This is a genomic window from Yersinia sp. 2553 StPb PI, assembly GCF_052217105.1.
GTDB classification, from domain to species: domain Bacteria; phylum Pseudomonadota; class Gammaproteobacteria; order Enterobacterales; family Enterobacteriaceae; genus Yersinia; species Yersinia enterocolitica_E.
The window spans coordinates 1,839,040-1,896,710 of sequence record NZ_JAZGPX010000002.1 but is presented as its reverse complement, the minus strand read 5'-3'; the positions used below and the strand labels follow the sequence as shown (position 1 = coordinate 1,896,710).

Below are 57,671 nucleotides of genomic sequence, written 5' to 3'. Positions count from 1 at the left end.
CTTACATAACGTGAGGAATTATATTTATTTTTTATCGAGGATCAAGCTTAACAATGATTTTTTTTGCTAATTTACTCGCGATATAACCGGTGCGGTTTGGCAATGATATTTTTAATCACTAATCCGCCGAGTTGGCGGATTAGTGGAATCTCTGTATGGATTATATTAGTGCTTTCTGCGTCAATGATTCCAGTATCTTTAACGGGGATTGCTCAGGGTGTTTCATGCCGGTAACCGGCAATAGGAAAGTTTGTTCTAACATATATTGCCCACCCATTGCGGCATGGGGGGTTTGATCAGAAAAACAGATCCAACTGCTGCCCGATGGGAAATCAATCGCTTGTTGTGAGCCATTCTTCTGATAATCCAAATCGGACTTCATTTTGTCGTGTAACTGAAGCATCAAATGGTCGTAATGGCTGCGACGGCGTTTAGTGATACCCACTTTATTTTGTAGCCAACTACTGATAGGGGAGTAGTCATCCAGTTGCGGTAAATAACGGCTGGCCAACTGGGTGAAATTTTCGCCAACACGCCATGACCGGGGTTCACCCTGAGGGTTGATATTGGTGAAGATACGGATGATACGTTCACCATAATTGGGGCGTGAAGGGAATGCATCAACATGTAGGCGGCTATCGTCTTTACGCCATGATGTGTTATCACGCCAGGCCGCAACCGGGTGTAAACGTAAACTATTGGTTGGGCTGTGCAGGGCAGATTTATACTCTGGCAATAGTTGATTAATTAAATTTAAGCAACGTTGGTAATAGCGTTCAAGTAACTGACGGGTTAAGGTAATTTTGCTTTCATCAATAACACCCGTTAGCGTGCCTTCCACTGGCTTGAAGCTGATATTTTTACGCTTAGCATCAACCAATGCAGGGTTGAGCAGTTGTTTCTCCTGTTCACTTAGTGCAAAGGCCAGATGAGGTAAAAATAGCACTTTACCTTGTTCTAGAGCCTCAATAGCGCGGGCATTTTCTGTTTCACTCTGATCCCAACTGCTGTTGGGGAGTGTTAGAATCAATGACTCCGGCACCTGGCTTAGGGTTTCACTGCTCATCAACTATCCATTTTTTGATATCTATCTAATGGTAGGAAGCATAACTCTTTATTATAAATAAAGTGAGCCTGGAGGCACATATTTTAGATTTTTGTGCCCCTGATTGGCTGCATTAATGGGGGTAATCGCCGCATAATAGGGGATGATTTTACGATTGAGGTATGAATTTCGGCGTGTTCAGACCAATGGTCAGTGATGGCATCTAATTGCTCCAATGACTGAAGGTATAGACGGCTAATAAAGCAATCGTCACCGGTTACTTTGTCACACTCAACACATTCTGGTGTCTCCTGGATCATCTTTGCAACGCTATGCAGCATTCCCGTCAAGGGCTTGACCCGGACAATAGCTTGCAAGTTATAACCGAAAGCTCGCGGGTCTAAGTCTAGAGTGTAACTGCGGATGATATTACGTTCTTCAAGACGCCGCAGACGTTCGGATGTACTCGGAGAGGAGAGGTCCACTTGTTGTGACAGATCTTTTAGAGATATCCGAGAATTTTCCGCTAAAATAGCAATCAGTTGTTCATCAATTTTATCCATACCTATTAGCCTCTTTTTATTAGGAGCATTAACCTTATTATAGGCAAAATTTTAGCGTATTAACGATATCTGCCTAACAAAACTAATGAGTATGCTGGATAAAAAGGCTACTTTGATATAACGATTAAAGCCCCATACGGGGCATAAGTGTTATGAATACGGGTATTTACTGCCCAATAACTGACGAACTGGCTAACGAGGAGGTGACGTTTGGTTCATTAAACCGTGAGGGCTTTTTTTGTAAATAAGCCAAATCATAGACATCATAAAAATCTATTTCGCCTTTATTATTAATAATATGCTTAAAGCGAAGTTTAAAGTCATCACTGATATTCTTGTTATTTAATATTTCATCAATTGCTTGTGTTGATAACGCACGACTAAAGAACCACTCTCCGTTGTAGCAAACGCGTAAGTCAAGAATGCCAATATCCTCAAACTTAAATACAGGTTTGATTTCCATCATAAGGATGGCTGACATCAGGACAAAGAAAGCGGTAAATGCAATCATGTAGCCTGTGCCAAAGTATGGCGTTAAGTACATCAAAACTAAGACGAAAAAATATGACACTAGCATTGCCAGGCAAAGGTAGGGATGTTTGTAGACAAAATCGCTGTTAAATTTTAACCGGCCATCTCTTTTTTCTTTTTGATTTATTCTTGCGATGTCGTCAATTAATATTTTTTTAATTATGTCCATAATTATGACCTTGTGATTAATGACTCATAAAAATTAAACCATAATGGTTTGTTATAGATTAACATAGAAGATCAAATCTAAAGTATATCAGTTCAATAAATTAGTTAGCTAAACTGTTATAGGCTGATAAGGGATAATAGTGATGTATATTATTTACTCATCCGCAGAAATCAACCCTTGAGTGTCGATTTCTGCGGATGAGTATAAATAATAGCGGTTTTTATCGTTTTGCATTGCTTTAAACGGTCAAAACAATTTTCCCGATATGTGTACTGCCTTCCATCAACTCATGCGCTTTCGATGCTTCTTCCAGTGGGAATGTCTGGCAGATTTGCGGCTTCATATTGCCCTTACCTAGTAAAGGCCAGACTTGCTTTTCCAGTTCTTGGGCGATCAGTGCCTTTTCTGCAACGCTACGAGAGCGCAATGTGGATCCGGTGTGTGTCAGGCGTTTTAGCAACATTAACATCAGGTTAAGATCTTTAGCATTACCATTTTGTGTACCAATTTGAACAATACGCCCATTCATGGCCGCAGCTTCATAATTGCGCCCGACATACTCTCCAGCAATTAAATCAACAATAACATCAGCCCCTTTACCGGCAGTAGCGCGTTTAGTTTCAGTGACAAAATCTTGGGTGTGGTAGTTAATAGCAACATCTGCCCCTAACTTCAGGCACGCTTGACGTTTTTCCTCTGAACCCACAGTGACAATCACTGTCTGTGCGCCAAATGCTTTGCTCAGTAATATTGCGGTGGTCCCAATACCCGAAGATCCGCCGTGAATTAAGACTGTTTCGCCGGCGCTAAAATGGCCTCGTTGGAATAGGTTGGTCCATACGGTAAAGAATGTTTCAGGTAACGCCGCTGCTTCAATATCAGTAAGGGGGGAGGGAATAGGTAAGGCATTGGTTTCATGTATGACACAGTATTGCGCATAACCCCCACCAGCTATCAGCCCACAGACTCTGTCTCCGATCTTAAAACGGCTCACATCAGCTGCAATGGCGACCACTTCGCCGGCAACTTCTAATCCAGGAATATCTGAGGCCCCCGGCGGCGGCGCATACTGACCACGACGTTGCATCACATCAGGGCGGTTAACACCTGCGGCTGAAACTTTAACTAATATTTCGCCCGCAGCAGGCATCGGTGTTGGACGCTGTACGGCCACTAAGACTTCTGGTCCACCAGACTGAGTGATTTCAATTGCGACCATATTCGCCGGGAGGTGCGTTAACGATGTCATAATATTCCTCTTGTCGCCTAAAAGTGGTAAGTCCGATGCTATGCCGGTGACTACGAGACTATCTTAGTCTGGTAATGGAAATAATTCATGACGAGAATGTGCTTAAGTGATGACAAAAATAAGCGTCAGAAAACATCAGTGAAGTAGAAAACAAAAAAAGCGCCCAACAGAGTGGGCGCACAAATTTGCAAAGGAGTCGTGCATGTATGGCTTACTTGCAGGGCTACAATCAAGACTAAGAGATGTTTGGAACGCTTTGATTGTATGAACATTACTTTTCTTACGCTATAGGTATAAATCTGAAATTGTGGACCAGGATAACCCGCGGCGTACGGTGACGAGATAGCCACCGTACGCCGCGCTAAGCTTAAGCCTAACCCTTATAGTGCCAGCAGACCTGATAGTGATAGCTTTCGTCCGTCAGCAAGTGATCAGCGTGAACACTAGGGCTCCATGAGTCGTCACCACCGACCCCCATATGAAAACCATCGATATTCAACCAGGTACCTTGATCGGGTTTTAGTAAGTGCTGGTGGCTGGTTATCATCAGTTGCTGCGTGCTGTAACGGCTGATACCAAAATGGAACCGACCGGTTAATTGCCAGTTTCCGTAACGCAGAGAGTGGGTATTACAGCGTAAGCCATTTTCACTCGGGAAAATGTAGGGTGTGTGCATCTGCTCAAGCGGCTGTGACCACTGACCATATTGTGCTGAAAGCTGCCGGTCAGGATAGTTTTCATGTGGCCCTAACCCTTGCCAGTCAACATATGGAGCGAGATCTGATAGTTGGCAGCACATACCGATTCTGGCCGGAGGGGGAAGTGATGTTGCCACTTCAACCTGAACATCAATGGTCATACGGCCTTGCTGATCAAAACGGTATAACCAATGTGAATGCAATAGCACTTCATTGGCAAACTCATAGCTGTAGTCGGCACAGATTTGTATTGAGTGGGAGAGGCTATCAGCGTGTAATGATAGACAACGTTGTTCCAACTGATACATTCCCGCCTTTTTCCAGCGTTCGACCCAGGCGTTGGGGTCGATACGGGTTGCTTCGCTAATACCAATATCGTTATCCAGTGGCGCACGAACAAATTGATCACGCAGCGGGCTAAGTAACACCGGTAATTCACCCACCCACCATTGTTCCAGCAAGCCAGTCTGACGATTGAACTGCCAACGCTGTTGCTGGTGAGTCACCATAATCGAGTGCGCATCTTGGATGAGCTGAAGCTCGCTTGGCTCGGTACTATTTAGCTCAGTGCTATTTGGCACAGAGCGGCGGGGTATAGATAGCGCCCGAGGTAAACGCCATTGATGCCAGGCGCTGCGATGGTTGCTGGCTGCCCAAGGTGTTTCTGTTCTCAACCTGACGTCAACGTTTAACCATAAATGGCCGGGTTTATCTGTCAGGGGTAATTGCTCTGCCAGCCTGTAGTGCTGCGTAGTCTCAGGAGATAAATCAAGAGAAAAGTCACCTTCCTGTATCAATTCGCCGTCTAATTCAATTCGCCAATAGAGCTGTTCATTATCACTGTGTCTGAACAGATATTCACTGGTGACACTTATCACCAGTGGCGTGGTGCTCAGTAATGAAAATTGGAAAAACTGCTGCGCGCATTGTGCTTCGTACAAGCTGGGATGAGGGCTGCGGTCAGGGAAAACTAACCCGTTCATACAAAATTGGCGGTCATTGGGGCTATCACCAAAATCACCGCCATAAGCCCAGTAAGGTTCACCATTCTCATCATCGCGGATAAGGCTTTGATCTACCCAATCCCAAATAAAACCACCCTGTAACCGAGGATATTGGCGGAATGCCTGCCAGTAACGGGCAAACCCACCGAAGCTATTACCCATTGCATGAGCGTATTCACACAGAATCAATGGGCGAGATTCATCAGGCAAACCAATCCATTTCTTGATTGCCCACTTGGGCACCGCTGGGAAAGGTTGGTCCTCATCCACGCGAGCATACATTGGGCATACAATATCGGTCGCGAGCGTATTTGCGCCGCCGCCTTCGTATTGTACCGGACGTGTCGGGTCATTGGTTTTAATCCAGCGATAGAGGGCATCATGGGTTGCGCCATGGCCAGATTCGTTGCCCAAAGACCAAATAATGATACAGGCGTGATTACGGTCACGCTGAACCATACGCGTAACCCGTTCGCTGAAAGCAGAGAACCACTGAGGATCGTCCGCGAGACGCCCCATCGGTTGCATACCGTGTGTTTCAATATTGGCTTCGTCCACAACATACAGACCATAGCGATCACACAGGCGGTACCACAATGGATGGTTTGGATAGTGTGAGCAGCGCACGGCATTAAAGTTATGCTGTTTCATCAGAATGATGTCTTGCCGCATGCTCTCTTCATCGATGGTCTGACCGGTTTGCGGATGATGTTCATGACGGTTCACCCCTCGAATCAATACCGTTTTACCATTAACCTTAAGCAGACCCTGGTGGATGGTAACTTGTCGAAAACCGACATCATAGGCTTCTGACTCAATCAATTCTTGCTGCTGAGTGAGCAGCGAAATCACGGCGCGATACAGTGTGGGTTGTTCTGCACTCCATAAAGAGGGGGATTCCACCCGCAGCTTAAGATGGGTGCGATCAGTGTATTGCCCGCGTTCATCAATGGCTTGGGTACCTAGCGGTTGCTGCAAACTGCTAATTAACTTATCTGCCAGCCACAATTGTACGCGGACTTGATAAGCCCCAGTTATCTGTGGATCGTTGATGCTGAGTGGAGGAATATTTATCGCTGCCATTACCTCTAAATTGGCAGAGCTGAACTCCGGGGACAAATGTGTGGCGATATGGATATCCCGCAAATGGATCGCTGGTTTGTGAAGCAAACTGACATCACGGAAAATACCGCTCATGCGCCACATATCCTGATCTTCCAGATAACTGCCATCACTCCAACGTAAAACCAGAACGGCGATACGGTTATCACCCGCCTGTAAGTAAGGAGTGAGATCGAACTCAGCAGGCAGGCGACTGTCTTGGGAATAACCCACCCATTTCCCGTTACACCACAGATAAAATGCGGAACTGACACCATCAAAAATAATGCGTGTTTGGCCTGATGAGAGCCAATCTGGCTCTAAAACGAAATTACGCGAATAACAACCGGTCGGGTTCTGTTGTGGTACTCGCGGCGGGTCGACCGGAATAGGGTATTGGACGTTAGTGTAAATCGGGGTGTCGTAACCATGGCGTTGCCAGTTGGCGGGGACTGGCAGTAATCTCGCTCCCGATAAATCGTGCTCAACCCACTCATCTGGTACTCTTTCTGGCTGGTCGAAATAGTTGAATGACCATTGTCCGTTGAGTAAACACCGTTGTGGCGAAGGGGTATCATTTTTTGCGCTGTCGCTATCACGCCAACTGTAAAAGGGAGGATGTGCTTCAAGGCAGTGATACTGCGTCACCTGCGGGTTCTCCCAATCTCTGCGTGACAAAATCTGCGATAGGGGCGGTTGAACCTGCTGTTGAACCTTCTGCTGTGACGTCATGATATCAGCCTCATTTCTGCGATGTGCGTGGATACTTTTTGTGCTGGTAAGTGATCAAAGGGTAAAAATGTTATGCGCTCACAATTGTGTTGGGGTAAAGATGAATTCAACGACAGATAAAGTAAATAGTGGTTGGATAAATAGTCGAGAGTGATCGCATTTATTCGTTTTTAAGGATAGAGCGCTTAAAGCGTGCTGTTGTTTGGCGTATTGTCAGTTCAGTGGCTAACAAGAGAGACTCAGAAGGTAGCTCAATTGAGTGGTGCAGCCTGACAATCAGGCGGGAAACGCTCTCTTCCCCTAATTGCTTGAAGTCCTGCCTGACAGTCGTCAGTGGCGGTTGGAAATAGGCGCTGTCTGCGGTGTCATCGTAACCAATGACCGAGACGTGCTCAGGGACATTGATATTATGCTCATGCAGAGCGCGTAATACACCAAGAGCCATTTGATCGTTAGCGACCAAAATGGCGCTAAAAGGGATGTTGCTGGTAATGAGTTGCAGTGTGGTCTGATAGCCGCTTTTGGCATTCCACTCACCGTGATAGACCGCCTGCGGTATTAACGAGGCATCATTGAGTACCTGTAACCAGCCCTGATAACGTAACTGGGCTGAAATGGCATTTTTGGGTCCACAGATAAGGGCAATCTGCTGATGGCCTAAGCTAATTAGGTGTTCAGCCCCCTGAACTGCCCCGACCTTGGCATCAAACAGAACACTGAAGGCGGTAGATTGTGGATCAACATCCAAGAACAGCACTGGAGTATCAGCACACTGTTGGACAATTTTCTCGCAGCCTTTGGGCTTCAGCGGAATATTCACTAAGATCCCGTCCACCCGTTGAGCTAATAGCTCATTTATGGCTTGCTGGCAGGCTGGGCCAGTTTGATCATCAACCATGGCAATCACTATTGCGTATCCCAACTCGCGGGCTTTGCTTTTTATCGCTGCGGCTATTTGAGAGGGGGCATGCAACGCGAGATCTGCCGTTGCCAGCCCAAGCGTAAGGCTATGTTTCCCCGCTAATTGCTGTGCTACGCGGTTCGGAACATAGTTTAAGTCAGCCATGGCCTGTTCGACCTTGCTGCGGGTTTTTGGCGAGACATGAAGGGCCTGGTTTAAAACACGTGATACGGTTTGATATGACACTCCCGCCTGACGTGCAACATCATCTAAGGTGACAGACTTCGGCCTCATGTGTTCCTCTCAGGGGTAGGTGGCTGCATATTATAGCAAACTCATGAGATAAACTTTCAGTACCCATCGGAAAACATGACGTGAAACAGCCTATTTAATATATTTTGCTCTTTTTATTATCGCCAGCGTTTGGGCAGCAGTAGTTTAGTAACAATAAATTTTATGATTATTCTGCGTAAAAGTGGGCATCAAGAGTATAATTAATAGCTTTTTTGGTTTTATTTTAGCCATGCAAACAAGAATCTGTAGTTTGCCCGCTAAAAAGAGTTGCTATTAAAAGCCGGTCATGAGTTAATGCGTCTCGGCCTGTGGTACAGACCTATTTATGCACGACATCTTGAGTAAAGTGGTTCATATTTAAAGCGTTATCGTTGATAGCTCTTCACTGACGAATTTCCTTCATAGTGCCTCCATAAGTAACGACTGATAACCGGCTATAACACGCCCATGGTGGCAAATTATTTTTAATAAAGGAAATACACATGTCTAACATGATGAAAGGTCAAGTAAAGTGGTTCAACGAGTCTAAAGGCTTCGGTTTCATCACTCCAGCTGATGGCAGCAAAGACGTGTTCGTTCACTTCTCTGCAATCCAAGATCAAGGCTTCAAGACCCTGGCTGAAGGCCAGAATGTACAGTTCTCTATCGAGAACGGTGCTAAAGGTCCGTCTGCAGCAAACGTAACTGCAATCTAATTGGCCTTTGGCTGATTATAAAAAAACCCGCTAAGGCGGGTTTTTTACTTTCTGGCATCCAGTAAGATCCTCTGCTTTATCCCCTCGACTCTGATTAACTCAGCTTCTCTTACTCAGTAAGCCAATACTGTTCTGCCCTCGAATATATTCACCAAAAGCATACCGTTGTTTATACGTAAACCTTATCATTCTCACCTTATTCTGTACTACACTAGCAGCATTGATTTAATTGAAGGTAATATCATGAAAGTGAATGATCGGGTGACAGTAAAAACCGATGGCGGCCCACGGCGTGAGGGGGTTGTGTTAGAGGTTGAGCAGTTTAGTGAGGGTATTATGTATCTGGTTTCGTTGGAAGATTACCCCTCAGGTGTCTGGTTCTTTAACGAGATTGATAGCCATGATGGCACCTTTGTCGAGCCGCTTCACCCGTAACATTGGTGTTCTGTCTGTTGTGCTGCGGGCGACGCAATAAAAAACCGGAGGAAGGTGAGTACACCTTGCCTCCGGTTTTGCTATCTAAATATCGTCACTATAGTTTGGTTGAACGGTTTCTGGTGTTAACTCAGAACGTTTCCCAGTTTAGTGAGTCGTCACCGGACTTCTTATTCCCGACCGCGCTCTTCTGTTTGGTGGACATAGGTGCCGGAGTTTTCAGTGACGGGGCAGGGTTGCCGCCTTTTAAATGGAATACTGCAACGGCTTGAGTCAAGATTTCAGCTTGTTGTTCCAAAGAGGCCGCCGCCGCTGACGCTTCCTGAACTAAAGAGGCATTCTGTTGCGTGACATTGTCCATTTCTGAAACTGCCTGGGCAACCTGACTAATACCACGACTCTGCTCATCAGAAGCAGAGGCAATTTCACCCATAATATCAGTTACATGACTAACGGCTGTCACGATCTCATTCATCGCTTTACCGGCATCGGACACCAGAATGGATCCATCACCAATCAGGTCAACCGAGGCCTCAATCAACGATTCTATCTCTTTGGCAGCATCGGCACTGCGCTGTGCCAGATTACGGACTTCACTGGCCACTACAGCAAAACCACGGCCTTGTTCACCCGCCCGGGCAGCTTCAACCGCAGCATTCAGAGCCAGAATATTCGTTTGGAACGCGATACTATTAATTACATTGGTAATTTCAGCAATTTTCATTGAACTGAGGGATATCTTATCCATCGTGCTAACAACATCATTAACGATATCGCCACCCTGGGCAGCTTTACCTGATGCGTTGGCTGCGAGCTGGCTCGCATGATGGGCATTCTCCGCATTTTGTTTTACGGTTGCGGTCAGTTGCTCCATGCTGGCGGCGGTCTGTTCAAGTGATGCGGCTTGTTGCTCGGTACGTGCCGAAAGGTCGGTATTACCCAGTGCAATTTCACTCGATCCTTGGTAAATAGATTCAGCACTGCTGCGCACAGCTTCCACAGTTAGGGATAACGAATCCTGCATTTGTTGAATATTGTTACCCAACACACCAATTTCATTGCGGCCAAATGAGACCGAACTTTGTGTCAAATCCCCCTGAGCAATACGCTGAATACGTGCTACCAGCCAATTAATCGGCTTGATGATGACTTTGCTGATCACTAAAAAAGCAATTAATGTCAGTAAGATGGCCAGAATAAAAGCGCCTCCCATCAGCATATAACCAAGACGGGCTTGTTGTTGGGCGGTCTGATTAATCTGGTTAGCCCGTTCGGTACGATACTTAACTGCTTTCAGCAGTGGTTCATTATAAGCATCATCCAACTGATTAAGTTTTTCAGCTTCAAGGGAAATAACTTCTTCAAAATGACCTTCTTTCGTCGCGTCGAGCATGAGTTTCATTCCCTCGTCGCGATACTGTTCATAGGCTTTTTTCAATGGTGCATCTAATGCGCTATCCGTTTCGGATTTAACCGGACGGTTATAGTAGAGATTAAACATTTGCTGCGATTGAGCGATACGGCTCTCAGCGTTTTTTAGCCCCTGCTGATAACCCTCGGTATCACCGATACGTGCCGCTGATGCTGCTTGAATCAGAATAAGGCGTGCAGTACGCAGGTGGTTCGAACTGTTAGACAGACCCAGGCGGATATCTAGTTCTTGCGTCGCCTCTTCCAGTGATTGGTTACTCTGTTTTAAGAAGTAACCTGACGTCCCAATCGCCGCTGCAAATAAAAGCAGTATTCCCGCCAAGATGGCGATAAACAACGTGACCAGACGCATATTATTAATAAACAATACTTTCGTATTTTTATTCTGTTCTGGCGCTATTTTTATATCCAATGGCTGATGCGTACTTCCACGTTTCATTGTTAGTTCCGTTTCTATAGTCGCTCGAGGAAAGGTCCTTGCCTGATGTACCCGGTATGGTTGAAGCTATAGCCTGGTTCGCTGTAACGCCGATTTACGGTGGGTACAGGCATCGCTACTTAAAGTTAATCCACCCCTATATCTAAAAAAATTTCAACAGTCCTTTAAGAACCTATCGGCAACGGAGCTAAAATAGTTAGGGTTATAAATGGGATCACGATCGCAATTTGGATTAAAGATTGATGGGATTTCTGTAATTGCGTCAATGACTTGATGGTAAGGACAGGGGGATGCTCTCAGTTGGTTGAGTTAGGGGGTATAGGTGTCATTGTGCGCGAGTCTTAGCGAAGGTGATTGAGTATGGGCGCCGACGCGGGGAATGGCAGGTAAGAGTGTTTGAGTTGATTCTCTTATCTCTGTTTTATTCTTATATGCCCCTGACGCATGCTCAATGGCTTGAGTAGAGTATGATGTAATTAATCGATATATTATAAATATTAAGTTTATTGTTTAATTCATTGGGGCTGGTTTAGGTTTTGTTTAGAAATATAGACTTTACATAATTATCACACGCAACTATACTCTTGAAAAATTTCGGTGGAGAAAATAATGGATACGCAAAGTAGTAGTCAAATAAGCAAGGCAAGCTAACCTATCTCTCTACAGATTTGTTGCTTGCCGAAAATGGCGGGCAGCACCCTCTCTTATTTCCTGAGTTGTGCATACCCAAGTAGACCCTTATTACTTGACGTTATCGTGGCGCTGGTGGTGTTTATTCACTTGAAGCCCATGTTTTAGTCAGCGCAACGAGATTCATTCAATCGTTGTCTGGTTATAACGCCAATGAATGTGGGTGTAATATTTAACTCGATGTTTAATCATCGAGGGTAATAATTCGGGTTTTTATTATGGTATTTAACAACCACGCACTTTTTCCTCCTGGCAGAAACACAGGCTATTGCTGATTTATACCCTCGGGTTATATATCTCAGCACAATTACCTGTGTGCTAAATAGCACATGATTATTCTACCAATGATTAATTCATGGAGAGAATCATGGCATTAACTCCTTTTGTCGTAAATTTATTACTGGCGATGTGTTTGGGCGCATTAATTGGCGCTGAAAGACAATGGCGCCAGCGTATGGCGGGCTTACGTACTAATGCATTAGTCGCGACCGGTGCTGCAGTATTTATTCTCAGCTCTTATGCCACATCCCCTGATAGCCCTGGTCGTATCGCCGCTCAAGTTGTTTCAGGCATCGGTTTTTTGGGTGCAGGCGTCATTATGCGTGAAGGCATGAATATTCGTGGCCTGAACACCGCAGCTACACTCTGGTGCTCGGCGGGTATTGGTGTGCTTTGTGGCTTGGGACTGTATTGGAATGCAGTGGCCGCCACTGCCGTTATTCTGTGTGCCAATATATTGTTACGGGAGGCGGCGCAACGGATTAATATGCAGCCTCAACAACAAGCCATAGACCTGGAAGTTCGTTACCGGATTCAGGTCACTTGTGGTGCGGAAGATGAGATATTGGTTCGCACCCTTATTTTACAGGCGTTAAATGGTGTGGCATTACGATTACAGTCACTTTGCAGTGCAGATATTGCCAAACCCGGTCAATTGGAAGTGTGTGCAGAAATAATGGCGACACCCGCAGCGCAAAGAGAAATTGAAAGTATTGTTTGCCGTGTCAGTCTGGAGCGGAGCGTCAGTGCTGTCCATTGGCGTATCGCATCTGAATTACCTGCTTAATAATAAAGTAATTTACTCATTAATAAATTGCTCAATTTTTTGCAATAAATAATTAAATACTGACCCACGTGGTAGTAAGGAGTTGTTATGGACGATCACCCCGGAGTTAACCAAATTAGTCGCTGCTAATTAAATATAAATACAAAGTTGGCAGCGCAATAATAGTTCAGCACATTTATCTCTCAATAATTGAGCGGATAAACCCTGTGCGTTTAGAATTAAAAGAGAAGCGTTATGACCCAATTCAAAAAAACAGTTACCAGCCGTAACAGTAATAAAAAAACTTTTGCTATCGCGCAAGAAGCCAAGAATAGTTTGGATCAAACATTATCCAAGTTGAATGCTAATTTAAATGGGCTGACAGAAGAGGATGCCAGGGAGCGACTGGAATTATACGGCATTAATCAGGTAGCACATGAGAAAGCGCCCCCAGCGTTGCTTCAGTTATTGGCAGCATTTAATAACCCTTTTATTTTTGTTTTGATGGTATTGGCGGCAATCAGTTTCTTTACTGATTATTGGCTGCCATTACAACAGGGTGAGGAGACTGATCTGATTGGTGTCACAATTATTGTGACGATGGTATTGATCAGTGGTTTATTGCGTTTCTGGCAGGAGTACCGCACCAATAAAGCGGCTGAAGCCCTGAAATCGATGGTGCGAACCACCGCCACAGTATTACGCCGTAGTAGCCATAGTGCCCAACCGGCAAAACAAGAAATTGCGATTAAGCAATTAGTGCCGGGGGATATCATTCTGTTATCCGCCGGAGATATGATTCCGGCAGATTTACGGCTCATTAAATCCAGAGATTTGTTTATCAGCCAGGCGATCCTGACCGGAGAAGCTATCCCTATTGAAAAGTACGACGCAATGGGGGCCATCAGCTCAAAATCAGTAGATGCGGATGCCAATAGCGAGAGTGAATTACTTGAATTATCTAATATTTGTCTGATGGGAACTAACGTTGCCAGTGGAACGGCAATGGCTGTGGTTGTGGCTACCGGCGGGCATACTTATTTCGGGTCGCTTGCTAAGTCGATTGTTGGCACTCGCGCACAGACGGCATTTGATCGTGGCGTCAACAGTGTCAGTTGGTTATTGATTCGTTTTATGTTGGTAATGGTACCGATTGTATTGCTAATTAATGGTTTTACAAAAGGTGATTGGACTGAAGCGGCACTATTTGCATTGGCAGTTGCGGTTGGGTTAACCCCTGAAATGTTGCCAATGATTGTCAGTTCTAACCTGGCGAAAGGCGCAATTGCTATGTCACGGCGAAAAGTTGTGGTTAAGCGATTGAATGCAATACAGAACTTTGGTGCTATGGATGTGTTGTGCACAGATAAAACCGGCACATTAACCCAGGACCGCATCATTCTTGAACACCACCTGGATGCCAGTGGCAGCAATGACAATAAAGTGCTGCAATTAGCATGGCTTAATAGTTTCCATCAAAGTGGTATGCGAAATCTGATGGATCAGGCGGTCATAAAATTTAGCCGCGGTAAACCTGAAATAGATGCTTTGCGCGGCTTTAACAAGGTCGATGAATTACCGTTTGATTTTATCCGTCGTCGTCTGTCAATTGTGGTAAAAGATGAGCAGCAGCACCAGCGCTTAATTTGCAAAGGTGCGGTGGAAGAGATGCTGAGTATCTGCACCCAAGTTCGCGAGGGAGATAAGATATACCCACTGGATGAAGCCCGCAGAGCCAAATTACTGGCGTTAGCCACACAATATAATGAAGACGGTTTTCGTGTTTTGTTACTGGCAACCCGTGAATTAGGGACTCAGCTCAGTGAATTACCGTTAAATATTAATGATGAACGTGATTTAGTTGTTCAAGGGCTACTGACTTTCCTCGATCCGCCAAAAGAGAGCGCAGAGGCTGCTATCACCGCACTGCGAGAAAATGGTGTTGCAGTAAAAGTGTTAACGGGCGATAACCCGATTATTACGGCAAAAATCTGCCGCGATGTCGGGTTGGAGCCGGGGGAGCCGCTGAGTGGTCGTGATATTGAAGGTATGGATGATGAAACGTTAGCGCGTGAAGTCGAGTTGCGCACAGTGTTTACCAAACTTACCCCTTTGCAAAAATCACGGGTGCTAAAAATGCTGCAAAGCAATGGGCATACCGTTGGTTTTCTTGGCGATGGCATCAATGATGCACCGGCATTACGCGATGCTGACGTGGGGATATCGGTTGATACTGGCACTGATATCGCTAAAGAGTCGGCAGATATTATTCTGTTAGAAAAGAATCTGATGGTGCTGGAGGAGGGGGTTATTATAGGGCGTGAAACCTTCGGTAATATCATCAAATATCTGAATATGACGGCTAGCTCGAATTTCGGCAATGTGTTCTCAGTGCTGGTTGCCAGTGCATTTATTCCCTTCTTACCCATGCTTGCCATCCACCTGCTGTTACAAAACCTGATGTATGACATTTCCCAGCTCTCCCTGCCGTGGGATAAAATGGACAAAGAATTTTTACGCAAACCGCGTAAGTGGGATGCTAAGAATATTGGCCGCTTTATGCTATGGATTGGGCCAACTTCCTCAATTTTTGATATTACGACTTATGCACTGATGTGGTTTGTTTTTGCGGCTAACAGTGTTGAGCATCAGGCTTTGTTCCAGTCCGGTTGGTTTATTGAAGGTCTGTTGTCGCAGACGTTGGTTGTCCATATGTTGCGCACACAAAAAATACCGTTTATTCAAAGTACCGCCGCCTTACCAGTGCTATTGACGACCGGATTGATCATGGCAATAGGTATCTATATTCCGTTCTCACCTTTGGGAGCATTAGTCGGATTGCAACCATTACCGTGGCAATATTTCCCTTGGTTGGCAGGTACCTTAGTCAGCTACTGTATTGTTGCGCAAATGATGAAGCAATTTTATATTCGCCGCTTCGGTGAGTGGTTGTAATTGCTTCGATTAATGTCTAGGTTTTATATCTGGCAAGACTATTTGTTGCTATCAGGGCATTGATATAACAGTTTCCGGGGCGAGTTGGCCCCGGAATTATTTCGACTATTCATTACTGACGCGAATCACCAACTTGCCAAAATTCTTGCCTTCCAATAGGCCGATAAAGGCTTGCGGCGCATTTTCTAGTCCGTCGACCAAGTCTTCACGGAACTTGATTTTGCCCTGATCAACCCATTGGGTCATTTGCTGTAGGAAATCACCAAAATGATGGCCATAGTCATCAAAAATGATAAATCCTTGCATCCTAATCCGTTTGCGCAAAATGATGCTTTGTAACAGTGGCAAACGATCCGGGCCGTCCGGTAATTCTGTATCGTTATAGCGTGCTATCAACCCGCATACTGGAATACGGGCGCGTGGGTTCAGCAATGGCAATACCGCGTCAAATACCGCACCACCTACATTTTCATAATAAATATCAATGCCGTCAGAACAGGCTTTTTCCAATTGTTGCGCAAAATCTGTTGCCCGGTGGTCAATACAGGCGTCGAAGCCCAATTCTTCCACCACATAGCGGCATTTCTCCGTTCCTCCGGCTATCCCGATAACTTTGCATCCTTTTAGTTTACCGACTTGCCCGACAACTGAACCAACCGCGCCACTGGCAGCGGCAACGACCAGGGTTTCGCCCGCTTTGGGCTGACCAATATCCAATAGTCCCATATAAGCCGTGAAACCAGGCATGCCCAAAACGCCCAGAGAGCGTGAAGGATGGGAGAGTTGTGGCCCCAAATTGCGGATACCAGCACCATCCGATAACGTATAGTCTTGCCAGCCACTGTTGGCCAAAACCCAATCACCCACTTGAAACTCCGGATGATTAGAGGCTTCAACGCGTGAGACGGCCCCGCCTACCATGACGTCACCAATTTCAACCGGCGCGGCATAGGAGGGGGCGTCGCTCATACGGCCACGCATATAGGGGTCAAGCGACAAATAGCGAGTGCGAAGTAGCACCTGACCTGCTGCGGGTTGCGCAATAGGTTGAATATCTAAGGTGAAATTTTCGCTGGTTGGTGTGCCATGTGGGCGTGAAGCCAGCAGAATACGGCGGTTACTGGTTTTATCTTGAGGCATCAAATTCCCTTACTTGGACGGAGTAAAAAGGCCGGTAGTGAACATAGCGAATATTAAAAATAACGCGTGTTGAGAATAATAGTAGAACTCGGCGGGATGATTTCAGCTAATAGTGCGGCAACACAGTGAAAGGCATTACGGTGCTGACAGAACGGTTGTCGCAACGCACAGCTACGGGTTAATTAAAGTGGGACGATCAATACGTCGACACTACTGGTATTAATCAGCTTGGCAGCAGAACAGGAGAGTTTATTCATCAGGCTTGTACTGTGGTTACCGCAGATAACTAAATCAATATGCTGCTGTTGGCAAACGTAAGCCATGCTATCAGCGAATTGCCCGTGCACAATGGATCTATCCTCTATGGGATAATCAGCATTAATCGCTAACTCCTCCATAAATAGTTGCGCTTCTTCTTGCAACACAGAACGCAAGTCTCCCAGCATGGGGGCAGCATAACTGCTGTACATTTCTGGCTCAGTTGTCAGGGTGATTAACGAAACCCTGCCATTATAGGGCCGCACGATAGAAACGGCTTTATTAACCAATTGTTGGCTATCGGGTGAAAGGGCAACTGCGACCAGTACATTTCTGTATCCCATCATTAAGCTCCCATAAGCGCGGCTATAGATTAAAGGTTAGGGGAATACACCTTTGATAAATGGGATGTCAGTCACATTTGGTTACGACCAGCCAATAATGCGAGCCGTGATAGGGCGTTAATTAAAATAGTCGCTAATAAGCAATATTTGAAACTTATGTTTCAAACATTATTAATTATTTTTAATTACATTTTATTCACAAATTCCTTGTGAAAACGCGGATATGAACCGCAGTTGAAACTGCGGCAGAATGAAATGTGTGCAATAGCGTTGAATTGAAACATGCAGTTACCTCTGTTGCCTTTTTTAATACATGTTGTTGGGTTTTTTAACGTTAAAAGGTAAATAGGTTAATAAATGGTCGGTAGGCGGTGTTTTGTGAAATCGCATAAATATTCGTTAAAACAAAATAGTTTCGGAAGGGTACTTATAGGATAACCGAACTATAATCCTCTGCTTTAGTCCTTACTGCTGATAATTTTGGGTTATAACAGATTTATGTTCTGCTATTTTGCTTTAGGAATGCTTTTGTTCGAACTGATCTAAAAACACTAAGAATTGGGCCTATATATCTAGTTTTTTAGCTCTTTTCTGACTTGTGAGTGTTTTTTAACCATGAGTGTGAGTGAAAAGTGAACAATTATGAGTGTAAGAAACAGCTTTATATTTTATTTTTGTGATCTATATCACATTACATTTAAAATGAATCACTAGTCACATTGTATGTGCTAACGATTCGGGAGTAGAGTTGGGCCTCTTTAGGAATAATCCTAATATTTTGTAAGAAAAGTTGCATAGCAAGATGCACTATCAGAGCAGCACAAAATCGAGCTGCCAAGTTTACGACATGTTATTTCATACCAAAATGGTATTTTTGTAATGTAACACCAGTAGGTTTTAATTACTTTTAGTTCTATGGGTTTTAATTAACTGTATAGCGGGAAGGATCCCAGGTCTTGGGTGAAGAATTCTATCATCCAACTTATGTTTTAAAACATAATCAGTCGGGATGTATAAAATGAGTACGTCTGAATTACTCAAACATATTTATGATATTAATTTGTCTTACTTGCTTTTAGCACAACGGTTAATTAACGATGAAAAAGCCTCAGCGATGTTTCGTCTGGGTATTACAGATACTATGGCCGACGCATTAGCGCAGTTAACTTTACCGCAAATGGTTAAATTAGCTGAGACTAACCAATTAGTCTGTCATTTCCGTTTCAGTGACCACAACACTATTCATCATCTGACGAAAGAATCTCGTGTCGATGACTTGCAGCAAATCCACACAGGGATCCTATTGTCGAGTCACTTACTCCACGAGCTATCGTTACAAGACGGTAGTGCGCCTAAAAAAAGAGCATGACTGATGGTTGTGAAAAGTATTGTTCAGGAAGCTAAAGACATTCATTTGGCAATGGAGTTGATCACTTTAGGTGCGCGTTTGCAGATGCTTGAAAGCGAAACGCAACTCAGCCGGGGGCGATTAATTAAGCTCTACAAAGAGCTGAGAGGGAGTCCGCCACCTAAAGGAATGCTGCCGTTTTCGACTGATTGGTTTATGACCTGGGAACAAAACATTCATTCATCGATGTTTTATAACGCTTATAGCTTCCTGCTAAAAAGCGGGCAATGCACCGGTGTTGAGGCCGTTATTAAGGCCTATCGTCTTTATCTGGAACAGTGTCCTGATCAGTCTGGAGTACCGCCATTACTGGCGTTAACTCGTGCCTGGACCCTGGTTCGATTCGTTGACAGTGGTATGTTGCAACTCTCAGGTTGCAGTTGCTGTGGTGGGACTTTTATCACCCATGCGCATCAACCACGAAATAGCTTTGTTTGCAGTCTCTGCCAGCCACCTTCCCGCGCAGTAAAAAAACGTAAACTTTCTCCGCCATCTGCCGATATTACTTCACAACTGCTGGATGAGCAGGTTAGACGCGCAGTTTGAGTCTCTTTGAGTTGTCAGAATTTTTTGGTTACAGCTGCGGTATGGATACCGTTCCTGTAGCCAGTTAATGACAATTCATTGCACTCAAAGGGTGCTAACGCCTCACCTTCCACCCACACACTTTGCTAAGGATGTCGCGTGTTAGTTATTTTGGGTTATATCGTGGTCTTAGGTGCGGTCTTCGGTGGCTACATGATTGTTGGTGGCAACCTTGGCGCACTGTATCAGCCAGCCGAATTTTTAATTATCGGCGGTGCAGGTATCGGTGCATTTATCGTGGGTAACAACGGCAAAGCGATAAAAGCGACAATAAAGGTCATGCCAAAATTGATGCGCCGTTCTAAATATAACAAAGTCCTGTATATGGACTTAATGGCGTTACTTTACCGTTTATTAGCTAAATCCCGTCAACAGGGAATGCTGTCACTGGAACGGGATATAGAAAGTCCGCGGGAAAGTGAAATTTTCTCTAATTATCCTCGGATCTTGGCCGATAAGTTATTAGTGGAATTTATTACTGATTATTTACGGTTAATTGTTAGCGGAAATATGAATGCTTTTGAAATCGAAGCACTGATGGATGAAGAGATAGAAACTCACGAACAAGAATGTGAAGTTCCCGCAGGTAGCTTGGCGATGGTGGGGGATTCGTTACCCGCATTCGGTATTGTTGCTGCGGTTATGGGGGTGGTACATGCCCTGGCTTCCGCCGACCGACCAGCCGCAGAACTTGGGGCACTAATTGCCCATGCGATGGTGGGGACGTTTCTGGGTATTTTGCTGGCATATGGTTTTATTTCACCTTTGGCCACCTTGTTGCGTCAACAGAGTGCAGAAACCACCAAAATGATGCAGTGCATCAAGGTGACACTGCTTTCCAGCCTGAACGGATATGCGCCACAAATTGCCGTGGAGTTTGGTCGTAAAACGCTCTACACCACTGAGCGTCCATCGTTCATTGAGCTGGAAGAGCATGTACGCAGAGTGAAAGCGCCGGCACCGCAAGCGACAGAAGAGGACGCATGAAGCATCAGAACCACCCCGTTATTGTGATTAGAAAGCGAAAAGCTAAGCATGGTGGCGGTCATCATGGCGGGTCATGGAAAATTGCTTACGCTGACTTTATGACAGCGATGATGGCCTTCTTTCTGGTGATGTGGTTGCTATCGGTTTCCAGCCCGCAGCAACTGACGCAAATTGCGGAGTATTTTCGGACACCGTTGAAAATAGCGTTGACCAGCGGTGATAAGAGCAGTGCCAGTACCAGTCCGATTCCAGGGGGCGGTGATGATCCCACCCAGCAAGTGGGCGAGGTACGCAAGCACATCGATTCAGAAGAGAGTCGCAAAGAAGAGTATCGACTGAACAAGTTGCGGGAAAAACTGGATCAATTAATCGAATCTGACCCGAGATTGAGAGCATTACGGCCACATCTGTTGATTAACATGATGGAAGAAGGGTTAAGAATTCAGATTATTGATAGCCAGAATCGGCCGATGTTTAAGATGGGCAGTGCGCAGGTAGAGCCGTATATGCGTGATATTTTACGTGCTATAGCCCCTATCTTGAATGACATACCAAACAAAATCAGTCTGTCGGGGCATACCGATGATCTGCCGTATGCCAATGGCGAACGAGGTTACAGCAACTGGGAGTTGTCGGCTGATCGTGCTAATGCTTCACGGCGTGAATTGCTCGCCGGTGGTTTGGATGAGGGGAAAGTGCTGCGGGTGGTGGGTATGGCCTCGACGATGCGCTTGAAAGAGCAAGCAGCGGATGATCCGGTTAACCGTCGAATCAGTATTTTAGTGCTGAACAAACAGACGCAACATGATATTGAGCATGAGAATTTAGATAACAAAGCGCTGGATATAGAAAAAGCCGCGAGCTTAAAGCAGCTTGAGACCAGTGGGACTGTGCCAACCGCGACGCCTGCTGCTGCGACAGCGCCAACGGGTACGGCAACCTCCACCGGGCAACCCGCGACTGGGGCGGTAACAGTATCGGCGGCGGCAGTACCGGTAACGGCAGCACCTGTGAAAACGATAACGCAGCCTGCAACAGCACCACAAACACAACAATCGAGCACGGGGAGCATCACTCCAGCAACCACTGGGCCAACGACATCGTTGCCAGCGGCACCTGCAAGTAATGCACCGGTCTCTCCGACAAGCCGCGACGCACAGTAGAGGTGACACCGTGAGCATGGATATTACCGCGTTTTATCAGACTTTCTTTGATGAAGCAGATGAACTGTTGGCAGATATGGAACAGCACTTGTTATTGCTGGACCCACTGGCACCAGATAAAGAACAACTCAATGCCATTTTCCGTGCTGCTCATTCGATCAAAGGTGGTGCAGCGACGTTTGGCTTTACGGTATTACAAGAGACAACCCATCTGTTGGAAAACCTGTTGGATGGTGCTCGTCGCGATGAAATGCGGTTGAGCACTGATATCATCAACCTGTTTTTGGAAACGAAAGATATTATGCAGGAACAGTTGGACGCCTATAAAACCTCTCAGGAACCTAATGCGGAAAGCTTTGAGTATATCTGCCACGCATTGCGCCAACTGGCATTAGAGGCTTTAGAACAACAAAGCACAGGTACCAACACATCAGTAGCACAAGGGAATGGCGTTGTGATGACTGACACCAAAGTGGGTGGTAAGTCACCGGCATTGGTTCAGGGGGGAATGCGCATTCGCTTGTCTGGCCTGAAAGAGCAAGAAATCCCACTGATGTTGGAAGAGCTAGGCAATTTGGGTGAAGTGAAAGATCCGCATCAAAGTGCTGATAGCCTGGAAGCCACCCTGATTACGTCTGTCAGTGAAGATGATATCAGCGCCGTGCTCTGTTTTGTGTTGGAACCGGAACAGATCAGTTTTATACCCGCTGAATTGCAACCAGAAGCTACAGCTGAAGTGGCTGTAGTGGCGCCGGTTATCGCAGAATTACCGCCAACGGCGGTGGCCCCAGTGGCTGAAACCAACAGTTCCTCTAAAACGGGTGTTATTGCCGCACCGACCAGCCCGGAACATGTAAAACCAAAAGCGAAAGCCAGTGAGTCAACCAGTATTCGCGTCGCGGTTGAGAAAGTTGACCAGTTGATTAATCTGGTGGGCGAGTTGGTGATTACTCAATCAATGTTGGCACAGCGCTCCAGTACGCTGGATCCCGTCATCAACGGTGATTTGCTCAATAGTATGGGGCAGTTGGAACGCAATGCGCGTGACTTGCAAGAGTCGGTGATGTCGATCCGTATGATGCCGATGGAGTATGTGTTCAGCCGCTTCCCTCGTTTGGTGCGCGATTTAGCCAGTAAACTCAATAAGCAAGTCGAACTGACGCTGCTTGGCAGTTCTACAGAACTGGATAAAAGCCTGATTGAACGCATTATCGATCCCCTGACCCATCTGGTTCGTAACAGTTTGGACCACGGTATTGAAGATGCTGAAACCCGTATTGCTGCCGGTAAATCGCCGGTGGGGAATCTGACGCTGTCCGCAGAGCATCAGGGCGGTAATATCTGTATTGAAGTCTTGGATGATGGCGCAGGGTTAAACCGGCAGAAGATTCTGGCAAAAGCGCAGTCTCAAGGAATGGCCATTAATGAGCATATGAGCGATGAAGATGTTGGGATGCTGATTTTTGCTCCCGGATTCTCCACCGCAGAGCAAGTCACTGATGTTTCCGGCCGCGGTGTCGGTATGGACGTGGTTAAGCGAAATATTCAGGAGATGGGCGGCCATGTGCAAGTCAGTTTCCAGGCCGGTCTTGGCACTTCAATCCGTATTTTATTGCCATTGACGCTAGCTATTCTTGATGGAATGTCAGTAAAAGTCAGTGATGAAGTCTTCATCTTGCCATTGAATGCAGTAATGGAATCACTGCAACCTTTGGCTGAAGATTTACACCCGCTAGCCGGCGGTGAACGGGTATTACAAGTGCGCGGCGAGTATTTACCTTTGGTTGAATTGTACCGGGTATTTGATGTTGAAAACGCCAAAACTGAAGCCACTCAGGGCATCGTTGTGATTCTGCAAAGTGCCGGGCGTCGTTATGCACTCTTGGTAGACCAGTTGATTGGTCAGCATCAGGTGGTGGTGAAAAACCTCGAGAGTAACTATCGCAAAGTGCCAGGTATTTCAGCCGCAACCATATTGGGTGATGGCAGCGTGGCATTAATTGTTGATGTGTCGGCTTTGCAGGCATTAAACCGGGAAAAGCGTGTAACGGCTGATGATGTGGTCGCTGCCTAGCAGGTGGACCAATTGAAGCCTGTATGGAACCCGTATGAAAACAGGTATAGGGCACGGAGTGTTCCGGTCCTGAAAACAAACATAAATTCAACCTATTGATTGAAGGGTAAAAACATGGCAGGACTAGCAACCGTCACGAAGCTGGCTGGCGAAACGGTAGGACAAGAGTTCCTGATTTTTACGCTGGGCGATGAAGAGTACGGGATTGATATTCTGAAAGTACAAGAGATCCGTGGCTACGATCAGGTGACCCGTATCGCTAACACCCCGACGTTCATTAAAGGTGTCACTAACTTACGCGGCGTCATTGTCCCTATTATTGATTTACGGGTTAAGTTTGCACAAAAAGGTGTGAGCTATAACGAAAATACCGTAGTGATCGTACTGAATTTTGATCAGCGCGTGGTGGGTATTGTCGTTGATGGTGTGTCAGATGTGCTGTCATTAACCAATGAGCAAATACGTCCTGCACCAGAATTTGCCGTCACTCTGGCAACTGAGTATCTAACAGGTTTAGGTTCACTCGGGGAAAGAATGCTGATTTTGGTGGATATCGAAAAGCTGTTGAGCAGTGAAGAGATGTCGTTGATTGACTCTGTCATTAAAGGGTAAGTTTCGGTTAATTTGCCTATCGGGTTTCGGTTGATATTCGTTCAGTGATCAGGTGATCTCCTGTCTCATGTCAACCGAACCAATCACCACGCCGCTCTCCATCGAAACCGTGGTCCGTTCTTGTCCGGCCAAAACCTGATGAGGCCGGTTTTCACCTCGATAATAACAAACTGCTAACACTCATCCTCATCTCGTTAAAATAATGTCTCTCTCCGGTAAAGTTCCCCCTCCCAGTGCCGATAACACAGTTAATTAGACGTCCTATGTTTTGGCGTACCTGTGTTTTGACGTACTTATGAAGGGATAACATGTTTAAGCGTATGAAAGTGGTCACCAGCCTCCTGTTGGTGTTAGTGCTATTTGGTGCCTTACAGTTCGTTTCCGGCGGGCTTTTCTTCAACTCCCTGAAAAATGACAAAGAGAACTTTGCGGTTTTACAGGTTATTCGTCAGCAACAGTCGGTGTTGAATGAAAGTTGGGTAAATCTGCTGCAAACCCGTAATACGCTGAACCGCGCAGGCATCCGCTACATGATGGATGTGAATCATACCGGTAGTGGCCCTACGGTGAATGACCTGTTGGCATCAGCCAAAGGGACATTAGGTGTGGCGGCGGAGCGTTTTAAAAGCTACGAACAGATCCCGTTGGATAGCCAGCAAGACGCCGAATCAGCTAAAAAATTAAAACAGACTTATGACCAATATTTTGGTGCGTTAACCGAACTGATCCAATTGATGGAAGCTGGCAAGATCAATGAGTTCTTCGACCAACCCACCTCTAGCTTCCAAAATGCTTTTGAACAGGATTACAACACTTACCTGACACAAAATGATCGCTTGTATGCCTCCGCAGTGGAAGACAGCAACCAGTCATTTAGCTTCGCGATGGGGGTGATTGTTACCGTACTGATTGTGGTATTCGCGGTAATTATTGTTGTTTGGCTTGGCATGCAACACATCTTGATTAATCCGCTTAAACACTTGATAGAACATATTAAACATATCGCTAACGGTGATTTAACGCAGACTATCGAAGTGCATAGCCGCAACGAAATGGGCACATTGGCCGCCAGCCTGAAACACATGCAATCTGAATTGATTACCACCGTCAGTGATGTGCGTTTAGGTGCCGATGCTATCTATAGCGGTGCCTCAGAAATTTCCGCCGGTAACAACGATCTGTCAGCGCGTACAGAACAACAAGCCGCCTCACTGGAAGAAACCGCCGCCAGTATGGAGCAGTTAACCGCCACAGTGAAACAGAATGCTGAGAATGCTCGTCAAGCTAGCCAACTGGCCTTAAGTGCATCGGAAACGGCACAAAAAGGTGGCAAAGTGGTGGCGAATGTGGTGCAAACCATGCATGAGATTGCCGGTAGTTCACAGAAAATTGCAGATATTACCAGTGTTATCGATGGTATCGCTTTCCAGACCAATATCCTGGCGCTGAACGCCGCCGTTGAAGCAGCCCGTGCCGGTGAGCAGGGTCGTGGTTTTGCCGTTGTTGCCGGTGAAGTACGTAACCTGGCACAACGTAGTGCGCAAGCTGCAAAAGAGATTAAAGGCCTTATCGAAGACTCGGTTAGCCGTGTCGATATGGGGTCAGTACTGGTTGAAAGTGCGGGTGAAACCATGGGAGATATCGTTAATGCGGTAACCCGCGTCACCGACATCATGGGTGAAATCGCTTCTGCTTCCGATGAGCAAAGTCGCGGTATCGATCAAGTGGGTCAGGCGGTCACTGAAATGGACCGGGTAACCCAGCAAAACGCCTCTTTGGTGGAAGAATCAGCCTCTGCCGCCGCCGCACTGGAAGAACAAGCCAGTATGTTAACCCAATCCATGTCTGTATTCGTTCTGCGTATGGATAACGGTAGTACTACAAGAGATGTTAGAAAAATAAAGCAGCCGACACAGGATTTGAGCGGAACTGCTAAAAAAACACTGGGAAGTGACCTGCAAGACAATTGGGAAACTTTCTAGTCCCCTACAACCCTTGATACTTGAAATTGCAGGGGTGTTAGCTGCGCTCACGAACCCGAATCACTTACTTGAGTAAGCTCATCGGGGTTCGTTTGCTGGCTGCCTACCTGCAACTCCAATTATTTTGGGTGAACAAAAATAGATAAAGCTGGCCAATGAGCCGGCTGAGAAGAGGTTACGATGTTTGGCCGAATTCGGATTTCTACCAGCTTTTTCCTGTTACTGATATTAATTTGCTCGATACAGTTAATTTCAAGTGGTCTGTCATTTACTGCTTTTCGCTCAGACTACCAAAATTTGAACCGGGTGGATCTCAGTAGCCAGCAACGGGATGCATTAAGCCTCAGTTGGGTATCCTTGCTTCAGGCGCGTAATACCTTAAACCGGGCGGGGACGCGCTCGGCTCTCAAAGTACCTCAGGAGCAAGTCAACGCATTAATGGGCAATGCGCGCAGCTCATTACAGAAAGCGGACCTCTACTTCAATCAGTTTATTGCGGTGCCACGCCTTGATGAGAGTGATAACGGTGGCGAATTGTTGGATGCCACTAAAAACAGTTATCAGAACTTACGGACGTCGTTACGACAACTAATCGATTTTCTGGAAGCCGGTAATTTACAAGGCTTTATGGACCAACCCACCCAGAAAACACAGGATTTGTTCGAAGCCGATTTTTTACAGTATTTGCAGTATGCCAATGAAGTGATTGCTGAGGCCGGTACCCAAAACCAGCAGGCGTACCATCTCTCCATGTGGATATTTGGTGCGGCGATTGTAATGGTAATAGCCATGGCGATTTCGTCGCTTGTTTGGCTGCGCACCATGTTTGTCAGGCCGCTGAAAATTATGCGCGCGCATTTTGACCGCATCGCACGGGGGGATTTATCAGCGCAGATTCATGTCTCCGGGCGTAATGAAATCAGCGAGATGTTTGCCAGTTTACGCATCATGCAGCAGTCGCTTATCACCACTGTTAGTCATGTCCGAGATGGCACTGAAGCAATGCTAACGGGGATTCAGGAAATTTCTGCGGGTAACAATGATTTGTCAGCAAGAACCGAACAGCAAGCGGCGTCTCTGGAACAAACTGCGGCCAGCATGGAGCAACTGACCGCGACGGTCAAACAGAATGCGGATAATGCTCGTCAGGCAACATTGCTGGCGAAAGACGCATCAGCAACCGCTGCCAAAGGGGGTGAGTTGACGGGCAGTGTGGTGACAACTATGCATGATATCGCCACCAGTTCACAGAAGATTGGTGCCATTACCAGTGTTATTGATGGTATTGCCTTCCAGACCAATATTCTGGCGTTAAATGCTGCTGTTGAGGCTGCTCGCGCTGGTGAGCAGGGGCGCGGTTTTGCTGTCGTCGCCGGTGAAGTTCGTAATCTGGCCCAGCGCAGTGCACAAGCAGCAAAAGAGATTAAAGGGTTGATCGATGAATCGGTCAGCCGTGTTCGCCAGGGCTCCACTCTGGTTGAAAATGCGGGTACTACCATGGAAGAGATTGTTCGCTCAGTGACTCGGGTTACCGACATTATGGGTGAAATCGCTTCCGCCTCGGATGAGCAAAGCCGAGGTATTGAGCAGGTTTCACTGGCAGTAACACAGATGGATCAGGTCACTCAGCAAAACGCCGCATTAGTGGAAGAGGCTGCGGCTGCGGCTAACGCACTCGAAGAGCAGGCAAGTATGCTCTCCGATGCAGTGTCTGTTTTTCGTTTGGAGCAGGATAGCGACAGCGGGGAGGGGCAGGCAGCAGACGGCAGTGGTAAACAACCGGCTGTTAAGGAAATTCCAGATTGTCAAACGGCGTAACGAAGACTTTGTTGTGGGGTGAGGCCGGATGAAACCATCATCGATGAAACAGCCATCGCCCCAAGAGTCTGGGTCGATCCTGACTCAGATGATTCAACGGCTCCCGTTGCCGGATGTTCACTTCCGGCGCATATGCCAACTTATTTATCAACGAGCCGGGATAGTACTGGCCGATCACAAACGGGAAATGGTCTATAACCGCCTGGTCAGGCGGCTGAGATTGCTAGGGATTAACGATTTTGGTCAATACCTTGCTTTGCTAGAGACCGACCCGAACAGTGCAGAGTGGCAGGCATTTGTTAATGCCTTGACCACTAATCTGACGGCATTTTTCCGTGAGGCACACCATTTCCCGATTCTGGCTGAACATGCCCGCCAGCGGCCGGGAAGCTATTCGGTGTGGAGTACGGCGGCATCGACCGGTGAAGAGCCGTACTCTATCGCGATGACACTGTGTGATGTGTTGGGAAATAGAGCGGGTTCGTGTCAGGTGTTAGCCAGCGATATCGATACGCAAGTACTGGAAAAAGCGACCAGTGGTGTATACCGGCAAGATGAATTGCGTTCATTGTCGGCACAACAGATGCAACGCTATTTCTTGCGTGGCACCGGCCCACATCAAGGCATGGTGCGAGTGCGCCCGGAATTGGCCAATATGATCCATTTCCAGCAACTCAATCTGTTGGCACCAGAGTGGGCATTACCCGGGCAGTTTGATGCTATTTTTTGTCGTAATGTGATGATTTATTTTGATAAAGAAACGCAGGAGCGCATTCTGCGTCGCTTTGTCCCTTTGCTAAAACCAGGTGGTCTGATGTTTGCAGGCCACTCGGAGAATTTCAGTCAAATTAGTCGGGAATTCTATTTGCGCGGGCAGACCGTTTATGGGCTGACCAAGGAGAGGTGATGAGTAAAATCAGAGTATTGTGCGTTGATGATTCTGCATTGATGCGCCAACTAATGACCGAGATTATTAATAGTCACCCGGACATGGAAATGGTTGCAACGGCTCCCGATCCGTTGGTTGCCCGTGATTTGATCAAAAAATTCAATCCGCAGGTTTTGACGCTCGATGTCGAAATGCCGCGGATGGATGGTTTGGATTTTCTTGAAAAACTGATGCGGTTGCGGCCGATGCCGGTGGTGATGGTCTCATCATTAACCGGTAAGAACTCTGAGATAACCATGCGTGCGTTGGAGTTGGGAGCGATTGATTTTGTTACCAAACCTCAGCTTGGGATCAGAGAGGGAATGCTGGCTTACAGTGAGTTGATTGCGGAGAAAATCCGTACAGCTGCTAAAGCTCGCCTGCCGCAGCGCGGCCCAGAAAACGCGCCGGTTATGCTTACGCATACACCACTGCTCAGTAGTGAAAAGTTAATTGCAATTGGTGCCTCTACCGGGGGGACAGAAGCTATCCGTATGGTATTACAGCCGTTGCCACCGACCAGCCCGGCACTGTTAATTACTCAGCATATGCCACCGGGTTTTACCCGTTCATTTGCTGAGCGACTTAATAAGCTGTGTCAAATCACTGTGAAAGAAGCAGAAGACGGTGAGCGGGTCTTACCGGGGCATGCCTATATTGCTCCCGGCGATCGGCATATGGAACTGGCGCGTAGTGGGGCGAACTATCAGGTTCGCATTCATGACGGGCCGGCGGTTAATCGCCATCGTCCCTCGGTTGATGTCCTATTTCGCTCAGTGGCGCAGTATGCCGGGCGTAACGCCGTGGGGGTTATCCTGACGGGGATGGGCAATGATGGTGCGGCCGGGTTGTTGGAGATGTATCGCGCCGGTGCTTATACCATCGCGCAAAACGAGGCCAGTTGTGTGGTTTTCGGCATGCCGCGTGAAGCGATTGGTATGGGGGGCGTTAATGAAGTTCTGGATTTGAACCAGATAAGCCAGCGTATGTTGGCGCAGATTAGCAGTGGTCAAGCCCTGCGAATTTAGTAGACATTTTCCGGTGGAAATCGGGCGTTGATAGTTAATCGCTCAGCGGTGAGCAACAAACCTTAGGAGTTGGTATGGCGGATAAGAATCTCAGATTTTTGGTGGTAGACGATTTTTCGACCATGCGTCGTATTGTCAGAAACCTGCTGAAAGAGCTGGGTTTTAACAATGTGGAAGAGGCCGAAGATGGCGTCGACGCATTGAATAAATTACGTGCGGGTGGCTTTGATTTTGTGGTTTCTGATTGGAATATGCCGAATATGGATGGCCTGGACCTGTTGAAAACTATCCGTGCCGATGGTGCTCTTGGTACTTTGCCGGTTCTGATGGTAACCGCCGAAGCGAAAAAAGAGAATATCATCGCAGCAGCGCAAGCAGGTGCCAGTGGTTATGTAGTGAAACCTTTCACTGCCGCTACCTTGGAAGAGAAGCTCAATAAGATTTTTGAAAAGTTGGGTATGTAAGGAGGCGAGATGAGTAACCATCAAATGCCCGCAACAGATGCGGCATCGGCCAGTGATATAATAAGCCGCATTGGCCAATTGACGCGGATGTTACGCGACAGCCTGCGCGAATTAGGTCTTGATCAGGCGATTGCACAGGCTGCGGAAGCCATTCCAGATGCGCGTGATCGACTGGATTATGTCGTTCATATGACGGCTCAGGCCGCAGAAAGAGCACTGAACTGTGTTGAGGCAGCACAGCCGCGCCAAAATGAGCTGGAGTCATCGGCGAAGGCGCTTAAAGTTCGTTGGGACGAATGGTTTGCTAATCCTGTCGAGCTGTCAGATGCCCGCTCTCTGGTCACTGATACCCGTGAATATCTGGAAGTCGTACCGCAACATACCTCATTTACCAATGCACAATTGTTGGAAATCATGATGGCGCAAGATTTCCAGGACCTTACCGGTCAGGTTATCAAACGCATGATGGATGTGGTGCAAGAGATTGAGAAGCAGCTATTAATGGTACTGATGGAAAATATCCCAGATATGCCATCTAAACCGCAAAAATCTGCTGACAGTCTACTCAATGGGCCACAACTGGATAAGAATGGTGCTGGTGTTATTGCCAACCAGGATCAAGTTGATGATCTGCTAGACAGTTTAGGCTTCTAAGCCGACTGATCGACCATAATAGGCAGGTGAGGGGATATCTCATCTGCCATTATTTCTCGCTGGATTTATCGTCGTGATAATCTCATTTAAAACCGGCTATTCCTGGCGTTGCGGCTGATCGTGTTCTTCATCCCTTTTCCTTCATCTATCACTGGCTGTAGACGTTCCTGGCTATCAAATTTGACGACAGCCAGTCCCCCAACAGGCTACTGAGCCTGACATGATGTATTCATCCGAGAAATAACCCCCTAATTGCTGCTTTGTTCCATCCATAACCTTGCTGAATATTTGTCATGCTAGACAGCAATTTTTTATTTCCTAATTATCTGATATGGGAACGCTTACGCTGAACAGGAAAACCTGCTGTGGCTGAAGATAGCGACGCGGAAAAGAGCGAGGAACCCACAGCCCACAAGCTGGAGAAGGCTCGCGAAAAAGGCCAAATACCGCGTTCGCGCGAACTGACCTCGATGCTGATGCTCGGGGCCGGTTTGGCGATCCTGTGGGTATCTGGGGAGTCGATGGCTCGCCAACTGGCGGCGATGATTGCCCAAGGACTGCATTTTGACCATGGCATTATCAGCGATGATAAGCAAATGTTGCGCCAAATAGGGACGCTGCTGAGTCAAACGATGATGGCATTACTGCCCATCTTTGCCGGATTGGTGATCGTGGCGCTAGCAGTACCGATGCTGTTAGGTGGGGTGCTGTTCAGCGGAGAATCCATCAAGTTCGATTTTCAGCGGATGAGTCTGATTGCGGGCTTAAAGCGCATGTTTTCTTCTCAGGCACTGGCCGAATTGCTGAAAGCCATCCTCAAGGCCACGCTGGTCGGTTGGGTCACGGGAATATTCCTCTGGCATAACTGGCCAGATATGATGCGGTTGATGGCAGCCCCGCCAGTGGCGGCTTTAAGTGATGCTGTCCACTTGATTATTTTCTGCGGACTGGTGGTGGTATTAGGCCTGACCCCGATGGTCGGATTCGACGTGTTTTTCCAAATAACCAGCCACATTAAAAAATTACGTATGACCAAACAAGAGATACGTGATGAATTCAAAGATCAAGAAGGTGATCCACATGTGAAAGGGCGCATTCGTCAGCAGCAACGGGCTATGGCTCGTCGCCGAATGATGGCTGATGTCCCTAAAGCTGATGTAATAGTGACCAACCCAACCCACTATGCTGTTGCCTTGCAATACAACGAAGCAAAAATGAGTGCACCCAAGGTGCTGGCGAAAGGTGCTGGCGCAGTGGCACTGCGTATCCGCGAGTTAGGTGCAGAGCATCGTATTCCGTTATTAGAAGCGCCGCCGCTGGCCAGGGCACTGTTTCGGCACAGCGAGGTAGGCCAACATATTCCAGCCACCCTTTATGCCGCGGTGGCAGAAGTTCTTGCCTGGGTATACCAGTTGAAGCGTTGGAAACGGGAAGGCGGGCTAATCCCGAAAAAACCTGAACATCTGCCAGTGCCGGAAGCACTGGATTTTGCAACAGAGAGTGAGACTGACTAATGGCTAATTTGGCCGCCCTGCTACGTTTACCGGGCAATTTTAAAGATACGCAGTGGCAAATCCTTGCCGGGCCAATTCTTATCCTGATGATCTTGTCGATGATGGTGCTGCCGCTGCCGCCCTTCATCCTTGATTTGCTGTTTACCTTTAATATCGCGCTGTCCATTATGGTGCTGTTGGTTGCCATGTTTACCCAACGCACACTGGATTTTGCCGCCTTCCCAACCATTCTGTTGTTCTCAACGCTGTTGCGTTTATCGCTAAACGTCGCCTCCACCCGTATCATTCTGATGGATGGGCATACCGGTGCGGCGGCTGCGGGCCGTGTGGTGGAAGCGTTTGGTCACTTTCTGGTTGGTGGCAACTTTGCCATCGGCATCGTGGTCTTTATTATTTTGGTCATAATCAACTTTATGGTTATCACCAAAGGGGCGGGGCGTATTGCCGAAGTGGGGGCGCGCTTTGTTCTGGATGGTATGCCCGGTAAGCAGATGGCGATCGATGCCGACTTAAATGCCGGCTTGATTGGTGAAGACGAAGCCAAAAAACGCCGTTCCGATGTTACGCAAGAAGCTGACTTCTACGGTTCAATGGATGGGGCCAGTAAATTTGTTCGTGGTGATGCGGTTGCCGGGTTACTGATCATGGTGATTAACGTGGTCGGCGGCTTACTGGTCGGGGTGCTTCAGCACGACATGGCGGTGGGCCATGCAGCAGAAACCTATACCTTGCTGACGATTGGTGACGGCTTGGTAGCACAAATCCCGGCATTGGTTATCTCGACGGCGGCGGGCGTTATCGTGACCCGCGTCAGTACCGACCAGGATGTTGGCCAGCAAATGGTCACCCAGCTATTTAATAACCCACGCGTGATGGTGCTGAGTGCCAGTGTCCTCGGGTTACTGGGGATGGTGCCTGGCATGCCTAACTTTGTCTTCCTGCTATTCACCAGCGCACTGTTGGCATTAGCCTGGCGCTTACGTGGTAAGCAAATGAAGCAACCGATGGTGGCAGAATCACCGGTGGTGCAAGACCAGCAACAAGCCACTGAAGCGACCTGGTCAGATGTTCAACTGGAAGATCCGCTGGGTATGGAGGTGGGGTATCGCCTGATTCCGATGGTGGATTTCCAGCAAAATGGTGAGCTGTTGGGGCGGATTCGCAGTATTCGTAAAAAGTTTGCTCAAGAGATGGGATACCTGCCACCGGTGGTGCATATCAGAGATAATCTGGAACTGCCGCCAGCAAACTATCGGATATTAATGAAAGGGGTCGAGATTGGCAGTGGCGAAGCTCATCCCGGCCGTTGGTTAGCCATTAACCCCGGCAATGCGGTTGGCTCGTTACCCGGTGAGGCCACCCATGATCCCGCCTTCGGATTGGCGGCGGTTTGGATTGAAAGTGCATTACGTGAGCAGGCGCAGATTCAAGGTTTTACCGTGGTTGAGGCCAGCACCGTCGTGGCGACCCATCTAAACCATCTGATTAGCCAATTTGCTAGCGAACTGTTTGGCCGCCAGGAAACCCAGCAATTGCTGGACAGAGTTGCGCAAGAGATGCCGAAGCTGACGGAAGACTTCATTCCCGGCGTCGTCACCTTAACCACGCTGCATAAAGTACTGCAAAATCTACTAATGGAGCGGGTATCCATTCGCGATATGCGCACCATTATCGAGACACTGGCTGAACATGCGCCAAACCAGACCGACCCTTACGAATTAACAGCGGTAGTTCGAGTGGCGTTAGGGCGCTCCATTGCGCAACAATGGTTCCCAGGAACCGGCGAGATTCAGGTCATCGGGCTGGATGCGGCATTAGAGCGTTTGTTACTACAGGCGCTGCAAGGTGGGGGTGGTCTGGAGCCAGGTCTGGCTGACCGTTTGTTGGATCAATCTAAACAAGCGCTGCAACGTCAGGAGATGCTGGGTGCACCGCCGGTGTTGCTGGTTAACCATGCACTGCGGGCACTTTTAGCCCGTTTCTTGCGCCGCAGTTTGCCGCAGATGGTGGTGCTGTCTAATCTGGAAATTGGCGATAATCGCCAGATCCGTATGACATCAACGATAGGAGCTGCTTGATGCTAACTCGTCTCTCCCTAATGTTGGCTACACTACTTCCGGTATGTGTATTGCCGTTGAATGCTGTCGCTTCAGGCACTTGGGTGGCGGACGATATTGGGGTTACGCAGGGTTTGCGCGGGGTAGCTACCTCGTCGGCGGTACTGCAACCACCGGTAGCGCTGGCGCAGGAAAATGCGCGCATCGTGTCGGTTGGCTGGCGCTACCAATTAATGTCGACAGCGCCAGAGGGGTTACAGGTTAAATTATGCACCCCGACCCGTTGTATGCCACTTGAGGGTGGCAGCGGACAGAGCCGGGGACTGGCGGGAGAGGCGGCAGCAACTCAACTGAGGTTTGTTTACTTTATTGCCGGTAAAGGCCGAGTTAACCCGCCGTTGCAAGTGATCAGCAATCAGGTGCTGGTCAATTATCGCTAAAACCAGACGAAGGGGTAATAGCAAGTCATACAGAAATAGACCGGATGTTCGAGCTGATTGTTGGTCTCAACGGCCTGCACTGCTTGACTCATTGACAGTGCTGCCGCCCCGCAAAAAAAACACCCCAGTAGCAGACTTACATACCTTTTTTTCATATCTCCTCCTTGAAACTAAGCACATTTGCTCAGTTTCAGCAGACTAAAACATCGGAGAAAAACAGGAAAACTCATTTTTTAAGTAGGTAGAAAGCATTGAGGGCACGAGTCAATTAACGCGGAGGAACGGTACGGATATAAGCCTCGACTGAGCGGCGGTTTATATCCGTAGGGATGAGGTTTTAAATACCGATCTTGCGGCCCAGTAGACTGGCACCTTTAGAATGACCATCTGGCCCGTATAGTGACTGGCCGTGGCGGGTATTCAATACTGCCAGCGCCTGAGTATTATGCTCAATATGCTGTTGTAGCAATAATCCATTGTGCAAATTACTGTACTGAAGGTTCTCAGCCAACTGCAAGATACGTTGCCAACGTATTGCCAACTCTTGAATCTCGCTATAAGGCGCCTGTATATTGGCCGCAATTTCGGTGGTGAGCCGGGTTTGATCCAGATAAGCCAAGGTGGCCAGTATTGAACTTTTTTGTTCCGTCACACCTTGCAGCACGACACCTTGAATCCGACCGGAGCAGAGTAATTGCTGCTCTTGTGCTACCACAGTCGTCAGTGACTCGAGAAGTTCCAGTTGCTGGTCCAAATTGGTCTGTAGTCTTTCCACCACCACGTATCCTTTTACGGTTAACGACTGTTTTGCGGTTAACGATTGTTCTAGGGTTAATGACTTTTGTTATGTTTAGCTATTTCTCAGATCATCCGCGACATTCTTTAACAGAGCATCGGCAATTTTACCGGTGTCCATCGTTAGTTGACCTGAACGGATAGCCTGTTTTAAGGTTTCTACACGTTCTACGTTGATGTCCTGGCTGCCCGGTTGCATCAGTTTTGCCTGCGCATCACTTAATTTAACCTCAGTACCACTCACCTGTGCTTTTGTTTGGGCAGAAGGCTTACGCATCTGCTGCGCAATGTCACTGGTTTCCCGTGGCTGCACTTGCGATACCGGTAATAACGGTTGAGTGCGATCAATACTCATGTTGTGTTGCTCCCTCTATAGCGGGATTGACGTTTATCGACCCGCGAGACTTTTATCTTTTAACAAAAAGAAAGGCGGGATTGTCACTGTGCTACCCGCAAATAACTGCATACCAGAGTTATCGGCAAAGGTTAAAAAAACTTTAATCACTATAACATAATCCGAATTGTGCCATCTTCGGCCACGGTGCCACTGACGATTTGGCCAGATGCCATGCGCACCCGAACGTTATCCTGTATGGCGGCGTTGTTCATCGCTTTACCATTGCTGTTAACATTAAATCCTTCTCCCTGTGCCAAAACTTGCACCTCTTGCCCTGCTTTAATGACCCACAATCGACGCAGCATATTGCGCGTCAGCGGCTGGCCGGCACTGATTTGCCGCAAGCTGACGGCACCTTGAGCAAAATGTGAATCCAGCAAGGCGCCGGGGGGGAGGGTATCCAACCGGCCTTGTTTCATCTGAATATCAGACACGGCAATTTTCTCACCAGCTGCCAGTTGGCGGCCAGCCACAGCATATTGTCCACTAACCTGCACTTGTGTCTGAATAAAACGGCGAACCCCCTCACAGCGTACGGACAAACTGATATTGCCCCACGGGCGCGCATTGGCAGGCAGCGTAATTTCTGGCACTTCGCATTGTGGCCATTGGTTCTGTGGCGTTTTGATAACCACCTTAACCTGACTCTCTTTATCCGGGTATTGCTGTTGGAAGAATTGATTTACCTGCGTTGATAAATCTGCCGCCATCGCTGAATGAGTGACGGTCTGACTCAGCAACAGCACCCCCCAAGCCAACTTTATGACGCCATTTTTATTCATTGTCATCAATCTCCTTTCTGCCGGTGTAACCAGGTAATACCAAGGCACACCTCTTTTGCACACTAGTGTACCTGTAGCGCGATGAGGTTAAGGGGACAAATAGCGACGCATTTTGCTCTTATTCTGGCGATAGGCTTTCCTATACGGCGTTTATGCTGTCGACTCCAAATTCTAACCTTGCGGGGGGACTATGCTCGACAAACTGGACGGTGCTCTGCGTTTTCAACAAGAGGCGCTTAACTTGCGTGCGCAACGACAGGAGATCCTGTCGTCCAATATTGCAAATGCGGATACACCCGGCTTTCAGGCACGTGATATTGATTTCTCCAGCCAACTGAAAAAAGTGATGGAGCAAGGCCGTGCCACAGGTACAGGGGTGTCGCTCAGTTTAACGTCAGCCCGTCATATCCCGGCAAGCACCGTTGCGCCACCTGACCTTGACCTTTTATTCCGGGTTCCAGACCAGCCGGCGATGGACGGTAACACGGTTGATATGGATCGTGAACGTACTAATTTTGCCGATAACAGCCTGAAATATCAGACCGATTTGACCGTTCTTGGCGGCCAGATCAAAGGGATGATGTCAGTGTTACAACAAGGATAAGACGTATGTCTTTACTGAATATTTTTGATATTGCCGGTTCGGCATTATCAGCCCAATCGCAACGGTTGAACGTCAGCGCCAGTAACATGGCCAACGCCGATAGCGTTACCGGCCCGGATGGTCAGCCTTATCGTGCCAAGCAAGTGGTGTTTCAGGTAGCGGCTCAACCAGGGCAGGAAACCGGCGGGGTACGTGTATCACAAATCGTTGACGATCCCGCACCGGATCGTTTGGTGTATCAGCCGGGTAATCCGCTGGCTGATGCCAAGGGCTATGTCCGCATGCCCAACGTTGATGTAACAGGGGAAATGATTAACACCATTTCGGCCTCGCGTAGCTATCAAGCCAACGTTGAAGTGCTTAATACCACTAAATCTCTGATGCTCAAGACGCTAACACTGGGTCAATAACAGGAGCTTGTATACATGGCCATTACCAATTCCCTGACCGATAGCGATTACGGTATTACCAGCACTAGCGGGACCAATTCCACCACCGGTAGCGGTAGCACCAGTCAGGATTTGCAGAACAGTTTCCTGACGTTGCTGGTTGCCCAGTTAAAGAATCAGGACCCGACTAACCCAATGCAAAACAACGAGTTGACAACGCAATTGGCGCAAATCAACACCGTAAGCGGCATTGAAAAGTTGAATACTACGCTGGGTTCCATCTCCGGGCAGATTGATAGCAGCCAGTCGCTGCAAGCCAGTAGCCTGATTGGCCACGGCGTGATGATCCCTGGCACCACGGTGTTGGCAGGCAGTAAAGATGGCACCGTCACTACTACGCCATTTGGTGTTGAGTTAGAACGTTCAGCAGACAAAGTGACGGCAACCATCAGCGACAGCAATGGTCTGGCAGTACGCACCATTGAAATCGGTGGTCTGTCAGCAGGTGTCCACTCCTTTACCTGGGATGGTTCACTGGAAGCGGGCGGTAATGCGCCAGATGGTGCTTACACCGTAACGATCGCCGCCAGCAGTGGTAGCGAATCACTGGTTGCTACTCCGCTGAGCTATGCGGTTGTTAATGGTGTGACCCGTGGCAGTGACGGTTCCAAGCTGGATCTGGGCCTGGCGGGGACTATCACCATGGATAAAGTCCGTCAGATTTTGTAGGTCAGAGATCAGTCTTAAGCAGTAACCAAACAAACACCACGGTGAGTTAACTAATTGAAAAAACTTACCTTAATTTTTAAATAGCGTTTGATATGTCATCAATGCTCAAGGTCTTTAACGGACCCCGAATCTAACGGAGAAGAAAATGGGCTTTTCTCAAGCAGTCAGCGGTTTGAACGCAGCATCCAGCAATCTGGATGTGATCGGTAACAATATCGCCAACTCGGCGACATCAGGTTTTAAAGCCGGCTCAGTTTCTTTTGCCGATATGTTCGCAGGTTCACAGACCGGTATGGGGGTTAAAGTCGCCGGGATTACTCAAGACTTTAACGACGGTACGCCAACCACCACCAACCGTCGTTTGGATTTAGCCATCAGCCAGAGTGGTTTCTTCCGCATGCAAGATAGCAGCGGCGGTGTGTACTTTGCCCGTAACGGCCAGTTCAAACTTGATGAAAACCGTAACATCGTTAACATGCAAGGGCTGAGTCTGACCGGTTATCCGGCAACAGGAACTCCTCCTACCATACAGCAAGGGGCAAACCCGGTACCCCTGTCGATTCCTCAGGATATGATTGCCGCGAAAGCCACCACCTCGGGCAATATGGTCGCTAACCTGACCTCAACCCATGATGTTATTAGCGCAACCTTTGATCCGCAAAAGCCAGATACTTACAGCTTTGTGAATAACATGACCACCTACGATAGCCTGGGTAACCGCCACGTTATCAATGTGTATTATGTGAAAACCGCTGAAGATGCCGTCAATGGTAATAGCTGGAATGTCTATACCAAGGACAGCAGCGGGACATTGGCCGATGCGACTAAACCTTTTGCCCCTGCTGACCCTGCCGCTGCCTCTCTGCGCGGAACGATGGTATTTGATACCAATGGCGCACTGAAAAGCGTGAAAAATGGCGCGGGTGCTGCCAGTACCACTGACTTCAATCTGACTGTCCCTATGGCGGTGGTGAATGGTGCCCCGGCGCAAACCTTCGCGCTGAATGTTGGGGGTAGCAAACAGCAAAATACCGGTACTGACGGTATTGTGACTCAAAACCAAACCGGCTATGCCGCAGGTGAGTTCACCGGCTTCCAGATCAACAACGATGGCTCGGTTGTCGGCACTTATTCAAACCAGCAGACCCAACTGCTTGGCCAAATTGTGCTGGTTAACTTCTCTAACCCTGAAGGTTTGTCTCCTGAAGGCGATAACGTTTGGAAAGAAACCAAATCTTCCGGTAACCCGATCCTCGGTACCGCCGGTGGTGGTGGTTTCGGCACCTTGACCAGTGGCGCGTTGGAGTCTTCTAACGTGGATTTGAGTAAAGAACTGGTGAATATGATTGTGGCGCAACGTAACTATCAGTCCAATGCGCAGACCATCAAAACTCAGGATCAGATCTTACAAACTCTGGTTAACCTGCGTTAATCGAACTGACGGGATAAGCTCATGGATCACGCAATATATACCGCGATGGGGGCTGCCAGGCAGTCGCTGGAGCAGCAAGCGGTTACGGCTAACAATCTGGCTAACGCCTCGACGCCGGGTTTCCGCGCGCAGTTGTCAGCGATGCGTGCCGTACCTATCGACGGGCCGAGCATGGCAACCCGTACCATGGTGACGGCATCGACCCCCGGTGTGGATATCAGTCAGGGGACGATGAATTATAGCGGCCGCCCATTGGATGTTGCCTTACAGCAAGATGGTTATCTGGCGGTACAACTGCCTGATGGTACCGAGGCTTATACTCGCAATGGGAATATTCAGGTTGCGGCTAACGGTCAAATGACCGTGCAGGGCTACCCGCTGATGGGCGATAACGGCCCGATTGAAGTGCCACCGCAGGCCGCAGTGACTATTGCGGCTGATGGCACCATTTCGGCGCTGAACGCCGGTGACTCACCGAATACGATTGCTCAGCTCGGCCAAATCAAACGGGTTAGGGCCAATGCGGGTGAAGTGATGCACGGTGATGACGGTTTGTTCCATTTGACTCCCGCGACGCAACAGGCGCGTGGTGCTCAGTTGGCCAATGACCCGCTGATTAAAATTATGCCGGGTGTACTGGAGGGCAGCAACGTGAAAGCGGTTGAAGCCATGACAGACATGATTGCCAATGCCCGCAGTTTCGAAATGCAGATGAAAGTCATTCACAGTGTGGATGAAAATGAACAGCGCGCTAATCAGCTGTTAGCAATGGGCTAAGCGCGCAGGCGCAGAGGAATAAACTGATGATCCGATCATTATGGATTGCCAAAACCGGTTTGGATGCACAGCAGACCAATATGGATGTCATCGCCAACAACCTGGCGAACGTCAGCACCAATGGCTTTAAGCGCCAGCGGGCGGTATTTGAAGATTTGCTCTACCAGACGATGCGCCAGCCGGGTGCGCAATCCTCCGAGCAGACAACCTTGCCATCGGGTTTACAGATTGGTACTGGTGTTCGCCCGGTAGCGACAGAGCGTTTACACAGTCAAGGCAACCTGTCCAAGACCGACAATACCAAAGATATCGCCATTAAAGGTGAAGGGTTCTTTCAGGTGCAAATGCCTGATGGTACCAACGCTTATACTCGCGATGGGTCTTTTCAGGTGGACCAAAACGGCCAGTTAGTAACATCCGGCGGTTTTCAGGTACAACCGGCGATTATCATTCCGGCCAATGCCCTGAGCATGACGGTGGGGCGCGACGGGATAGTCAGTGTCACCTTGCAGGGGCAAACTGCCACGCAGCAAGTCGGGCAACTGACATTGACCACATTTATCAATAACAGTGGCTTGGAAAGTATTGGCGAAAACCTGTATCAGGAGACCGCCAGTTCCGGTGCACCAAACGAAACCACGCCAGGTCTGAACGGCGGGGGCTTGCTGTATCAGGGCTATGTTGAAACCTCTAACGTCAATGTGGCGGAAGAGTTGGTCAATATGATCCAGACGCAACGAGCCTATGAAATCAACAGTAAAGCGGTTTCAACTTCAGACCAGATGTTGCAAAAACTGACCCAATTGTAAATCCGCTTTCAGGGGGTAATTTAGCCCCCTGACTGCAACAGAATAATGAGTAGATGAGGCCGACCGCGTGGCCTCTTACCGGTTACAGGACTGATAATCAGAGATGGACAGAAAGCCGCTGCGCAAATCAGGTGGATTGAAATGGGTCTGTATGCCGTTGACGGCGATGCTGCTCAATGGCTGCGCGTATATTCCGCATAAACCACTGGTGGATGGTACCACCTCGGCACAACCGGCACCGGCCAGTGCGCCGTTGCCGAATGGCTCTATTTTCCAGGCTGCTCAGCCAATGAACTATGGTTATCAACCTTTGTTCGAAGACCGTCGCCCACGTAATGTCGGTGACACGCTGACCATTACCTTGCAGGAAAATGTCAGTGCCAGCAAAAGCTCCTCTGCCAACGCTAGCCGTAATGGTTCAAGCAAATTTGGTGTCGCCACCGCGCCGCGTTATCTGGAAGGATTATTGGGCAATGCGCGGGCTGATATGGATATCTCAGGTGACAATACCTTTGGCGGTAAGGGCGGGGCGAATGCCAACAACACCTTCAGCGGCACGATCACCGTTACCGTCGATCGCGTGCTCGCTAACGGCAACTTGCATGTGGTCGGTGAGAAACAGATTGCAATCAACCAGGGGACTGAATTTATCCGCTTCTCTGGGGTAGTAAACCCACGCACCATCAGCGGCAGCAACACCGTGACCTCAACGCAGGTTGCAGATGCGCGCATCGAGTATGTGGGTAATGGTTATATCAATGAAGCGCAGACCATGGGCTGGTTGCAGCGGTTCTTCCTTAATATCTCACCGTACTAAGAGGCCGTCGATGCGTAAACAGTCACTTGTCACTCTATTTGTTATACAGCTTATTGCGCTGCTCACACTGGTGTCATTACCTGCCACCGCAGAGCGTATCCGTGATTTGGTGACCGTTCAGGGAGTACGTGATAACGCGTTAATCGGTTATGGCCTTGTGGTCGGCCTGGATGGTTCCGGTGACCAGACCATGCAAACGCCGTTTACCACGCAAAGCCTGAGTAACATGCTGTCGCAGTTGGGGATTACCGTACCGCCAGGTACCAATATGCAGCTCAAAAACGTAGCAGCAGTGATGGTCACGGCCAAGTTACCGGCATTCTCCCGTGCCGGGCAAACCATTGATATTGTGGTTTCTTCAATGGGTAATGCCAAAAGTATTCGCGGCGGCACCCTGCTGATGACCCCATTGAAAGGGGTGGATAATCAGGTTTATGCCCTGGCACAAGGTAACGTGCTGGTCGGCGGTGCGGGTGCGGCATCGGGTGGCAGTAGTGTACAGGTCAACCAACTGACCGGTGGGCGAATCAGCAATGGTGCCACTATCGAACGTGAGCTGCCGACGACCTTTGGTACCGATGGTGTGATTAATCTTCAATTGAATACCGAGGATTTCACCATGGCACAACAGGTGAGTGATGCCATTAACCGCCAGCGCGGTTTTGGTTCTGCCACAGCGATTGATGCTCGCACCATTCAGGTTTTGGTCCCGCGCGGCAGCAGCTCGCAAGTGCGTTTCCTGGCAGATATTCAAAATATCCCAGTGAATGTCGATGCGGGTGATGCCAAGGTGATTATCAACTCTCGTACCGGCTCGGTGGTGATGAACCGCAATGTAATGCTGGATTCTTGTGCTGTGGCGCAAGGGAATCTATCGGTGGTGATTGATAAGCAAAATACCGTCAGCCAGCCTGATACCCCATTTGGTGGTGGGCAGACCGTAGTTACCCCGAATACTCAGATTTCCGTTCAGCAACAAGGTGGGGTATTGCAACGCGTCAATGCCAGCCCGAATCTGAATAATGTGGTCCGCGCCCTGAACTCGCTGGGGGCAACCCCGATCGATTTGATGTCTATCTTGCAGGCAATGCAAAGTGCTGGCTGCTTGCGGGCTAAATTGGAAATTATCTGATGAGTGATTTGATGGCGATGTCTGGGGCGGCGTATGACGCCCAATCACTGAATACCTTAAAACGTGATGCGGCAAGAGATCCACAGGGTAACTTGAGGCAGGTTGCCCAGCAGGTAGAGGGGATGTTTGTGCAGATGATGCTGAAAAGTATGCGTTCTGCCTTGCCGCAAGATGGCGTGATGAACAGTGATCAGACCCGGCTTTATACCTCGATGTATGACCAACAAGTCGCGCAGCAAATGTCGGTCAAGGGGTTGGGTCTGGCCGATATGATGGTGGAGCAGCTTTCAGGCTCTACCTCGCCAAGTGAAACGGCAGGAACGGTGCCGATGCTGCTGGATAATGAAGTGCTGCAAACATTGCCAGCACAGGCATTGGCACAAATGGTACGTCGCGCCATGCCAACACCGCCAGCCAACAACTCAGCGTCATTGCCACAGGGCACCGGTAATTTCGTGGCGCGGATGTCTATTCCGGCGCAAATTGCCAGTCAGCAAAGTGGCATTCCTCATCAGCTGATTGTGGCTCAGGCGGCACTGGAGTCGGGCTGGGGTCAGCGCGAAATTCCGACGGCCGACGGCAAAACCAGTTACAACGTATTTGGCATCAAAGCGGGTAGCAACTGGGATGGTCCAGTCAGTGAAATTACGACTACCGAATATGAGCAAGGTGTGGCGAAGAAAACCAAAGCTCGCTTTCGGGTATATGGCTCATATGTCGAGGCCGTCAGTGATTATGTCAAATTACTGACACAAAACCCGCGCTACGCCAATGTTGCCGCAGCACAAAGCCCTGAGCAGGGGGCACATGCGCTGCAACAAGCCGGTTATGCCACCGACCCGCAATATGCGCAAAAATTAGTCAGCGTGATCCAGCAAATGAAAAATAGCGGCGAACAAGCAGTAAAGGCATACAGCAGCGACCTAAGTCAGTTGTTCTAAATAGGCTATTTTATTTTCCATTTTGGGATTGGACAGTGCTCGGTACCGTTACGTAGCCATAATTTACAAAGTCATGGTGTGCGCTGGCTGCACCCAAACTGTCTGCGACAATAACGCCTATTGGATTGGTGAGGATCGAGATTTACACCCATATTTTGACTCAAGTTTTCCAAAGTCGAGCCGATAATAATCACAGGCTGTGCGGAGGCTTAGGTCTCCTCAGGCAGTATCCCAATATTAATTAATGCAGGCGCTGCGATGCTCGTCGTCTGTGGTAAAAGGATTTCTTCATGTCCAATAGTTTAATGAATACTGCGATGAGTGGTCTGAGCGCAGCGCAATATGCCCTGAGCACCGTCAGTAATAACATCACTAATTTTCAGGTGGCGGGCTATAACCGTCAGAATACTATTTTTGCCCAAAATGGTGGAACCTTAAGTCCCGCCGGCTTTATTGGTAATGGCGTTGCAGTAACCGGTGTTAACCGCGAATATAACTCGTTTATTACCAACCAATTACGTTCTTCACAAACGCAAAGCAGTGGCTTAACTACCTACTATCAGCAAATTTCGCAAATTGATAATTTGCTCTCTAATTCGTCCAATAACCTCTCCAGCACCATGCAGGACTTTTTCAGTAACCTGCAAAATTTGGTGAGTAATGCCGGTGATGATGCGGCCCGTAAAACGGTATTGGGCAAGGCTGAAGGGTTGGTTAACCAGTTCCAGAATGCGGATAAATATCTGCGTGATATGGATACCGGCGTAAACCAGAAGATCACCGAAAGCGTTACGCAAATCAATAACTATGCTGACCAAATTGCCAAGTTAAACGATCAAATTACCCGTTTGCGCGGCAGCAGTGGCAGCGAGCCAAATGCGTTACTCGATCAGCGCGACCAATTGGTCACCGAATTGAACCAGATTGTTGGCGTGACCGTGACCCAGCAAGACGGCGATGCTTACAACGTTTCTTTTGCCAGCGGTCTGCCATTGGTGCAAGGACCGGATTCTTATAAAGTCGAAGCCATACCTTCCAGCAGTGATGCTACCCGATTAACCATTGGCTACAAATATGGTAGTGGCGATGTGCTTGAAGTGGACGAAAGCCGCCTGACCACCGGTAGCCTGGGGGGTACGCTGAAATTCCGCAGTGAGGCACTCGACAGTGCACGTAACCAACTGGGGCAATTGGCCCTGGTCATGGCAGACAGCTTCAATACTCAGCATAAAGCCGGATTTGATACCAGCGGTGATCCGGGCGTTGATTTCTTCAGCTTTGCACAACCAAATGTGTTGAAAAATGCAAGAAATCAGGGTGATGCCAGCTTGACGGTGTCCTACACCGATACTTCAAAAGTCAAAGCCAGTGATTATAGTGTGGAGTTTGATGGAACTGACTGGCAGGTGACACGGCTGTCTGATAACACCAAAGTGCCGGCTAACCCGGTAAAAGACGGCAGTGGTAACACCACTGGGCTGAGCTTTGATGGTGTCGCCGTCAGTGTTGATAACGGCACTGCCGGCGCGCAAGCCAGAGATAAATTCATCGTCAAAACCGTCTCTAACGTGGCTGCTAATTTACAGGTCGATATCACCGACTCAAGTAAGATTGCTGCTGCCGGTACCGCTGATGGTGGCGCGAGTGACAACGTTAACGCCCAGGCATTGTTAGACCTGCAAACCAAAAAACTGGTTGATGGCAAAGCCACGCTGTCTGGTGCTTATGCCGGTTTGGTCAGTAACGTCGGTAACCAAACCAGCACCGCGAAAACCAACAGCACGGCGCAAGCCAATATCGTCAAACAGTTGACCGCCGAGCAGCAGTCTATTTCCGGCGTGAACCTGGATGAAGAGTACGGCGATTTACAGCGTTTCCAGCAATATTATCTGGCGAATGCCCAGGTCATTCAGACGGCTTCGACGCTGTTTAATGCGTTGCTGAGTCTGCGCGGTTAATTTTTTGTCAGCGGCAGAGAGTCCCTGTCGCTACTTATCTTATTTAGCGGTTAGTCAGTATCCCTGTTAAGACAGATTGATTGTTGAAACGGGGTTGGCGGGCTGAACGATTACTAAAAGGAACTGGCATCATGCGCTTAAGTACCAGCATGCTGTATCAGCAAAATATGCAGGGCGTGACTAACGCCCAATCACTGTGGATGCAGTCGGGCCAACAACTCTCCACCGGCAAGCGGGTGGTTAACCCTTCCGATGACCCGATGGCCGCATCTCAAGCGGTGATGGTGTCGCAAGCCCAATCGGAAAATAGCCAATATACTTTAGCGCGCAGTTTCGCTCGCCAAAGTTCTTCGCTGGAAACCACGGTTTTGGCGCAGGCGACCAGTACCATTCAATCAATTCAGACCTTAGTCATTAGCGCGAAGAGCGATATGTTGAGTGATGATGACCGTGCCTCTTACGCCACTCAGTTACAGGGTTTGAAAGACCAACTGGTCAATCAGGCTAACACCACTGATGGCAACGGTCGTTACATCTTTGCTGGCTTCAAAAGTGACAAAGCGCCGTTTGCGGTTAGTGCTACCGGTGATGTGACTTATCAGGGCGGCGATGTCGCTATTGAGCAGAAAGTCGATGCTAACCGTTCGATTACAGTTGGACATACCGGTTCCAGTGTCTTTATGGCATTGACCAGTAATGCGAAACCTGAACCTGATGATGCCGGTGGTAATCCGGTTGCGTCAGAAAGCAATATTTTCAATACCATCGATACCGTGCTGAACTCACTGAAAGTCCCGTTACAAGGGGCGACTGATGCGGTTAAAGATCAAGCTAATGCCGATATGGATAAAGGTATCCGTGGGATGTCCAACTCATTGAATAATGTGTTGTCGGTTCAAGCCGAAATCGGTACCCAACTGCAAGAGCTAGACAACCTGGATAGTTTGGGCAGTGACCGTAATTTGATTAATAAACAGCGTTTGAGTGATTTGCAGGATGTGGATTGGACCGCGGCTATCTCGTCATATGTGATGCAGCAGGCTGCGCTACAGGCTTCATATACCACATTTACCAATATGCAGGGTTTGTCCCTGTTCCAGCTTAATAAGTAATCCGTCTTCTGCCTGTGGGTCTACCCCACAGGTTCCCTCTTAAGTGTACTTAAACCGGGTGCACTTTTTGGTGTGTCATCTTTTCCCACTAAGGTTTGGGGTGACATACCATTTTTTTGCAGCGACTCAGTTTGCCAATCCGCTCAATACGCCTGCTAATCGGTCAAAAACTTCCCCGAACAGATGCTCAGCAAAGGGGGGCAGCAATGGCATTATCAATCCGATTGAGATGATCCCGACGGTCAAGGTCAGTGGAAAACCGATAACGAACACCGAAAGCTGTGGGGTCATTCGGTTTAGCATGCCTAATGCCATATTCAGAGTTAACAACAGCGTGATCAGCGGCAATGCCAACATCAGCCCATTCATAAAGATTAATGAGCCGGCCTGCGTCAAGGCCAGAAAGCCATTACCATTGAGCGGTTCGAACTGAATGGGTAAGGTATGAAAACTGTCGGCCAACAATGAAATCAGCCATAAATGACCATCAAAAGTGAGGAATAACAGCAGGGCCAGCAAGTTAAGTAACCGGGCTAAAACCGGCATATTCGGCCCCCCCGAGGGGTCAAAGAAGGTCGCGAACGATAATCCCATCTGTAAACCAATCACTTCACCGGCCAGCCGGATGGCAGCAAAAGCAAATTGCATGGTCAAGCCGATGGCTACCCCAATCAACACTTGTTGGGCGGCGACCCAGACTGCACCGGTTGAGACTAAGGGAATATTGACCGGGGGCAGCGAAGGGGCAATCAGAAAAGTAATTAACAGCGCCAAACCGACTTTAACTTTGCGGTTTATCTGTTTCTCACTTAACACCGGCGCGGTGGTGATCAGCGCCAGCACCCGAATTAACGGCCAGAAATACTGGCTGACCCAGAGGCTAAGTTGAGTGGTATCGAGGGAAAGCACCGTTAGCCAATCAACGTGGGCAGGCTGGTGAACAGATTACGCATATAGTCCAGTATCAGGTTCAGCATCCATGGGCCTGCGATCACCATCGTGGCGAACACGGCCAGTATTTTTGGGATGAATGACAATGTCATTTCGTTAATTTGCGTTGCTGCCTGCAACAGGCTCACGATCAGGCCGCTTATCAGGGCGGCTAATAACAAGGGAGCAGCCAGAGCAAGTGCAATCTTCATTGCCTCAACGCCGAGGGCCATTACCGATTCAGGTGTCATGATGAGTCTACCTTAGCTATAAAAACTCTGTGCCAGGGAACCCAGTAGTAGCTGCCAACCATCAACCAAGACAAATAGCATCAGCTTGAAGGGCAGTGAGATACTGGCTGGGGGAACCATCATCATCCCCAATGCCATCAGCACACTGGCTACCACCAGATCGATAATCAGGAAGGGAATAAACACGGTAAAACCGATTTGGAAGGCGGTTTTCAGCTCGCTGGTGACATAGGCAGGTAGCAGAATGCGCATCGGTACCACTTCGGGACCTTCCAATGGCGGCAGATTGGCCAGCCGGGCATACAGTGCCAGATCTGATTCTCGGGTTTGGCGCAGCATAAATTCACGTAAAGGTTGTGAGCCTTTATCCATTGCCACTTCCATGCTTATCTTGTCCTGACTGAAAGGCAGATAAGCGTCCTGATACACCTTGTCAAATACCGGCGACATAATAAAAAATGTCAGAAACAGCGCCAGACCCAACATCACCTGATTGGGTGGTGCAGAGGGGGTACCCAATGCGTTGCGCAGCAACCCGAGCACAATAATAATACGGGTAAAACTGGTCATCATCAGTAAGGCGGCAGGCAGGAAACTCAGGGTGGTGATGAAAACCAAGGTCTGAACCGGTAAAGACCAGCTCTGCCCACCATTAGCCAATGGCTGGCTGATGATACCGGGTAGTTGAGCCAGTACCGCCGGAGAGCAGAGTAAGCCTAATAGCAGTAGGGTGGTTTTATTGATGAGTGCAGCCAGAAGACGGCGCAGCAGCAACCGATAAGTGAAATCAGTGTTGGCCGCTGCGGTTGTTACGCTATTTGCTGCGGTAAGCACGGGGCGAAGAGACATCATGCCGATTTTTCCGGGTGTTTCGATTTCTTGTTAAATAGATGGTTGTTCAGTAGCTGGCGAAAATCGGCCGGTTTCGCACGGTCGGGCGACGAAGCCGCTGTGGCTTCATCAATCGCAGGACGTGTCAGAGTGTGGAGTTGTGTCACCTGCTGTGCAGTTACGCCTAACACCAGCCAGGTATTGTCTACTTCAACAATGACCACCCGTTCGCGCTGACCAACCTGACAACTGGCCTTCACATTCAATAATTTGTTGTTACGTGCCTGCGGGGCAAAACCTAAACGGCGTACCAGCCAGGCACCACATAAAATCAGCAGTAAAATACCGCCTAACACGCTGCCAACCTGCGTTAACACCGAGCCGGCAGGTATCGCTGGTGCCGTCTGTTGCACCGCAGTACCTGGGTGGCTGGCCGCAAAGCCAGTAACCGGTGTCGTAACCGTGGATGCGGCAGTATCAACCTGTGCTGCGGTCATTAGCGGCTCAGACGGCGCATACGTTCTGACGGAGTAATGATGTCAGTGATACGTACGCCATATTTATCAGCGACTACCACCACTTCACCCTGCGCAATCAGATAACCGTTAATCAAAATATCCAATGGCTCACCGGCCAGTCCATCAAGGGAGACGACCGAGCCTTGAGACAAGCGCAGTAACTCTTTGATGGTCATTTTGGTGCGACCCAGTTCAACGGTCAGCTTTACCGGGATATCCAGAATTAAATCGATATCCTGTAGGTTACCCAAGGCATCCGGCGCTTCCAGTGATTTAAATACCCCCTCGGTGGTGGCCGCTGGTTTATCCGCTGCCTGCTGCTCATTAAACGCATCAGCCCACAGATCGTCCACGGATTCCTTTCCATCATCAGACGGAAGCTTAGGGTCACTCATTGGGCTGTTCCTCATTCAGAGCATTCAAAATAGGGTTAATCAAATGTTCAACACGTAGGGCATATTGCCCGTTTAATGTCCCGTACTGACTGGTCAGTACCGGGACGCCGTCGACATGCGCAATCAGTCGATCCGGTTTATCTATGGGTAATACATCCCCTGGTTGCAGCTTGAGTATCTGCGATAGTCTCAGCGGGATATCGACAAAATTAGCCACCAGCTCCAGCTCGGAGTGCTGCACTTGCTTCACCAGTGTTTCGCGCCAGTGGCTATCTTCCTGTCGGGAATTTTCCAACGGTGGGTTGGTTAGCAGCTCACGCAATGGCTCGATCATGGCGAAGGGAATACAGATGTTGAACTCACCGCTCAACGCACCGATCTCCACATGGAAAGGAGTGGTGACCACGATATCGTTGGGGGAGGTGGTGATATTGGTGAATTTTACCTGTATTTCAGAACGGACATATTCCACATCAATTTTATAGATAGGTGCCCAGGCATCACGGTAGGCATCCAGTGCCAGCCGTAACATGCGGTTAATCACACGTTGTTCGGTGTGGGTAAACTCGCGACCTTCTACTTTGGTGGGGAAGCGACCATCACCACCGAACAGATTATCAACCGCAATAAAGACCAGGCTCGGGGCGAAAACGAATAGCGCGGTGCCGCGTAGCGGTTTGAGATGAATCAGGTTGAGATTGGTCGGTACCGGCAGATTACGGGCAAAGTCGTGGTATGGCTGAATTTTTATCGGGCCGACGGTGATATCCGGGCTGCGACGTAACAGGTTAAACAGCCCCATACGGAACTGACGAGCAAAACGTTCATTGATGATCTCCAACGCTTGCAGGCGTTCACGCACCACACGTCGCTGGGTCGTCGGATCGTAAGGTTTAACGTCTGTTTCATTACCGACGACAGCAACTGGCTCATCGCCACCGCTGTCACCGTTTAACAGTGCGTCAATCTCTGCTTGTGAAAGAATGCTATCGCCCATAATGATTATCGCAATATAAATGCGGTAAACAGCACATCGCTGACTACCTGATTAGGTTGGCCTTTAACCATTGGCGGGCTAAGTACGTTTTTAATTTCACCGACTAAACGCTGTTTGCCTTCTTCATTTGACAGGCTATCGGCGGACTGCCGAGAAAGTAGCAACAGCAAGCGGCTGCGAACTTCCGGCAGATAGTCATTGAGTTTAGCGCGAGTCGTATCGTCGGGCAGCCTTAACGTTAATCCGATATAAAGCACGCGATCCAGATTGTTATCTGGCGTGATCAGATTGACCGTAAAGGTCTCCAGCGGCATAAACACCGGAATAACAGGAACGGCTTTCGCAGCGGTAGGTTTACTCTTATGGAGTATCCACCAGCTATAACCGCCACCTGCAGATGCTGCCACAGCAATCAGCACTAGCAGGATCACCCAGATCGAACTCTTACGCTTGGCCGGGAAGGTATTATCAGACATGGAGAAGACAAATTCCTGTTTCGGTATCAAACCGGTGAATCACGACAATAACCTGGGGTATCTCATTGCTGGATGGCACAAACCGCTGACCACCGACAAATAACCCCATGCTATCCGAATTATTACTGATGATTATCCCGCGTATCTTTAATGCCAATAGGCAGAATAGGTGGCGAAAAACGGCCTAACTTGTCCGTTTGTCACCTTTTGCTGAAATTAACACCCGTTTTAGGCGAAAATATCAACACCACCATTACCATTAGCCAGTGATTGCAACGCCGCAGGTGTCACTAGCGGTGTGCTGTTCGGTACATCACCCGATGCGCTGCTACCGTAAGCGGGTTGGCCGTGTGATGCGAAACTCTGCTGATTTTGTTGGCTCTGTTGTTGTGCCTGTTGCCACTGTCCTTCACTGCCGACACTGCTTTGGCCCAACTGGATACCACTTTCAGCCAATGCCGAGCGTAAACTTGGCATCGCCGCTTCAATAGCTGCCCGAACCTGGCTGTGAGCTGAAGCAAAGTGCAACTGAGCTTGGTTATCTTCCATTTTCAGGCTGATTTGCAATGCCCCCAACTCTTGCGGATGTAGCCGCAGTTCAGCATTTTGTTGGCCGTTACGGCTGAACATCACCACTTGCTGACCCAGCGATTGTTGCCATTCCTGGCTACCTAACTGAGCACTTAAATGGCCACTGACTGGCACGCTAACCGCACCACTGGCCGTCGCTGGCAGGACCGGGCTGGAAACCGGAGTGAGTGATGGTGTTACCGTGGCTGAACTCACGGCTATTTTATCCACGGCGGCTGTGGCAATAGTTTTGTCAGCCTGTACTGCTACAGGAACTGCTTTCGCGCTGAGACTGCTATCTGCATCCTGTGCTGCTGTTAGGCGCACCAATTTATCTTGAGCTGTGGTGGTTTTTGTCTTACCGGGGGTGGCCGCTGGCAGTGCGTTGTTGCTGGCATTGTCACTTTTCGCAGTGCCGATTGTGCCGCCGATCAATGCCGCCAAACCTTTATCTTGTGAGGTCAGACTGGTCAGAGTGGCTAAGTCCTGCTTAGCGCTGGTTTTGTCGCTGGTCAGGCCATTGCCGTCAGTCAACTGCGTTTTCTGCCCATTGTTGGCGCTGCCCAGCGTGGTAGCAACCTGGTGGGGTAACATGGCTAATAACGACTGCAACGCACTGGATTCGGCCAGCGCGGTGGTTTTATCCAGCGTGCTGTCATCATCTAAGGTGGTTTTCTTCACATTAGCCGCGTCTCCAGTCTGCCCTGCGTGGGTCAGGCCTGCAGGCAACGTGGCACTGATATCACCTAAGGCGGCCAATAACTGATTCAATTTACTGTTACCACTGATTGACTTTCCTCCATCCACATCGGCAGTGATATCAGTGGTTGCAGCCAGCGATGATTTCAGGGTCGAGGCATCCATAACCGTCAGCTCTTTACCCAGTTGGTCACCCAATAATTTGGCAAAATCAGCCGGTAGCCCCGCGTCTGTAAACAGCGCAGCAATCGATGAAGAGGATGATGCGCCCTCAGTTTCACTGGCAGTCGCAGTGGCAGGCAATAGGGACAGATTCATGAATTAAGACTCCTTTGTGAGGCGCGCTGTGCGAACTCATCCATCAATTTTTGATCCAAACGGCTTTCTTGCAGACGCAGGGTGGTTTCAGCCCGCTCATTCAAGGTTTCAAATGCATTTAACCGCTGCTGCTTTTCTTGCCAATGCTTAACTGCCTGTTCAACTTTGACATTCCACTGAGCCAACTGATTACGATGTTGGTCAATAGCTTGCTCCAGCGTCTGAATAAATTGCTGATAGTTTTGCCAACTGGAGGAGGCCATCCCGTTACTCAGTGTGTCATTCAACCGCACCCGGTATTCATCCTGATAAGTCAGCAACATCGTGAGTTGCTGCTCAGCATTCTGATAGGACAGGCGAACCTGACCCAGTTGCGTGCTTGCCTGTTCGACGGCTTTCTGGGCCAGATCGCGCAGGGTGATGAGAGGTGACTGACTTTTCATCGTATTCCTTATACCCTCCGTACTTGAAGCCGCAGGGTTGTTGGCTACGTTCACTTACCCAAATTACTTGACTGTGTAAGCTCATTGGGATTAATGAGGCTCATCCTACGGGCTAGCATAAATGCTGTTCAAATCGGTTCCCGACCGATTTGTCATTCACTTGCTGCCTACCTGCCACGCCAATTTCTTTGGGTATACGACAGGGGCGGTGGCTTGAGTCACTGGCTATCAACCCGGAAACAGACTCTTCAGATGCTGGCATGCATCGTCGTAACTGCTGCGTTCGAACATGCCTTGCTGTAAGAAGATTTCCATTTGCGGGTAAAGAGCAATGGCCTTATCCAATAGCGGATCACTACCGGCGGCATAGGCACCCACACTGACCAAGTCTCGGTTACGCTGATAACTGGCAAGTAGTTGTTTAAACTGGCGAACTTGACTGTAATGGTTCTCATCGATCAGTGATGTCATGGCACGACTGATCGATGCTTCAATATCGATGGCCGGATAGTGGCCAGATTCAGCCAGACGGCGTGATAACACCACATGGCCGTCGAGAATGGCGCGTGCCGAGTCTGCAATCGGGTCTTGCTGGTCATCGCCTTCGGTTAATACGGTATAAAATGCAGTAATCGAGCCACCGCCGGTGACACCGTTACCCGCACGCTCCACCAGCGCCGGTAATTTAGCGAATACGGAGGGTGGATAACCCTTGGTTGCCGGTGGTTCGCCGATGGCCAACGCAATTTCACGTTGCGCCATGGCATAGCGAGTCAGCGAGTCCATAATCAGCAATACGTGCTGACCACGGTCACGGAAATCTTCTGCAATGCGAGTTGCATAAGCGGCACCTTGCATACGCAGTAATGGCGATACGTCGGCAGGAGCGGCTATCACTACCGAACGAGCACGGCCTTCCGGCCCTAAAATATTCTCGATAAAGTCTTTTACTTCACGGCCACGTTCGCCAATCAGACCCACCACAATGACATCTGCTTGGGTATAACGCGCCATCATGCCGAGCAGCACACTTTTACCTACCCCAGAGCCGGCGAACAGACCCATACGTTGTCCACGGCCAACGGTCAGTAGGGCATTAATCGTCCGCACACCGACATCGAGTACCTGCACAATCGCGGTACGTTGCAATGGATTGATTGGCGGGGTGATCAGTGGGGCGCGATAACTGGTTTCTGGTGCAGGTAGACCATCAAGCGGTTTGGCACTGCCATCCAATACTCGCCCCAGGAGTTCCGGGCCGAGCGGCAGTTGTTTACTGGCTGAAGCACCACCGGTGGTCACCCGGGCATAGACTCTGGCTCCTGGCACAATGCCTTCGACTTCTTCCAACGGCATCAGAAACAGGCGATGGCCGTTAAAACCGACCACTTCACTTTCAACTTCCTGCACTTCGCCGTTATCGTGGCGCTCAATCAGACAAGTTGCGCCCAATGGCAGTTGTAACCCTGTGGCTTCCAAGACTAAACCGGTGGCGCGAGTCAACCGTCCGTAGCGGCGGATAGTGGTTGACTGGCTGATGCGCTCTTCGAATTTATCTAAAGAGGCGAGCCAACGACCAAGGCGCGCGGTCATCATAATTCTCCCGGCGCGGCGAGGCGGCACAACTCATGCCAGCGGGTCGCCAAACTGGCATCCAGATCACCTTCTTCGGCGCTGACTTTGCAGCCACCCGGATGAATTTGACTATCACCCAGCAAGCGCCAGCCATGCAGACTTAAGGTGCTGCCTAAGCGTTGCTCGACGACAGCCAGATCATCGGGATTAACCCGCAGTTGTGGCTTACCGGTGAACATCGGTTCCTGCTGAATCAGTTGTTGGATTTGGGCCAATAATGCCGTGCCATCGCAGATTGCAGGTTGCCCGAGAATTTGTTTCGCGGCGGCCAGGGCCATTTGCATTAACCGCGAGGCTATCACGCTGTCGAGTGCATCAAGGGTACTTTGGAAGTCGTTCACCATCAGTTGCCAGTGGGCAGTCATCGGGGCCAATTGCTTTTGAGCATCGGCCAGTGCCTGTTGATGACCTTCCTCCAGACCGGTCTGGTAACCTTTATCCAACCCTTCTTGTAACCCTTTAGCGAACCCTTGTTGGCGGCCCTGCTTCTCGGCTTCGAGTTGCAGATTTACCAGCGCTTGCTGCTCACTGACCCCGGTTGATTCACTATCGCTACCCGTATCCGGTTCATCAGTAAACAGCATACTGATATCCGGCGCAGCCACTGGCGGAGTAGTATCCGATGTAGTGGCAAAGTCGTTGAGTGACCAAGGTTGCCAGGGCAGGGCATTTATCCTGTCAGACATAGATATCCTCGCCACCACCAATGACTATCTCGCCGCTTTCCGCCAGACGACGGACGATAAGCAAGATGGCTTTCTGTTCGTTTTCGACCAGTGACATACGTACCGGTCCACGGGTTGCCAGATCGTCGCGCAAGATTTCTGCTGCACGCAATGACATGTTGCTGAGGAAACGCTCGCGCAATGCTTGATCGGCACCTTTCAGGGCGATCAACAGTGATTCGTTGTCTATCTCTTGCAGTAAACGCTGAATGCTGCGGTCGTCGACACTGACCAAATTCTCGAACAGGAACATTTCGTCGATAATTTTTTGAGCCAATTCGCCGTCGTATTCGCGCACTGCATCCATGACCGTCTCTTCCTGTTGTGTTTTCATCAGGTTGATAATCTCGGCCGCTGTGCGGATACCGCCCATTTTGCTGCGTTTGAGGTTCTGGCCATCGAGCAGGTTGTTCAATACTTCGGTCAACTCAGCCAATGCGGCGGGCTGGACACCACCAAAGGTGGCGATACGCAACATCACATCGTTGCGCAGGCGCTCGTCGAACAGCGCCAGTATATCGGCGGCCTGAGCGCGTTTCAGATGGACCAGGATGGTGGCGATAATCTGCGGATGTTCGTCGCGGATCAGGTCGGCCGCCATCTGCGGCTCCATAAAGTTGAGCGTTTCCATGCCACTGGTGGTTTCGCACGATTCCAGAATATCTTCCAACAAGCTGGATGCGCGCTCTTCCCCCAGGGCTTTTATCAGCACACTGCGCAGGTAATCACTGGCGTTCACGCTCAGTGCGGCATATTGCTCGGCATCGTCTTCAAAT

Annotated in this window: 54 protein-coding genes and 1 pseudogene (1 of these 55 running past the window's edge); 30 read left to right on the top strand and 25 right to left on the bottom strand. The window is 48.8% G+C overall.

Annotation, left to right across the window (positions count from 1 at the left end):
* Positions 1–160: 160 nt before the first annotated feature.
* The 6 genes from V2A84_RS10130 to V2A84_RS10105 all read right to left on the bottom strand — a co-directional run bounded on the left by V2A84_RS10130 (position 161) and on the right by V2A84_RS10105 (position 8,287).
* Positions 161–1,066: a Kdo hydroxylase family protein gene (locus V2A84_RS10130; protein ID WP_083159186.1), complete on the bottom strand. Its 906-nt coding sequence runs from the start codon at positions 1,064–1,066 to the stop codon at positions 161–163.
* Positions 1,067–1,149: 83 nt separating this feature from the next.
* Complete coding sequence (locus tag V2A84_RS10125; protein ID WP_083159185.1) at positions 1,150–1,608, bottom strand: Lrp/AsnC family transcriptional regulator; 459 nt, start codon at positions 1,606–1,608, stop codon at positions 1,150–1,152.
* Between the two features lie 166 nt (positions 1,609–1,774).
* A complete protein-coding gene (locus V2A84_RS10120) occupies positions 1,775–2,308 on the bottom strand; it encodes a YlaC family protein (protein ID WP_083159184.1) in 534 nt (177 codons plus the stop codon).
* A gap of 238 nt (positions 2,309–2,546) precedes the next feature.
* Complete coding sequence (locus V2A84_RS10115; RefSeq protein ID WP_083159183.1) at positions 2,547–3,557, bottom strand: NAD(P)H-quinone oxidoreductase; 1,011 nt, start codon at positions 3,555–3,557, stop codon at positions 2,547–2,549.
* 373 nt (positions 3,558–3,930) lie between these two features.
* Complete coding sequence (locus V2A84_RS10110; protein ID WP_083159182.1) at positions 3,931–7,092, bottom strand: beta-galactosidase; 3,162 nt, start codon at positions 7,090–7,092, stop codon at positions 3,931–3,933.
* A gap of 160 nt (positions 7,093–7,252) precedes the next feature.
* Entirely contained in the window at positions 7,253–8,287 is a 1,035-nt protein-coding gene (locus tag V2A84_RS10105; protein ID WP_083159181.1) for a LacI family DNA-binding transcriptional regulator, read from the bottom strand.
* 482 nt (positions 8,288–8,769) lie between these two features.
* Between V2A84_RS10105 and cspE the strand changes: the two genes are divergently transcribed.
* Positions 8,770–8,982, top strand: a complete 213-nt coding sequence (gene cspE, locus V2A84_RS10100; RefSeq protein ID WP_002210893.1) for a transcription antiterminator/RNA stability regulator CspE — start codon at positions 8,770–8,772, stop codon at positions 8,980–8,982.
* 243 nt (positions 8,983–9,225) lie between these two features.
* The gene (gene dsrB / locus V2A84_RS10095; RefSeq protein ID WP_193784679.1) at positions 9,226–9,417 is read left to right on the top strand and encodes a protein DsrB; all 192 of its coding nucleotides are present in this window, start codon (positions 9,226–9,228) and stop codon (positions 9,415–9,417) included.
* Between the two features lie 130 nt (positions 9,418–9,547).
* Here the strand turns inward: dsrB and V2A84_RS10090 are convergent, their stop codons facing one another.
* Positions 9,548–11,287 carry a methyl-accepting chemotaxis protein gene (locus V2A84_RS10090; protein ID WP_083159180.1) on the bottom strand — a complete coding sequence of 580 codons (1,740 nt, stop codon included), beginning with the start codon at positions 11,285–11,287 and terminating at the stop codon, positions 9,548–9,550.
* A 1,057-nt stretch (positions 11,288–12,344) separates the two neighbouring features.
* Between V2A84_RS10090 and V2A84_RS10085 the strand changes: the two genes are divergently transcribed.
* Both V2A84_RS10085 and mgtA read left to right on the top strand, forming a co-directional pair.
* Positions 12,345–13,043, top strand: a complete 699-nt coding sequence (locus V2A84_RS10085) for an MgtC family protein (RefSeq protein WP_193784678.1) — start codon at positions 12,345–12,347, stop codon at positions 13,041–13,043.
* A 234-nt stretch (positions 13,044–13,277) separates the two neighbouring features.
* A complete protein-coding gene (mgtA, locus tag V2A84_RS10080) occupies positions 13,278–15,977 on the top strand; it encodes a magnesium-translocating P-type ATPase (RefSeq protein ID WP_083159178.1) in 2,700 nt (899 codons plus the stop codon).
* A 105-nt stretch (positions 15,978–16,082) separates the two neighbouring features.
* On the opposite strand, the gene V2A84_RS10075 is transcribed toward mgtA, so the two are convergent.
* A complete protein-coding gene (locus V2A84_RS10075) occupies positions 16,083–17,117 on the bottom strand; it encodes an NADP-dependent oxidoreductase (RefSeq protein WP_442848779.1) in 1,035 nt (344 codons plus the stop codon).
* Positions 17,118–17,299: 182 nt separating this feature from the next.
* The gene (gene uspC / locus V2A84_RS10070; RefSeq protein WP_083163715.1) at positions 17,300–17,719 is read right to left on the bottom strand and encodes a universal stress protein UspC; all 420 of its coding nucleotides are present in this window, start codon (positions 17,717–17,719) and stop codon (positions 17,300–17,302) included.
* Between the two features lie 1,018 nt (positions 17,720–18,737).
* On the opposite strand from uspC, the gene flhD reads away from it, so the two are divergent.
* From flhD to V2A84_RS09995, 15 genes and pseudogenes are all read left to right on the top strand, one after another.
* Positions 18,738–19,088 (top strand): flagellar transcriptional regulator FlhD, encoded by a 351-nt coding sequence (flhD, locus tag V2A84_RS10065; protein WP_193784677.1) that lies wholly within the window; start codon positions 18,738–18,740, stop codon positions 19,086–19,088.
* 3 nt (positions 19,089–19,091) lie between these two features.
* Positions 19,092–19,673 (top strand): flagellar transcriptional regulator FlhC, encoded by a 582-nt coding sequence (gene flhC, locus V2A84_RS10060; protein WP_083159175.1) that lies wholly within the window; start codon positions 19,092–19,094, stop codon positions 19,671–19,673.
* A gap of 138 nt (positions 19,674–19,811) precedes the next feature.
* Positions 19,812–20,699, top strand: a complete 888-nt coding sequence (gene motA / locus V2A84_RS10055) for a flagellar motor stator protein MotA (RefSeq protein WP_083159174.1) — start codon at positions 19,812–19,814, stop codon at positions 20,697–20,699.
* Positions 20,696–21,862: a flagellar motor protein MotB gene (gene motB / locus V2A84_RS10050; RefSeq protein WP_083159173.1), complete on the top strand. Its 1,167-nt coding sequence runs from the start codon at positions 20,696–20,698 to the stop codon at positions 21,860–21,862. The genes motA and motB overlap by 4 nt, the downstream gene beginning before the upstream one ends.
* 16 nt (positions 21,863–21,878) lie before the next feature.
* Entirely contained in the window at positions 21,879–23,936 is a 2,058-nt protein-coding gene (cheA, locus tag V2A84_RS10045; RefSeq protein ID WP_193784823.1) for a chemotaxis protein CheA, read from the top strand.
* 114 nt (positions 23,937–24,050) lie between these two features.
* Positions 24,051–24,548, top strand: coding sequence for a chemotaxis protein CheW (gene cheW / locus V2A84_RS10040; protein WP_083159171.1), 498 nt, complete (start codon positions 24,051–24,053; stop codon positions 24,546–24,548).
* A gap of 308 nt (positions 24,549–24,856) precedes the next feature.
* Positions 24,857–26,408 (top strand): annotated as a pseudogene (locus tag V2A84_RS10035) (methyl-accepting chemotaxis protein); the annotation flags it as partial.
* 302 nt (positions 26,409–26,710) lie between these two features.
* Complete coding sequence (locus V2A84_RS10030) at positions 26,711–28,348, top strand: methyl-accepting chemotaxis protein (protein WP_083159169.1); 1,638 nt, start codon at positions 26,711–26,713, stop codon at positions 28,346–28,348.
* Positions 28,349–28,376: 28 nt separating this feature from the next.
* The gene (cheR, locus tag V2A84_RS10025; protein ID WP_372558662.1) at positions 28,377–29,255 is read left to right on the top strand and encodes a protein-glutamate O-methyltransferase CheR; all 879 of its coding nucleotides are present in this window, start codon (positions 28,377–28,379) and stop codon (positions 29,253–29,255) included.
* Positions 29,255–30,304 (top strand): protein-glutamate methylesterase/protein-glutamine glutaminase, encoded by a 1,050-nt coding sequence (locus tag V2A84_RS10020; protein WP_083159168.1) that lies wholly within the window; start codon positions 29,255–29,257, stop codon positions 30,302–30,304. The genes cheR and V2A84_RS10020 overlap by 1 nt, the downstream gene beginning before the upstream one ends.
* A 74-nt stretch (positions 30,305–30,378) precedes the next feature.
* Positions 30,379–30,768: a chemotaxis response regulator CheY gene (gene cheY, locus V2A84_RS10015; protein WP_049605622.1), complete on the top strand. Its 390-nt coding sequence runs from the start codon at positions 30,379–30,381 to the stop codon at positions 30,766–30,768.
* Between the two features lie 9 nt (positions 30,769–30,777).
* Entirely contained in the window at positions 30,778–31,422 is a 645-nt protein-coding gene (cheZ, locus tag V2A84_RS10010; protein ID WP_083159167.1) for a protein phosphatase CheZ, read from the top strand.
* Positions 31,423–31,787: 365 nt separating this feature from the next.
* Positions 31,788–32,936 carry a flagellar biosynthesis protein FlhB gene (gene flhB, locus V2A84_RS10005; protein WP_083159166.1) on the top strand — a complete coding sequence of 383 codons (1,149 nt, stop codon included), beginning with the start codon at positions 31,788–31,790 and terminating at the stop codon, positions 32,934–32,936.
* On the top strand, positions 32,936–35,014 hold the full coding sequence (gene flhA, locus V2A84_RS10000) for a flagellar biosynthesis protein FlhA (RefSeq protein ID WP_083159165.1): 2,079 nt from the start codon (positions 32,936–32,938) through the stop codon (positions 35,012–35,014). The genes flhB and flhA overlap by 1 nt, the downstream gene beginning before the upstream one ends.
* Entirely contained in the window at positions 35,014–35,433 is a 420-nt protein-coding gene (locus tag V2A84_RS09995) for a flagellar protein FlhE (RefSeq protein WP_083159164.1), read from the top strand. Before flhA ends, V2A84_RS09995 begins: the two co-directional genes overlap by 1 nt.
* On the opposite strand, the gene V2A84_RS09990 is transcribed toward V2A84_RS09995, so the two are convergent.
* The 4 genes from V2A84_RS09990 to flgA form a co-directional block, all read right to left on the bottom strand.
* A complete protein-coding gene (locus V2A84_RS09990; protein WP_193784676.1) occupies positions 35,430–35,588 on the bottom strand; it encodes a hypothetical protein in 159 nt (52 codons plus the stop codon). The genes V2A84_RS09995 and V2A84_RS09990 overlap by 4 nt on opposite strands.
* 182 nt (positions 35,589–35,770) lie before the next feature.
* Positions 35,771–36,211: a flagella synthesis protein FlgN gene (locus V2A84_RS09985; RefSeq protein ID WP_083159163.1), complete on the bottom strand. Its 441-nt coding sequence runs from the start codon at positions 36,209–36,211 to the stop codon at positions 35,771–35,773.
* A 72-nt stretch (positions 36,212–36,283) separates the two neighbouring features.
* Entirely contained in the window at positions 36,284–36,583 is a 300-nt protein-coding gene (gene flgM, locus V2A84_RS09980; RefSeq protein ID WP_083159162.1) for a flagellar biosynthesis anti-sigma factor FlgM, read from the bottom strand.
* A gap of 149 nt (positions 36,584–36,732) precedes the next feature.
* Positions 36,733–37,413 (bottom strand): flagellar basal body P-ring formation chaperone FlgA, encoded by a 681-nt coding sequence (gene flgA / locus V2A84_RS09975; RefSeq protein WP_083159161.1) that lies wholly within the window; start codon positions 37,411–37,413, stop codon positions 36,733–36,735.
* 184 nt (positions 37,414–37,597) lie between these two features.
* Here flgA and flgB point away from each other — a divergent pair, with 184 nt between their 5' ends.
* From flgB to flgL, 11 genes are all read left to right on the top strand, one after another.
* Positions 37,598–38,011, top strand: a complete 414-nt coding sequence (flgB, locus tag V2A84_RS09970; RefSeq protein WP_083159160.1) for a flagellar basal body rod protein FlgB — start codon at positions 37,598–37,600, stop codon at positions 38,009–38,011.
* A 5-nt stretch (positions 38,012–38,016) separates the two neighbouring features.
* Positions 38,017–38,421 (top strand): flagellar basal body rod protein FlgC, encoded by a 405-nt coding sequence (gene flgC, locus V2A84_RS09965; RefSeq protein ID WP_005189321.1) that lies wholly within the window; start codon positions 38,017–38,019, stop codon positions 38,419–38,421.
* A gap of 15 nt (positions 38,422–38,436) precedes the next feature.
* On the top strand, positions 38,437–39,129 hold the full coding sequence (gene flgD / locus V2A84_RS09960) for a flagellar hook assembly protein FlgD (protein WP_083159159.1): 693 nt from the start codon (positions 38,437–38,439) through the stop codon (positions 39,127–39,129).
* A gap of 145 nt (positions 39,130–39,274) precedes the next feature.
* Positions 39,275–40,561, top strand: a complete 1,287-nt coding sequence (flgE, locus tag V2A84_RS09955) for a flagellar hook protein FlgE (protein ID WP_442848778.1) — start codon at positions 39,275–39,277, stop codon at positions 40,559–40,561.
* 21 nt (positions 40,562–40,582) lie between these two features.
* Complete coding sequence (locus V2A84_RS09950) at positions 40,583–41,338, top strand: flagellar basal body rod protein FlgF (protein ID WP_005189342.1); 756 nt, start codon at positions 40,583–40,585, stop codon at positions 41,336–41,338.
* Between the two features lie 26 nt (positions 41,339–41,364).
* A complete protein-coding gene (flgG, locus tag V2A84_RS09945; RefSeq protein ID WP_442848777.1) occupies positions 41,365–42,147 on the top strand; it encodes a flagellar basal-body rod protein FlgG in 783 nt (260 codons plus the stop codon).
* Positions 42,148–42,250: 103 nt separating this feature from the next.
* On the top strand, positions 42,251–42,964 hold the full coding sequence (gene flgH, locus V2A84_RS09940) for a flagellar basal body L-ring protein FlgH (RefSeq protein ID WP_102970433.1): 714 nt from the start codon (positions 42,251–42,253) through the stop codon (positions 42,962–42,964).
* A gap of 10 nt (positions 42,965–42,974) precedes the next feature.
* A complete protein-coding gene (locus V2A84_RS09935; RefSeq protein ID WP_372558672.1) occupies positions 42,975–44,096 on the top strand; it encodes a flagellar basal body P-ring protein FlgI in 1,122 nt (373 codons plus the stop codon).
* The gene (gene flgJ, locus V2A84_RS09930; RefSeq protein ID WP_102970432.1) at positions 44,096–45,037 is read left to right on the top strand and encodes a flagellar assembly peptidoglycan hydrolase FlgJ; all 942 of its coding nucleotides are present in this window, start codon (positions 44,096–44,098) and stop codon (positions 45,035–45,037) included. Before V2A84_RS09935 ends, flgJ begins: the two co-directional genes overlap by 1 nt.
* Before the next feature lie 290 nt (positions 45,038–45,327).
* Positions 45,328–46,995 carry a flagellar hook-associated protein FlgK gene (gene flgK, locus V2A84_RS09925; RefSeq protein WP_083159156.1) on the top strand — a complete coding sequence of 556 codons (1,668 nt, stop codon included), beginning with the start codon at positions 45,328–45,330 and terminating at the stop codon, positions 46,993–46,995.
* Between the two features lie 131 nt (positions 46,996–47,126).
* A complete protein-coding gene (gene flgL / locus V2A84_RS09920) occupies positions 47,127–48,107 on the top strand; it encodes a flagellar hook-associated protein FlgL (protein ID WP_083159155.1) in 981 nt (326 codons plus the stop codon).
* A 126-nt stretch (positions 48,108–48,233) separates the two neighbouring features.
* Here the strand turns inward: flgL and fliR are convergent, their stop codons facing one another.
* The 12 genes from fliR to fliG form a co-directional block, all read right to left on the bottom strand.
* Positions 48,234–49,016 carry a flagellar biosynthetic protein FliR gene (gene fliR, locus V2A84_RS09915; protein ID WP_102970431.1) on the bottom strand — a complete coding sequence of 261 codons (783 nt, stop codon included), beginning with the start codon at positions 49,014–49,016 and terminating at the stop codon, positions 48,234–48,236.
* 2 nt (positions 49,017–49,018) lie between these two features.
* Entirely contained in the window at positions 49,019–49,288 is a 270-nt protein-coding gene (gene fliQ, locus V2A84_RS09910; RefSeq protein ID WP_083159154.1) for a flagellar biosynthesis protein FliQ, read from the bottom strand.
* Between the two features lie 12 nt (positions 49,289–49,300).
* Positions 49,301–50,056, bottom strand: coding sequence for a flagellar type III secretion system pore protein FliP (gene fliP / locus V2A84_RS09905; RefSeq protein WP_372559879.1), 756 nt, complete (start codon positions 50,054–50,056; stop codon positions 49,301–49,303).
* Between the two features lie 80 nt (positions 50,057–50,136).
* Positions 50,137–50,616, bottom strand: coding sequence for a flagellar biosynthetic protein FliO (gene fliO, locus V2A84_RS09900; RefSeq protein ID WP_083159153.1), 480 nt, complete (start codon positions 50,614–50,616; stop codon positions 50,137–50,139).
* Positions 50,616–51,032 (bottom strand): flagellar motor switch protein FliN, encoded by a 417-nt coding sequence (gene fliN / locus V2A84_RS09895; protein ID WP_025377918.1) that lies wholly within the window; start codon positions 51,030–51,032, stop codon positions 50,616–50,618. Before fliN ends, fliO begins: the two co-directional genes overlap by 1 nt.
* On the bottom strand, positions 51,025–52,029 hold the full coding sequence (gene fliM / locus V2A84_RS09890; protein WP_083159152.1) for a flagellar motor switch protein FliM: 1,005 nt from the start codon (positions 52,027–52,029) through the stop codon (positions 51,025–51,027). Before fliM ends, fliN begins: the two co-directional genes overlap by 8 nt.
* 5 nt (positions 52,030–52,034) lie before the next feature.
* Positions 52,035–52,505 carry a flagellar basal body-associated protein FliL gene (gene fliL / locus V2A84_RS09885; protein WP_083159151.1) on the bottom strand — a complete coding sequence of 157 codons (471 nt, stop codon included), beginning with the start codon at positions 52,503–52,505 and terminating at the stop codon, positions 52,035–52,037.
* A gap of 228 nt (positions 52,506–52,733) precedes the next feature.
* Complete coding sequence (locus V2A84_RS09880) at positions 52,734–54,092, bottom strand: flagellar hook-length control protein FliK (protein ID WP_442848776.1); 1,359 nt, start codon at positions 54,090–54,092, stop codon at positions 52,734–52,736.
* Positions 54,089–54,535, bottom strand: a complete 447-nt coding sequence (fliJ, locus tag V2A84_RS09875; RefSeq protein ID WP_372569021.1) for a flagellar export protein FliJ — start codon at positions 54,533–54,535, stop codon at positions 54,089–54,091. The genes V2A84_RS09880 and fliJ overlap by 4 nt, the downstream gene beginning before the upstream one ends.
* A gap of 228 nt (positions 54,536–54,763) precedes the next feature.
* On the bottom strand, positions 54,764–56,128 hold the full coding sequence (gene fliI, locus V2A84_RS09870; protein ID WP_083159149.1) for a flagellar protein export ATPase FliI: 1,365 nt from the start codon (positions 56,126–56,128) through the stop codon (positions 54,764–54,766).
* Entirely contained in the window at positions 56,128–56,856 is a 729-nt protein-coding gene (gene fliH, locus V2A84_RS09865; protein WP_372569022.1) for a flagellar assembly protein FliH, read from the bottom strand. Before fliH ends, fliI begins: the two co-directional genes overlap by 1 nt.
* Positions 56,849–57,671 carry the 3' portion of a flagellar motor switch protein FliG gene (gene fliG, locus V2A84_RS09860; protein ID WP_442848775.1) on the bottom strand. The gene runs 170 nt beyond the window's last position, so only the last 823 of its 993 coding nucleotides appear in the window; the start codon falls outside the window, past its right edge; its stop codon occupies positions 56,849–56,851. The genes fliH and fliG overlap by 8 nt, the downstream gene beginning before the upstream one ends.

Excerpts from the sequence above, each read along its gene's own strand:
- cheW (WP_083159171.1), top strand. The coding sequence starts at position 24,051 with ATGGCAGGACTAGCAACCGTCACGAAGCTGGCTGGCGAAACGGTAGGA.
- V2A84_RS10130 (WP_083159186.1), bottom strand. The coding sequence starts at position 1,066 with ATGAGCAGTGAAACCCTAAGCCAGGTGCCGGAGTCATTGATTCTAACA.
- fliN (WP_025377918.1), bottom strand. The coding sequence starts at position 51,032 with ATGAGTGACCCTAAGCTTCCGTCTGATGATGGAAAGGAATCCGTGGAC.
- mgtA (WP_083159178.1), top strand. The coding sequence starts at position 13,278 with ATGACCCAATTCAAAAAAACAGTTACCAGCCGTAACAGTAATAAAAAA.
- V2A84_RS09935 (WP_372558672.1), top strand. The coding sequence starts at position 42,975 with ATGCGTAAACAGTCACTTGTCACTCTATTTGTTATACAGCTTATTGCG.
- V2A84_RS09995 (WP_083159164.1), top strand. The coding sequence starts at position 35,014 with ATGCTAACTCGTCTCTCCCTAATGTTGGCTACACTACTTCCGGTATGT.
- V2A84_RS10085 (WP_193784678.1), top strand. The coding sequence starts at position 12,345 with ATGGCATTAACTCCTTTTGTCGTAAATTTATTACTGGCGATGTGTTTG.
- flgH (WP_102970433.1), top strand. The coding sequence starts at position 42,251 with ATGGACAGAAAGCCGCTGCGCAAATCAGGTGGATTGAAATGGGTCTGT.
- flgM (WP_083159162.1), bottom strand. The coding sequence starts at position 36,583 with ATGAGTATTGATCGCACTCAACCGTTATTACCGGTATCGCAAGTGCAG.
- flgG (WP_442848777.1), top strand. The coding sequence starts at position 41,365 with ATGATCCGATCATTATGGATTGCCAAAACCGGTTTGGATGCACAGCAG.
- flgA (WP_083159161.1), bottom strand. The coding sequence starts at position 37,413 with ATGACAATGAATAAAAATGGCGTCATAAAGTTGGCTTGGGGGGTGCTG.
- fliM (WP_083159152.1), bottom strand. The coding sequence starts at position 52,029 with ATGGGCGATAGCATTCTTTCACAAGCAGAGATTGACGCACTGTTAAAC.
- motB (WP_083159173.1), top strand. The coding sequence starts at position 20,696 with ATGAAGCATCAGAACCACCCCGTTATTGTGATTAGAAAGCGAAAAGCT.
- fliI (WP_083159149.1), bottom strand. The coding sequence starts at position 56,128 with ATGACCGCGCGCCTTGGTCGTTGGCTCGCCTCTTTAGATAAATTCGAA.
- flgJ (WP_102970432.1), top strand. The coding sequence starts at position 44,096 with ATGAGTGATTTGATGGCGATGTCTGGGGCGGCGTATGACGCCCAATCA.
- fliQ (WP_083159154.1), bottom strand. The coding sequence starts at position 49,288 with ATGACACCTGAATCGGTAATGGCCCTCGGCGTTGAGGCAATGAAGATT.
- flhD (WP_193784677.1), top strand. The coding sequence starts at position 18,738 with ATGAGTACGTCTGAATTACTCAAACATATTTATGATATTAATTTGTCT.
- fliO (WP_083159153.1), bottom strand. The coding sequence starts at position 50,616 with ATGACCGCAGCACAGGTTGATACTGCCGCATCCACGGTTACGACACCG.
- cheZ (WP_083159167.1), top strand. The coding sequence starts at position 30,778 with ATGAGTAACCATCAAATGCCCGCAACAGATGCGGCATCGGCCAGTGAT.
- V2A84_RS10110 (WP_083159182.1), bottom strand. The coding sequence starts at position 7,092 with ATGACGTCACAGCAGAAGGTTCAACAGCAGGTTCAACCGCCCCTATCG.
- flgE (WP_442848778.1), top strand. The coding sequence starts at position 39,275 with ATGGGCTTTTCTCAAGCAGTCAGCGGTTTGAACGCAGCATCCAGCAAT.
- flgD (WP_083159159.1), top strand. The coding sequence starts at position 38,437 with ATGGCCATTACCAATTCCCTGACCGATAGCGATTACGGTATTACCAGC.
- cspE (WP_002210893.1), top strand. The coding sequence starts at position 8,770 with ATGTCTAACATGATGAAAGGTCAAGTAAAGTGGTTCAACGAGTCTAAA.
- cheY (WP_049605622.1), top strand. The coding sequence starts at position 30,379 with ATGGCGGATAAGAATCTCAGATTTTTGGTGGTAGACGATTTTTCGACC.
- flgC (WP_005189321.1), top strand. The coding sequence starts at position 38,017 with ATGTCTTTACTGAATATTTTTGATATTGCCGGTTCGGCATTATCAGCC.
- V2A84_RS10020 (WP_083159168.1), top strand. The coding sequence starts at position 29,255 with ATGAGTAAAATCAGAGTATTGTGCGTTGATGATTCTGCATTGATGCGC.
- fliH (WP_372569022.1), bottom strand. The coding sequence starts at position 56,856 with ATGTCTGACAGGATAAATGCCCTGCCCTGGCAACCTTGGTCACTCAAC.
- cheA (WP_193784823.1), top strand. The coding sequence starts at position 21,879 with ATGGATATTACCGCGTTTTATCAGACTTTCTTTGATGAAGCAGATGAA.
- V2A84_RS10105 (WP_083159181.1), bottom strand. The coding sequence starts at position 8,287 with ATGAGGCCGAAGTCTGTCACCTTAGATGATGTTGCACGTCAGGCGGGA.
- flhC (WP_083159175.1), top strand. The coding sequence starts at position 19,092 with ATGGTTGTGAAAAGTATTGTTCAGGAAGCTAAAGACATTCATTTGGCA.
- flhA (WP_083159165.1), top strand. The coding sequence starts at position 32,936 with ATGGCTAATTTGGCCGCCCTGCTACGTTTACCGGGCAATTTTAAAGAT.
- flgK (WP_083159156.1), top strand. The coding sequence starts at position 45,328 with ATGTCCAATAGTTTAATGAATACTGCGATGAGTGGTCTGAGCGCAGCG.
- fliJ (WP_372569021.1), bottom strand. The coding sequence starts at position 54,535 with ATGAAAAGTCAGTCACCTCTCATCACCCTGCGCGATCTGGCCCAGAAA.
- V2A84_RS10120 (WP_083159184.1), bottom strand. The coding sequence starts at position 2,308 with ATGGACATAATTAAAAAAATATTAATTGACGACATCGCAAGAATAAAT.
- V2A84_RS09950 (WP_005189342.1), top strand. The coding sequence starts at position 40,583 with ATGGATCACGCAATATATACCGCGATGGGGGCTGCCAGGCAGTCGCTG.
- V2A84_RS10030 (WP_083159169.1), top strand. The coding sequence starts at position 26,711 with ATGTTTGGCCGAATTCGGATTTCTACCAGCTTTTTCCTGTTACTGATA.
- cheR (WP_372558662.1), top strand. The coding sequence starts at position 28,377 with ATGAAACCATCATCGATGAAACAGCCATCGCCCCAAGAGTCTGGGTCG.
- V2A84_RS10125 (WP_083159185.1), bottom strand. The coding sequence starts at position 1,608 with ATGGATAAAATTGATGAACAACTGATTGCTATTTTAGCGGAAAATTCT.
- V2A84_RS10090 (WP_083159180.1), bottom strand. The coding sequence starts at position 11,287 with ATGAAACGTGGAAGTACGCATCAGCCATTGGATATAAAAATAGCGCCA.
- uspC (WP_083163715.1), bottom strand. The coding sequence starts at position 17,719 with ATGGGATACAGAAATGTACTGGTCGCAGTTGCCCTTTCACCCGATAGC.
- flgL (WP_083159155.1), top strand. The coding sequence starts at position 47,127 with ATGCGCTTAAGTACCAGCATGCTGTATCAGCAAAATATGCAGGGCGTG.
- flgB (WP_083159160.1), top strand. The coding sequence starts at position 37,598 with ATGCTCGACAAACTGGACGGTGCTCTGCGTTTTCAACAAGAGGCGCTT.
- dsrB (WP_193784679.1), top strand. The coding sequence starts at position 9,226 with ATGAAAGTGAATGATCGGGTGACAGTAAAAACCGATGGCGGCCCACGG.
- fliL (WP_083159151.1), bottom strand. The coding sequence starts at position 52,505 with ATGTCTGATAATACCTTCCCGGCCAAGCGTAAGAGTTCGATCTGGGTG.
- V2A84_RS09990 (WP_193784676.1), bottom strand. The coding sequence starts at position 35,588 with ATGAAAAAAAGGTATGTAAGTCTGCTACTGGGGTGTTTTTTTTGCGGG.
- V2A84_RS09880 (WP_442848776.1), bottom strand. The coding sequence starts at position 54,092 with ATGAATCTGTCCCTATTGCCTGCCACTGCGACTGCCAGTGAAACTGAG.
- V2A84_RS10075 (WP_442848779.1), bottom strand. The coding sequence starts at position 17,117 with ATGCCTCAAGATAAAACCAGTAACCGCCGTATTCTGCTGGCTTCACGC.
- V2A84_RS10115 (WP_083159183.1), bottom strand. The coding sequence starts at position 3,557 with ATGACATCGTTAACGCACCTCCCGGCGAATATGGTCGCAATTGAAATC.